The following is a 41595-nucleotide window of genomic DNA, read 5'->3' on the forward strand; positions in this document are numbered from 1 at the left end:
CCTCCGAGAGCCGGCGGTTGACGCGGCGGGTGAACAGCGCGCCCAGCGCCAGCAGCACCCCGAGGGCGGCCGCGACGGACATGAGCACCGTACGCCGCAGCTGCCGCACCGGGGCCAGCGCCTGGGACTCGTCCACCGTCACGACGACGTCCATCCCCAGCGCGATGGGCACCCGGGCCACGCTCACCCGGCGCGCGGGGTTCGTCACGTGGAAGCTGCGCGCGGCCTCCGGGTCGCGGGGCGTCGAAGCGTGGGGCCCCGCCAGCAGCTCCGGCTCCAGCGCCTTCATGCGCCGCTCCGGCTGGGAGCTGGCGAGCACGCGCCCCTCGGCGTCCACCACGTCCAGCAGGGTCGGCCCCTCGCCCGCGCGCCGTCGCAGCAGCGCCTCCAGCTGGGTGAAGACGACCTCCGCGAGCGCGTACGGCGCGGCCTCTCCGTCCGCCAGCTTCACCCCCACGGCCAGGGCCGTCCGCCCGCTGCCCGTGTGCACGTACGCGCTGCCCAGCGCCGCCTGGCCCTTGCCACCGCCCCGGAGCGACTGCACCGGCAGCGCCTTCGCGAGCTGCACCAGCCGCTCCTCCTCGAAGCCCAGGTGGCCGTTGCGCGCCTCCGTGCGGTACACGGCCTGCCCCAGCTGGCGTCCCTCCGCGTCCACCCTCACCACCGCGCTGATGGTCGGAGACTGGCCGTACAGCAGCGCCAGTCCGCCGCGCACCTCGTCGGGCGTGGCGCGCTCCCAGTTGATGAGCTCCGCGGACCGGGCCAGGCCGTTGACGACCTCCATCAGGTTCGTGGCCACGGCCTCCGCGGTGGCGGACGCGAGCGCGCGCTGCTTGTCGTCGATGTGCGAGACGACCTCGGCCTCCGCGCGCGACAGCAGCAGGAAGCCCACGGCGGCCAGGGGCAGCACCGTCGCGGCGAGCATGAAGAGGATGAGCTGCTGGTAGAGCCTCATCCGCAGCGTCTCATCCGGTGATGGACCGGACCACGCGCTCCACGTCGCTGCGCAGGAAGACGGAGCCCGGGATGGCCTTGGCCTTCTTCTTCATGTCCGCGGCCCGGCGCGCCAGCTCCGCGTGGTCATGCGCCATGCCGTCCGTCATCACCGCCACCACGGACACGCTCATGATGGGGAAGTGCCGCTTCTCCCCGAAGCGGTCCTCCGCCTCGATGTGGCCGCGCTCCCGGTCCTGCCGGTCGTAGTAGAGCGGGATGATCCGGTCGAACGCTTCGATGGCCCGCTGGCACACCCGGTCCACCGACTCCGTGGAGGTGATGAAGACGAAGTCGTCCCCCGCCACGTGGCCGAGGAAGTCCCCGACGGCGCCCTCCTGCTGGAAGATCTCCCGCATCAGGTCGCCCGTCTGGCGCACCACGCCGTCCGCCTTCGCGAAGCCGTAGTAGTCGTTGTAGGCCTTGAGGTTGTCCAGGTCGAGGTAGCAGAACGCGAACGGCTGGCGCGCCGCGAGCCGCCGCTGCACCTCGCGCTCGATGGCGGTGGAGCCCGGCAGCTGCGTGGTGGGCGACGAGGACAGCTCCTGCTCCTTGCGCCGCAGCAGGCTCTCCACGCGCGCCCCCAGCTCCAGCGCGTCGAAGGGCTTGGTGATGTAGTCGTCGCCGCCCAGCTTCAGCGCGCGCACCTTGGAGGACGTCTCCGTGCGCGCGGAGATGAAGATGACGGAGATGTGGCCGCTGGCGCGCTCGGCCTTGATCTCCTCCAGGAACGCGAACCCGTCCCCGTCCGGCAGCGAGACCTCCAGCAGCACCGCGTCCGGGCGCCGCTCGCGCAACGAGCGCCGGCCCTCCTCCAGGCTGGCCGCGATGCCCACCTCGAAGCCCAGCCCCTCCAGCACCTCGCGGCAGATGGAGGCGATCTTCGCGTCGTCGTCCACCACCAGCACGCGCCCGTGCTGCGCGCCGGCCCGGCCCCGCGACAGCGAGTCGACCGTGGCCAGCAGCTTGTCTCCCGCCAGGGGACGCACGAGGAACGCGTCGGCGCCGGCGCGGAAGGCGCGCTGGCGCTCGTCGAACGCGGAGGTGAGCAAGAGCGGCGCGCGGCGCGTCTCCGGATCATTGCGGAGGATCTCCGCCAGCCGCAGGCCGTCCACGTCCGGCAGCCGCACCGACACGAGCAGCACGTCCGGGTGCATGTTGCGCGCGGCGCTGATGCCCTCTTCCGCGGAGGCCGCCAGCCGGACCCGGTAGCCCCGGGCGCCCAGCAGCGCCTTCATGATGTGGCCCACCTCGGGCTCGCCCTCGATGACGAGCACCTTGCCGCGAGACTCCGGGCGCACCGGCTGCGGCGCGGGCAGCGTGTCCACGCCCTCCTGCGACAGCACCTCCTGGTGCGGCTCGGTGGGGAGCACGGCGATGAAGCGCACGCCGTTGGGGGACGGCTCGCACCAGATGCGGCCGCCGTGGGCCTCCACGATGTTGCGGCAGATGGCCAGACCCAGGCCGGTGCCGCGCACGGTGCGGTTCGCCTGGGTGCGGGCCTGCTCGAAACGGTCGAAGATGCGCTCCAGGCTGTCCTCGGCGATGGGGTCGCCGCTGTTCCAGCAGGAGAGCACCACGTAGCCCGGCAGGCTGGACGTGGCGCGCAGCTCCACGCGCACCTCGCCGCCCTCGGGGGTGAACTTCACCGCGTTGTTGAGCAGGTTGTTGAGCACCTGGTTCACGCGGTTGGGGTCCACCATGGCGCGCAGCGGGTGCTGCGGCAGCAGCGGCACCACGCGCACGCGCTTCTCCGCGAAGGCGGGGCCGTACTTCTCCACCACGCGCTGGACGAGCTCTTCCAGGTAGATGCGCTCGAAGCTCATCCGCAGCCGGCCCTGCGCGAACTTCGACAGGTCCAACAGGTCGTCGACGATGCCGTTGAGCTTCTCGGCGGAGTCCTTGGCGAGCGACAGGTACCGGTGCTGCCGCTCGTTGATGTCCCCGGCCATCCGGTTGAGCACCAGGTCCAGCGCCCCGGTGATGGACGTGAGCGGCGTGCGCAGCTCGTGGCTGACCATGGAGACGAACGCGTCCTTGCGCTCCTCCAGCCGCTTCTGGTCGGTGATGTCGCGCAGCACCACGCACACGCCGCGCAGGGTGCCGCGCGCGTCGTTCACCGGCGTCACGGTGGTCTGCACGGTGCGCTCGAAGAGCTTCACGTCCTCGCGCAGGACCTGGTGGCCGCTGTACTCCAGGTTGCGCACCAGCTGGAACGGCTGGAAGCCCAGGCGCTCCTCCAACAGCCGGCTGGTAGGCCCCTGCGCTTCCTCGCTCGCGTGCAGGATGCGGCGCGCGGCGGGGTTCATCACCACGATGTCGTTCTTCTCGTCGGTGAGCACCACGCCGTCCGCCATGGACGCGACCATGCGCTCCATGCGGTGGCGGGCCTCCTCCTCCGCCGAGCGCAGCGACTGGATGGCGTCCGCCGTCTGGTTGGCGAGCACGTCCAGCAGCAGCCCATCGTCCTCGGTGAACGCGTCCGCGCGGTGGGAGAACAGCGACAGCATGCCCACGGGCCGGCCGCCGGCGGTGAGGTTCACCGTGAGCTGGTTCGGGTAGACGACGGGCGACGCCGCGTCCTGGGTGGTGGTGCCGGTGACGCGGGTGATGACGCGGTCCTCGGGCAGGGACAGGCCGCTGCTCTTGCGGTACGCGCCGAGCATGGACTCCTTGACGCCCAGCAGGGCCTGCTCCCCCACGTTGCCGATGCACCGCAGCCGCAGCGTCGCGCCGCGCGAACCTTCCGGGGCAATCAGGGCGGCGCCGCAGTCGTACGGCAGCACGCGGGCCACGGCGGTGAGCACGCGGTCGATGATGGCGTCGTAGCTGGCGGGGTCGTTGGCGCTGGCGCGGCTGACTTCGTAGAGGACGAAGAGGGCCTCCACGCGCTGGTGGAGCTGGCGGATCAGCCGCTCCTTGTCCTTCTTGAGCTGCGCGTACTCCACCGCGTTCTTCACGGTGATGAGCAGGTCGTTCACGTCCCAGGGCTTGGTGACGTAGCGGTACACCTGCCCCTGGTTGATGGCCGCGATGATGTCCTGCGGGTCGGTGTAGGCGGTGAGCAGCAGCGTGGTGACGTCCAGGCCTTCGGCGCGGGCCGCGGTGACGAGTTCGATGCCCGTCATCTCCGGCATGCGCTGGTCCGTGACGAGGACGTCCACGGTCTCGGTGCGCAGGACTTCCAGGGCTGCCTTGCCGGTAGGCGCCGTGAGGACGCGGTAACGCCGCTGGAACATCCGGCTGAGGATGTCGAGGACGTCGGCCTCGTCATCAACGAAGAGCAGCGTGTGGCGGAGGTCGGACACGGCGGCCCAAGTGTACGCCGAGATCAACGCGCTCCCTCAAGAAGCGAGAAAGACAGGTCTCCGCCGGCACGCACGGTATGGGTGGGGGCACTGAACGGATTGACTCTACACGTATGTTCAGGAAGCATGGGGTACTGAAATTCTGTTGCCCGGTCCGTGGGAGCAGGCGGACAGGCGAGCGAAGGAGTGCGGCCATGGAAGAACTCACGGAGCGCCAGCGCGAGATCCTGACCTTCATCGTGAAGGAGACGGAGAACCGAGGCTTCCCCCCGACCATCCGGGAGATTGGGGAGCACATGGACATCCGCTCGACCAACGGGGTGAACGACCACCTGAAAGCCCTGGAGCGCAAGGGGTACCTGACACGGGGCGAGCAGCAGAGTCGCTCGCTGGTGCCGACCAAGCGGGCGCGGCTGTTGTTGGGGCTGGGGATGAAGAGCAAGGACTCCGGGATGGTGGAAATTCCCCTGCTCGGCCGTGTGGCGGCGGGTGCGCCGGCCTTGGCGCAGGAGAACATGGAGGACTCGGTCAAGATCGACAGCTTCCTCCTGGGCGGGGTGAACGGCCGTGAGGTGTTCGCGCTCCGGGTGAAGGGGCAGTCGATGATCGACGACGGCATCCACGACGGGGACTACCTCTTCGTGAAGAAGACGCCGTCGGCGCAGCCCGGGGAGATCGTCGTGGCGCTCATCGAGGACGAGGCCACGGTGAAGCGCTATTACCCGGAGACGGACCGCATCCGCTTCCAGCCGGCGAACGCGACGATGCAGCCCATCTACGTGAACCGCACCGACTTCCGCTCCACGATGATTCTGGGCCAGGTCGTGGGCGTGTACCGGAAGCTGCAGGGCGGCCGGACTTAAGTCCGTTGCCGTGACGCCGCCCGGGACGTGTGCCCGGGCGGGGCGTCAGACCGGGGTGAAGCGCACGCCCGTGGCGCGAAGGCGTTCAAGGGCGTGCTTGAGGTCCTCGGAGACGATGAGGGTTCCCGCCCAACCTTCCGGTCGGAAGACCTTGGCGCTCCCGACCTGCGTCGTGTCGATGTGCAGGTCATCCACGGCGTAGTACTTCCCAACCTTCTCAGGCACGCCGTCATCGGCGGTCCAGAACTGGACCTGAGACCTCTGCTCGTCGATGCAGCGGATGCGCTTCGTGGCCACCAGGACGAGGAATTGATCCGGTTGGCCCTCGATGTCCGCGGGGATGAGCTGGACATCTTCGGGGGCAAGCTCCGCGAAGAGCTTCGCGACACGAACGTGGACGACCGGCACGAGGAGCGCGGTCTGGGTGAAGTCGAGCGCCTGTCCCGGATGTTCAACCGGGATTCTCAACCGTCCTTCGACCTGGACCGACTGCCCCCGATTGAAGAGACGCGGATCCTCCAGCTCATGGCCCTGCGCATCCACGGGGTCATCCAGGTGCCAGCGACCGGAGAGGGTGACGTCGTCGGACAGTTCGAAATACCGAGGATGCATCGCCGCAAACAGGCCCTCTCTAGGAATCACGGCCTATACCTCGACGAACCGCACTCCGGACGCAGGGATGCGCTCCAGAGCGGATTTGATGTCCTCGGAGACAATGAGGGCGATGGACCAGCCCCACGTCCGGAACACCTGTGCATCACCGACCTTCGCTGGATCGATGCGCATTCCGTCAACATCGCGGTATTGGCCCACCCTGTCTGGCCGACCATCTTGAGGCGTCCAATAGATCACCTCATCGGATGCAGCATCATCGATGCATCGAATGAGTCGTGTGGCGACGAGGATGGAGTGTGGCTTCGAATGTCCACGAATCTCCACGGAAACGAGCTGAATCTCCGGGTCCGCATGCGCAGAGAAGACCGCGGCGACACGGGAGCTGACAACGGGCGTGCTGAACCCAGCGAGAGAGAAGTCGAGGGGCAGTCCTGAATGCTCAACAGGGATGTAGAGGCGATGCGCTACCTGCACGGCCCGCCCCTCCCTGAACATCCACGGGTCATCCACCTCATGCCCGACTTCATCCTGAGGTATTCCCAGCTCCCACCGTCCTGGTACGAAGACGTCGTCGATGAGCCGGAAATAGCGTTGTGACATTCGTTGCGCTTTCTAGACCTGCGTGAAGCGCATGCCCGTGGCATGGATGCGCTCCAAAGCATGCTTGATGTCTTCAGAGACGATGAGCGCGAGGTCCCAGCCTGCCGTCCGGAATACCTTGGTGGCTCCGACTTTCGCAGGGTCGATGCGGAGATGATCCACCGAGTAGTACTGGCCCACCTTCTCCGGAAGCCCGTCCTCTTCACGCCAGAACTGGATCCTCGACGCCTGCTCATCGATGCAGAGGATGAGCTTTGTCGCGACGAGGATGACGTATTGCTCTGGCTTGCCTTCGATGTTGACGGGGATGAGCTGGACGTCCTCCGGTGCGAGTTCCGCGAAGACAGAAGCTACCCGGACGTGAACGACAGGAGTCAGGCCCACGCCTGCGGTCGAGAAGTCCCGTGACATTCCGGGCTCGTCGATGGGAACGGTCAGTCGGCCGGGGGCTGACAGTGAGCGACCCGCGCGAAACTGCCAGGGGTCTTCAACCTCCTGGCCTTGTTCGTCGTTGGGATCACCTAGGGACCAGGCCCCAGCCTGGACGTCTTCGGTCAGCCTGAAGTAGCGAAGAGGCATCGCGGGCCTGGGCTTTCAGCCGCCTCAAGTGATGAGGAGGCTCAGTTCTGTTCCGTGGCTGGATACTTCCCTCGCCAGCACTTCCAGGGCCCTGGTCAGGGCCACATGGCACTCTTCGACCGTCCGACAGTTCGCGGTGGAGTTGTTGAGTCGCTCCAGCACGAGCTCATGGTAGCGCTGGGGATGCGGCCCGCGATGCCCAGCGACCTCGACGATGTTTTCCGGGTCCTTCAACTCCATCCCCGCCTTTCGGAAGACCCGTTTTAAGTCAGGCTCGGTCAGGCATCACCACCCACCCAAAGCGACGTCAAAGTGAGGTACGAACCGACTCAATCAGCTCCGCCACTTCTCGTCTCTATAGCCGACACAATCTCGCGATAACTTGAGCTCCGATGAGACTCAACACTGCGAGCATTCATATCACGAAGAATGCCTGCAATTCTCGCCATAGCCACACGAACCCTTCGATAGAAGCTAATCTCCTCCTGAATCCACCCAAGATCGGTCGACTCAACCTCCTTCAATTTCAAATCAAGCTCCCGGATCTTTTCCTCCCAATACTTAACATAATCAATGACGCCCACAGGACTGAATACCCCGGCATCGGGCAACAAAACGGGGAAAATCCGCCCTCTAAAATCCTCCGAAGACGCCAATTCCGTCAACTCAAACATACAGCTCGGCGACTCAAGGTACTTCTTCCCAACAACCACAACAACATATCTTCCACGCCCAAGCCTTCGCATGAACTCACGAATCGAATCCCGATAACCCACCTCATTTTTGTCTCGCAGGAGTTTAATATTTTTCCCTAGAAACGCCCGTTCAAGACCGTCAACAACCTCCTCACTCTCCCCACCCCAGGCATACGAAACAAAGACCTCTCGCAAGACCACATCAGACATGACTCCCCCAACGCTCGAAACCCTTGGAGCCATCGCGGCCCCGGAAACCCGCTCAACAATTTCCTCAACCCCACCCTGACGCCCAGGCAAAGTCTCCTCAATCAAAGACCGGGCATCAACAAGCTCATAACTCAACTGACATTGAATACCGCGACCATCTCGGGCAAACCTGCGCAATACGTCAAAAACATACATCTCAGGCGAAACAGATCGAGCGCAGATTGAACATCGACAAGGAACGAGAGTTTTACATCGGAGCTTGCGAAAGCCACCATGAATACGCAAAATCTCGTTATCAACAATCGCCATCAGCTCGCGGGGATATGCCCCGAAAACCCTGACTGAAATTTGGCGGCGCGCATACTCTTCGACAATCTCACAGCGAACACCATCTCGCTCGAGAACAACGCCACTCCGCCAAACCAACGATTGATCCGCTATCAACTGATGCAAACCCACGATCAATCGAGTAACGATGCCCTTGGGCATAAACTCATACTCATACTTAACGACCACCCCCCCTGCGGGTCGAGACTCGGGGCTCGGAGCCGCAGACCCAAGCAATTGCGGCGCAATATACGTACCTCCCCCCTCCAATCGATAGCACAGCCGGAAACGCATCATCAACTGAAGCAACTCGTGATGAACAGGCGCGTACTCTGGTTCCGACCAAATACGGCCAAGATCTCCTGACGAGAAGCGCCCTTTCCGAGAAAGCACCACAGAATCATCAAGAACCCTATAGACCGCATCCGTCCCCCACTTAGGCTTCAGAATAACAATGCCTTTGAGAACTGGATCATCCTGAAAGTGCACACAAATGCCAAGATCGTGAAGATACCCACCAAGCTGGATCTTATCCTCATGGCGAGTAAATCCATGGCCTTCACAGATTCGCAGGTATTCATCGAGCGAGATGTAGTTCCGAGTGTCGCGCTCTAGAGCCTCACGAACGCGCCGCCATGTCGTCGGCAGTGCTTCTCCAATATGAGGAAGCCCTTCCAAATGATGTCGGACAGTCCGAACAACATCCTCAAGGCCACGATTTCCATTCAGATTCGCAGCCATTACTTCACGCAAACCTGGAAACCTACCTCTAACGCCAGCCTCATCCATGTCGCGCCGACGATCTTGCTTCTCGTTCATCACCACAATAATTGGACTGCCCTCACTCAACAACTCAACAACACTCAACCAATAATAGAAATCCGTATCTTCTTTTCTGCTGTCTGAGACCAGAACATACACAGAACGACGCGTAAGGAAAAACTGGTGCGTCGAATGATAAATCTCCTGGCCACCAAAGTCCCATATATTGACATGAAAATCCCGAACAAAAGGCACAGGCGAAGCCCCACTCCTTGGGCGAATGCTCGCAGGGAAACTCCACCTCAAAACATCAATCCCCTCCGTAGATTTTTCCTCAGGGCGAAGCTCATATTCTGGTTTTAAGATTTTATTCGCGAGGGAGGTTTTTCCAGCTCCAGGCTCGCCCACAATAATCAACTTGGCTTCACACAGATAGTCCGTCCCAACCTCTGCTCTCTGACGCCAGTAGTTCTTTATTGCACCAACGCCCTGAGCAACAACCTCCTCTGGAGGAGTCTGAATCGGCTGACCGGAAACATTCAACTCGCTCAAATCTGCAAGACTTAGAATGTCCGCCCCCACTTCACGAATGCGCCCCCGCCTGCGCTTGGCCCCAACAATGGGGACATGCCCATAGATCCATGAAATCGAACGTTCTTCGCCCGAAGAGGCAATGCTCAACGACTGAAGTTGCTTCAACTCAAACAAAACAGCTGGCATCCTCTTGAACAGATTATTATTCAGATGAACCCACTTCAGATTCGAATTCTTTGCCATCGCCATCGGCAGATCCGAGATGAAGTTGTCATTTACTACAAAGCTTCTCAAGTTCGAGAGACGGCCAATTGCTCTCGGGATGTTTCGAATCTTATTGTATCCGACACCCAGAGTCTCAAGCTCGGAAAAATCGAATACCCAGTCTGGTATAAATCCGATCCCAGTATCGCTAACGGCTAAATCCCTAAGATTCTCTAAAGCTGCAAGCTCAGAAGGCAATGAATTGATTTGATTCCCAATCAAATCGAGCCGCTCCAGGCTTTTGAACTTTGACACAGCCGCAGGAACTTGAACCAGCCCTACATGAAATAGGCTAAGGTTCTTTATGTGCGGCTGATCACCAAGCAGAACATCTAGGGCCCTGTCGATTTCGGCAGGCAAGAAATCAATTCCACTTTCATCTTGACCGAAATCGACAATCTCCAGCCGAGGGAATGAACCGAGTTCATGGACTGCGTCCTTGAAATATGGACCCAATCGTATTCCCTTCACATGCTCTTTTTTAACTGTCTCGCGATTTTCTTGATAGGCACTCCAGTCCAAAACCAGCCCGGGCACAGAGTGTATTTTCCTGATTGGGTTTCGACGAATGTCAATGTGCTTCAATTTCTTGAGCTTTACAATTCGACTTGTCAGCTCTGAAATTCGATTCCCTTCTAACCGGAGTTCCTCCAGACACTCGGCTCGCTCAGCATCGAAGACCTCATCCGGTATCACCTCAATGTTTGACCAACTCAGGTCCAAATATTTCGAAAAAGACTTGAGCCTATTATCGACTCTGCGCTGCCTCACAGGCATTCCCTTTGTCATTATCATTCGCCTTCAATCGGTTTGAAACCAGCGCGAAACTCGCATCTATTTTTCGATAGACGGCTGGATTTTGTTCTACGGGCACTTCGCCACGCCACCGTCCGTGGCCGCCGCCACCACCCGGGCACACGCAGCCTGCACCGTGGCCGGATCCTTCAGCTCACGCGCCAGCCGCGCCGTGGCCAACTGCAACTCCACGTCCTTCGCATGCCCGGGCTCCGCGCCCAGGCTCGTAAGAATCCGCAGCGCGTCCGGCTTGCGCCCCAGCGTCGTCAGCAGGCCCGCGACCTCCTGCATCTCCCCCACGTCCGAGCCCGACACCGTGTCCAACGCCTTCTGCAGCTCCCCCTCCGCCGCCGCGCGGTTCTCGGCCGCCAGGTGCGCGCGCGCGATGGCCACGTGCACGGTGGCGCGGTCCTTCACGCGCAGGGACTCACCCCAGGCCGCCAGCGCCTCTTCACGCTTGCCGAGCTTGAGCTGGATCTCCCCCACCAGCTCCCACAGCGTCGGATCCTTGGGCGACTTCTTCGCGGCCTCCTGGTACGCCGTGGCCGCTTCCGTCAGGTGGCCCGCACGCACCTCCGCGTCCCCCAGCGTGGTCAGCATCTCCGGCGTGCGCAGGCCCTGCGTCGTCGCCTTGCGCAACAGCGCGAGCACGTCCTCCTGTCGCCCCTGCTTCGTCAGCACGTCCACCGCTCGCAGCGTCAGGTCGGCCTTCGACACGTCCGGCGCGACCTCCGCGGCCTGCATGAACTGGCGCACCGCTTCGTCGTGTTCGCCGCGCTCCTCCGCCAGCTCTCCCAGCTGCTCCAGCGCGTTGAAGTCGCGCGGATGCAGCGCCAGGGCCTTCTGGAGCGATTTCTGCGCCTCCTCCGGCTTGCCGAGCTGCGCCTGGATGAAACCCAGCCGGCTCCAGTTCGTGGAGCGCTTGGGGTCCAATCGCAGCGCGACCTCGAACTCCTTCGCTGCTTCCTCCAGCCGGCTCATGGAGAGCAGCACCTCACCCCTCGCGGCGGGCAGGCGCGGATCCGCCGGCATCAGGGCCTTCATCTCGTCGAAGGTCTTGAGCGCGGCGTCGAAGTTCCCCTGGAGGTACTCGGAGTTGCCCCGGATGTAGAGCCCCTCCGCCTGGTCCTTCGGATCCAACTTCGGCGTTTCGGTGCAGGCCCCCGAGGCCAGCAGGGCAAGGAGCGGCAGGGCACGCAGGCGCGAGGACATGGAGGGCTCCAGAAGCTCAGAAGTGGTACGCGATGCCAGCGTTGACATCGAGGTTGAGGCCGTCACCCGCGCCGTCATCGGCGAGGCCCAGCACCGCCTGCGCGATGTTCGTTCCCAGCTCCAGCTGGAAGCCGACGTGGCCCACCAGCAGGTACTCCAGCCCGAGGAAGCCCACGACCGACGGCAACGGGCCCGTGTTCTGGAAGATGCCGTAGTCGCCGAACGACAGCTGCACGCCCAGGCCAAAGCCCCAGTAGGGCCGCAGCGAAGAGTCCAGCCTGTGGTAGTGCCGCGCGCCCAGGATGCTGGGCAGCACGTTGAGCTTGCCGTCGCCGCCGCTGTCGCTGCTGGTGCGCACCAGCGTGAAGCCCACCTGGAGGAAGCCCTGCCATTCCGGGTGGAACCAGTAGCCCAATTCCAGGTCCAGGCCCGGGTTCAACGAGGACAGCTTGTCGATGAAGCTGTTGTTGAACCGCAACCCCAACGTCAGGCCCCCTCCCGGCGAGGAGGACGACGACGCCCCGCCCAGCAGCGGACGCGCCGTGACGGACTCCCCCTTCGACGACAGCGCGGCGATCAGCTCGTCGGCGACGGCATCGGCGGTGCGCAGCAGCTCATCCTCGCCGGAAGCCTCCGCGCGCGGCTTGGCGAGGCTGCGCCCCTGGCGCGTGTCCACGAGGCTCGCGGTGAGCAGGTACTGGCCCCCGAAGCGGTCCAACCGACCCGTGAGGATGTATTGGGCGCCGGTGAGCGAGGACAGTTCCTGCAGGCAGTCCCCCTTCTCGCACCTGGAGTCACCCAGGAGCTGCCGCTGTCGCTCGGCATCGAGCATCGTCTGGATGTCGCGCTGGGACAGCACGCGCAGCAGCGGGGACTCCGCGAGGCGGCTCGCGATGAGCGAGGTGATGCCCGGCGCGGCCTCCTTCCCCGCCGCGTTGGCCTCCAGCGGCATCACCGCCACGGACGACGGCGCGGGCTTCGCTTCGGCGGACGCGGCCGGAGACTCCGGCGCGACAGGGCTGACGGGCGCCCCCTCCTTGCTCGCATCGGGAGCAGGGACCGGCGGGGCCTCCGCCTGGGATGCGGAAGGCGGGGGGACTTCCGCGGACGGAGCCTCGGTCGGGGAAGCCACCGGTGCCGGAGTCGTCGCGTCCTGCGCGAGAGCAGGCGCGGCCAGCGACATGAGACACGAGAGGAGGAACCAGGGAGAGCGCGACACGCGCGACACTCTACCCTCCTCCCGGCCCACGCCCAGACCCTCCCTGGCGCGGGCCCGGGGACTCCGCCGACCCAGGCCCGCCTCCCTGCTCGCTCAGGCCTGCTGGTTCAGCTTCGCCGTGACGGAACGCGCCGCGGCACGGGGGCTGAACCGGAGGGAGAAGGCAGACAGCCAGTTGAGGGCGCCGTGAATGGAGAGCACCTGCCCCTTCATCATCGCCGCATAGGCATGCGCGGCCACGTCCGGGGCCTTCGCCACGCCCGGGCGCTTGAACAGCCGCGTCTCCGCGTTGCCCGCGCGCGCGGTGAACTCCGTCTGCGTGGCCCCCGGGCAGTGACACGTCACGGTCACGCCCGAGTCCTTCAGCTCGAACGCGAGCGCCTCCGAGAGCGACAGCACGAACGCCTTCGTCGCGTAGTACGTCGCCATGTAGGGCCCCGGCAGGAAGCCCGCCGTGGACGCGATGTTGAGGACGCGCCCCTGCTTCCGCTCGCGCATGGGCTGCACGAACAGGTGTGTCAGCTTCAGGAGCGCGGTGCAGTTGACCTCCACCATCTCCACCTCGCGCGCCAGGGCCTGTTCGACGAACGGCCCGGAGGAACCGAACCCCGCGTTGTTCACGAGGAAATCCACCGCGATCCCCTTCGCCTGCACCTGCGCGAAGAGTCGCTCGGGCGCGGCCGGGTCACCCAGGTCCGCCGGCATCACGTGCGCCTTCACGCCATGCGCCTGCTCCAGCCGCGAGGCCAGCGCCTCCAGCTTCGCCACGTTGCGCGCCACGAGGATGACGTCGTGCCCGTCCTTTGTGAACAGCTCCGCGAACTGCTCCCCGAGTCCCGCCGACGCGCCGGTGATGAGCGCCACTTTTCGCGACATGGTGAACCCTCCAGGCAGCGGTATAGCAAACCCACGTCCCCACGCCCCGCCGTGAACGAAGCGGTTGCACGGGAGCAGCCGGGGCCATATCGGGAAGGTCACCCCACCCGACCCGGAGTCGCGACATGGCGCAGCCCGCCACCCTCGATGCGCTGTGGATGCACGGACGCACGGACGACGTGGCGCTCGGCGCCCCCGGAAGGCCGGGGCTGACGTACGGCGCGCTGCGGGAGCTCATCGCGCGGACCCGCGCCAGCCTGCACGCCTGGGGACTGGGCACGGGGGACCGCATCGCGCTGGTGCTGCCCAATGGACCGGAGATGGCCGCCGCGTTCCTCGCCGTCGCGAGCACCACCACCACCGCGCCGCTCAATCCCGCGTACCGCGCGGACGAGTTCGCCTTCTACCTGGACGACCTCCAGGCCCGTGCCCTCGTCGTGCTCGAAGGCCAGGAGGGTCCGGCGCGCGAGGTCGCACGCGAGCGGAACATCCCCCTCATCGAATTGAGCCCTTCCACCGACGGGCCCGCTGGCCTCTTCACCCTCAAGTCCGACCTGCCTCGGATGAACCCGCCGCGTCGCGCGGAGGAGGCCACCGGAGGTGACGTGGCGCTGGTGCTGCACACGTCGGGCACGACGGCGCGGCCGAAGCTCGTCCCGCTGACGCACGCGAATCTCACCGCCTCCGCGCGACACATCGGCGCGCACCTGGCGCTGGGGCCTTCGGACACGTGCCTCAACATCATGCCGCTGTTCCACATCCACGGGCTCGTGGCCGCGGTGCTGGCCAGCCTGGGCGCCGGAGGCCGCGTGATGTGCACGCCGGGCTTCAACGCGCTGCGCTTCTTCTCCTGGTTCGAGGAGGTGCGCCCCACCTGGTACACGGCTGTCCCCACCATGCATCAGGCATTGGTGGAGCGCGCCCGCCGCAACGCGGAACGCCTGACGGGCCACCGCCTGCGCTTCATCCGCTCCTCGTCCGCGTCACTGCCGCCGCAGGTGATGGAGGAGGTGGAGCGCGTCTTCGGCGTGCCCGTCATCGAGAGCTACGGCATGACCGAGGCCTCGCACCAGATGGCCTCCAACCCGCTCCCCCCACGTCCCCGGTACGCGGGCGCGGTGGGGCTCGCGGCCGGGCCCGAGGTCGCCATCATGGACGAGGTCGGGACGTTGCTGCCTCCCGGTGCACTGGGAGAGGTCGTCATCCGGGGACCCAACGTCATGTCCGGCTACGTGAACAACCCCGAAGCCAACACGCGCGCCTTCACCCACGGGTGGTTCCGCACGGGCGACCAGGGCACGCTCGACGCGGCCGGCTACCTGCGACTCACCGGCAGGCTCAAGGAGCTGATCAATCGCGGCGGGGAGAAGGTGAGCCCGCTGGAGGTGGACACCGTGCTGTTGGATCATCCCGCCGTGCAGCAGGCCGTCACGTTCGCCCTGCCCCACCCGAAGCTCGGCGAGGACGTGGCCGCCGCCGTCGTGCTGCGCGAAGGCATGGGCGCCACCGAGCGCGAGCTGCGCGACTTCGTGTCTTCGCGCGTGGCCGACTTCAAGGTGCCCCGCCGCATCGTCCTCCTCACCGAGCTGCCCAAGGGGCCCACCGGCAAGGTGCAGCGCATCGGGCTCGCGGAGCGACTGGGGCTCACGTCATGAGGATCGCCATCTTCGGCGCGGGCGCCATCGGCGGCTTCCTCGGCGTCAAGCTGCTCCAGGCCGGCGCGGACGTCACCTTCATCGCGCGAGGGGCGCACCTGGACGCGATGCGAGCGAACGGTGTCACCCTCACGAGCGGCGGCGAGACGGTCACCGTGCGGCCGCATTGCACCGACTCACCCGACGACGCGGGGCCGCAGGACTACGTATTCCTCACGCTGAAGGCGCACGCCCTGCCCGCCGCTGCGCCGCAGATCGCACGGCTGCTGGGCCCGGAGACGGCGCTCGTCACCGGCATCAACGGCGTGCCCTACTGGTACTTCCACGGGCTCGAAGGGCCCCATGCGGGCCGCCACATCGAGAGCGTGGATCCCGGCGGCCTGCTCCTGCGCACCCTGCCTCCGGAGCGCGTCATCGCCACGGTGGTGTACCCGGCCGCGGAGGTCGTCTCGCCCGGTGTCATCGTCCACACGTACAACGACCGGGTGACGTTGGGCGAACCGGACGGCAGCAAGAGCCCGCGCGTCCTCGCCCTCTCGCAGCTCATGATGAAGGCGGGCCTCAAGTCGCCGGTGCGCCCGCGCATCCGCGATGAAATCTGGGTGAAGCTCTGGGGCAACCTCGCCTTCAACCCGCTGTCCGTGCTCACCGGCGCGACGTTGGACGTCCTCTCCCGCCAGCCGGACCTGCGCGCCGTGGCCCGCGCGATGATGGTGGAGGCGCAGGCCGTGGCAGAAGCGCTGGGCACCCGCTTCCTCATCGACGTGGATCAACGCATCCGGGGCGCCGCCGAAGTGGGCGCGCACAAGACGTCCATGCTCCAGGATCTGGAGCGCGGTCGCCCGATGGAGATCGACGCGCTGCTGGGGGCCGTCGTGGAGTTGGGCCAGCTCGTCGGCAAGCCCATGCCCACCGCCGAGAGCATCCTGGCCCTGGTGCGCGAGCGCGCCCGCCACGCCGGAGGCTACCCGCCCCGGGCGACGCCGGAAGCGCCTTAAGCCGGCGGCATCACGCCCAGGTACTCGAGCGGATCCACCGGCTTGCCGTCCACGCGCACCTCGAAGTGCACGTGCGGTCCGGACGTGCGGCCGGACTCGCCCACCGTGGCGATGACCTGCTCGCGGCGCACCTTCTGCCCCGTGCGCACGCGCAGGTCCCGGTTGTGCGCGTACAGCGTGATCAGCGTGGACGAGTGCTCCACGATGACGATGAGGCCGTAGCCCTTCTGCTCACCGGCGTAGAGGACCGTGCCTTCCTGCGCCGTCTTGATGGGCGTGCCCGCGGGCGCCGCCAGGTCGATGCCGTCGTGCGGCTCGCGCCCCTTCTTGCCGAAGCGGCCATACAGCACGCCGCGCAGCGGCCAGTCGAGCAGCCCCTGCGTCGCGAGCTTCGGACGCGACGGCGTGCCCGGACGCCCCGACACCACGCGCGCGCGGGGCGGCTCCTCGCGGCGCCCCACCACCGGCACCGAGCGGCGCGGCGTGGACACCGGCGCCTGCCCCGGCTTCGTGAGCACGAGCTCCGGCTCCTCGTCGGACAGCGGCCCCGGGTCTCCGTACTGCGGCCGTTCACCGCCCGGAATCAACAGCTCCACGCCCACCGACAGCTCGCGCGGATCCTTGATGCCATTGGCCGCGCCCAGCTCCTCCACCGTGATGCCGTACGTCTTGGCGATGCGATACATCGTCTCGCCCGCGGCCACGCGGTGGCGCACGGCGACGAGCTCCGGCTCCTCGTGCGTGGGCCGCAGCTCGAACGACAGCGGCTTGCCCTCACCCTTCGACTCGGGCAGGGCGCCCGCGGCCTCCAGCCCGGAGGAGGACGTCGCCCGGGTGCTCGCGCAGCCGCCCATCAGCACGGCCGCGAGCAACACCCAGAGCGCCCTCCCCGCTCGGCTGGAGCCTCGCGTCTCCAACCTCAGGCACCGCCCGACTCGTGCCGGGTGAAGCCCTTGAGGCTCCAACCCGACAGCTCGGGGATGCGACCGTGGTCGGTCATCTCGAAGTGCAACGGGGTCACCGACACGCGCTTGTTGTCGAGCACCGCGTTGCAGTCACTGCCCGGGATGTCCTGGTGCGCGTACTCGGTGCCGCCAATCCAGTAGTACTTGCGGCCGCGCGGGTCTTCCTTCTCCACGACGTTGTTGCCGTAGGAGTGCCGCCCCTGCGTGGTGATGACGTAGCCGTCCGGCTCCACGCCCCCGGGGATGTTCACGTTGAGGAGCATCCGGGGCGGCAGGGGCCGCGTCAGCGCCTCCGCCACCAGCGAGCGCGCGAAGCGGCCCGCCGGCTTGAAGTCGAACGGCCCCCGCGACACCAGGCTGAACGCGATGGCGGGGATGCCCAGGAAGGCGGCCTCCATGGCCGCCGCCACCGTCCCGGAGTACATGACGTCGTCCGCGAGGTTCGCGCCGTGATTGATGCCGGAGACCATGAGCTGGGGACGATTGTCCTTCAGCAAGTGGTTCACCGCCAGATACGAGCAATCCGTGGGGGTACCGTCGACGGAGAACCACCGCTCACGCACCTCCTTGATGCGCAGCGGCCGGTGGAGGCTGATGGAGTGGGAGGCGGCGCTCTGCTCGCGGTCGGGCGCCACCACCCACACCTCGCCCAGGGGGCTGACCGCCTCCACGAGCGTCTGCAGCCCTTCGGAGAAGTAGCCGTCGTCGTTGGAGACGAGGATGCGGGGGCGAGGGGTGCTCACGGTCACTTCTTCTTGAACGTGCGGAAGGCGGACATGCCCGCGTAACGCGCGCCCGCGCCGAGCTCTTCCTCGATGCGCAAGAGCTGGTTGTACTTGGCCACGCGGTCCGAGCGCGACGCGGAGCCCGTCTTGATCTGCCCGCAGTCCAGGCCCACCGCGAGGTCCGCGATGGTGGTGTCCTCGGACTCGCCGGAGCGGTGGCTCATGACGGACGAGTAGCCGGCCTTGTGCGCCATGCGCACGGCGTCGAACGTCTCCGTCAGCGTTCCAATCTGGTTCACCTTCACCAGGATGGAGTTCGCCGTGCCCGTCTGGATGCCCTTGCCCAGCCGCTCCACGTTGGTGACGAAGAGGTCGTCGCCCACCAGCTGCAGCTGGTTGCCCAGCGCGTCGGTGAGCTTCTTCCAGCCCTCCCAGTCATCCTCCGCCATGCCGTCCTCGATGGAGATGATGGGGTAGCGCTCCGCGAGGCCGCGGTAGTACTCCAGCAGGCCCTGCGAGTCGTACTCCTTGCCCTCGCCCTTGAGCTTGTACTTCTTGGAGCCCTTGTCGAAGAACTCGCTCGCGGCCACGTCCAGCGCCAGGAACAGCTGCTCGCCCGCCTTGAAGCCCGCGGCGCTGATGGCCTCCATGATGAGCTTGAGCGCCTCCTCGTTGGCCGGCAGGTCCGGCGCGTAGCCGCCCTCGTCGCCCACGCCCGTGGCCAGCTTGCGGCCCTTCAGGATCTTCTTGAGCGCGTGGAACACCTCCGCGCCCCAGCGCAGGCCCTCGGCGAAGGTCTTCGCGCCGGCGGGCACCACCATGAACTCCTGCACGTCCACGCGCGTGTCCGCGTGCGCGCCGCCGTTGAGGATGTTCATCAGCGGCACGGGCAGCGTGCGCGCCTGGAGGCCGCCCACGTAGCGGTACAGCGGCAGGCCGTGCGCGTCCGCCGCAGCGCGCGCGGCGGCCATGGAGACGGCGAGGATGGAGTTGGCGCCCAGCTTCGCCTTGGTGGGCGTGCCGTCCAGTTCCACCATGCGCGCGTCCAGGGCCACCTGATCCACGGCGTCCATGCCCACGAGCGCGGGACCAATCGTGTCGCGCACGTGGTCCACCGCCTTGAGCACGCCCTTGCCCAGGTAGCGCTGCTTGTCCCCGTCCCGCAGTTCGTGCGCTTCATGCTCGCCGGTGGAGGCGCCGGAGGGCACCGTCGCGCGGCCTCGCGAACCGCCCACGAGGAGGACTTCGGCCTCCACGGTCGGGTTGCCACGGGAATCGAGCACTTCACGCGCCAGGATTTGAGCGATCTCGGTCATAGGGCGGCGGTTCTACGAGGCACGGCCGGAACGGGCAAGCCTGCTCGCATCCGGGTTTGCTACAGTGTCCAACCGTCGAATGCCTCCTCCTCCCCGACGCCGCGCCACGGGCCCGGACCCGCTCCCCGGCCAGCGCGCCCGAGGGGCCCTGCTGGGCCTCGCGGCCGGCAACGCCCTCGCCGTGCCCACGGCCGGACGCCCCTTCTACGCCCCGGCCTTCCCCCAGCTCGCCGTGGGCCCCTACGACACCATCGTCGGAGGAGGCCCGCACGGCCTGCGCAAGGGCCAGGTGACGGAGCCCACCCAGCTCGCCGTGGCGCTGACGCTCAGCCTGCGCGACCTGAAGCGCTACGACGCCGGGGACGCGCTGCGCCGCTACCGGGCCTGGCAGTCCCACGCCTTCGCCGTCAGCGACCCCATGAAGGAGGTCTTCGAGGAGTGCGAAGCGGGCTTCGCGACCGCCGTGAAGGAGGCCGGCAAGCGCGTCTGGCAGAAGGGCTTCCGTCGCGTGGCGAACGCGGGCGCCCTGCCGCGCGCGGTGCCCCTGGCCGTCCTGCTGGCGAAGGACCCCTTCGCGCTGGCCCAGGCGACGATGGAGGACACCGCCCTCACCCACTTCGACCCCCGCAGCCAGTTGGCCAGCGCGGGGCTGTGCGCCGCCATCGCCAAGGCCATCACCGGCGGGCCCAACCTCAAGGCCGCCGACCTGCTGCCCGCCGCGGAGGTCGGTATCTCCCTGGCCGGCGCCGCCCTCGCGCGGCTGGAGAAGGACTTCGTCCAGGAGATCACCCGCGCCTCCGCCCTCCTGCGCGAGGACCTGGCCCTGGCCGCGCAGGACGACCCGCAGCTCTACGGTCCGGAGCTGCACATGCACCGCCCGGGCAACAACGCGGTGCGCGCGGCCTTCCGGCTGGCGTTCTGGGAGCTGCTCCACGTGGGCACGCTGGAGGGCGGCCTCCTGGACGTCGTCCACCGGGGCGGCGACACGGAGGTCCACGGCGCCGTCACCGGGGCGCTCCTGGGCGCCTTCCACGGCGAGGGCGCCCTTCCAGAAGAGTGGCGCGAGAAGGTGCTGCTCGCCCTCCAGCCGGCCAACCCCCTGCAAAAAGGGACGGTGATGTGGGAAGTCTACCACCCCCGTCACCTGTTGTTGCTGGCGCCGGGCTAGGAAGGCGGGCGGTGGGGAGCCCGCAAGTGCGAAGCCCGCGGGAGGCCGTCCGGTGAGGGACAGCCCGACCGCGGGCCTCTGGAGTCACCGTGGCCGTGGGGCCACGGACGTGTGGGTCATCAGACGCAGAGCAGGTCGATGACGACGACGCCTCGCGACGGCTTTTCGTCCTCCATGTCCGTCCGCCGGTGGGGACGGTCATCGGGAACGGGCAGTGGAAGCTCCACCACCGGCCGCTCGTAATCCTCGCGGCGAAGCCGCTCGCGGCGCTTGATCTCTTCGATGATGAACGCGTCGAGCATGGGTTCGGTTTCTCCCTCAGCCTACGTACCCCGATGTACGCCCGCCGTCCCGCCCCCTTACCACTTCCACTTCCCTTTGATGCAAATTAAGAACCCCCGTTTCTTCGTGGGGGCGTCGCAGCCGTTCCGACTGGCTGCTCGTCCACCTCCCGACATCCCGGCCAGAGCAACCGTGGCACGGATGTCATGGGGACAGTCCGGACGTTCAAAAACCGCCTGATCCTAATGCGCTCGCGCCGCACCGCAACTCAACCCGTCTCAGGTGCTTCCCCGCCCCCCGCGCCGCACGCTTCCAGCCGAAAAGCGCCCGCCTGCCCACCTGCTCCTTGCACGACGAAGGCCGTGCGCCAGAACAGACAAGCAGGCGGATTTTGACGCGGACCGTCAGGACGACGGGACTTCAGGGGGCTTCGGCGCGGCGCTTGAACGCCTCCAGCATCTTCGGGAGCTGGTTGTCCACCAGTCCGTTGACGATGGCCTTGGGGACCAGCATGCCCAGGGCCATCTCCACGTTGTAGGTCGCGCGCGTCTTGCCCTCGCCCTCGGGCTCCAGGGTCCAGCTGCCCTTGTTGTCCTTCATGACCTCGCCGTTCACGAAGGTCCAGGACATGCGCTTGGGGCGCTCCTCGGTGACCTGGATGGTGTAGCGGATGGTCTTCACCACATCGACCTCGTAGTGGACCTGGACGGTGTTGCCCTGCCGGTTCGAGGTGGAGACCTTCTTCACCTCCGACAGGAACTCCGCGTAGCGGTCGTAGGTGGTGATGACGTCGAAGACCTTCTCGATCGGGGCATTGATGATGATGGTGCGCGTGGCGCCGGCCATGACGGTGTCTCCGGGTGAGGGTGCAGGCTACAGCGCGTAGCCGGGCTTCTTGTCGAACTTGTGCACGGACTGGATGAAGCGGACGGTGCCCGTCTTGCTGCGCATGACGACGGAGTGCGTCTCGCAGCCGCCGCCGAAGAAGCGCACGCCCTTGAGGAAGTCGCCGGTGGTGACGCCCGTGGCGGCGAACATCACCTCGCCCCGGGCCAGGTCCTCGGCGGAGTAGATCTTGTGGATGTCGGTGACGCCCATCTTCTTGGCGCGCTCAATCTCCTCGGCGTTGCGCGGCACGAGCCGGCCCTGCATGTCCCCGCCGGTGGCGCGGATGGCCGCCGCGGCGATGACGCCCTCGGGCGCGCCGCCAATGCCCATCAGCACGTCCACGCCGGTGCCCTCGAAGCAGGTGGCGATGGCGCCCGCCACGTCCCCGTCCTCGATGAGGCGGATGCGTGCGCCCGCGGCGCGGACCTCCTTGATGAGGTCGGCGTGGCGCTCACGGTCGAGCGTCATCACGGTGAGGTCCTCCACGTAGACCTTCATGCGCTCGGCGATGGCGCGCAGGTTCTCCGTGGGGGACTTGGTGAGGTCGATGGCGCCCTTCGCGCGAGGCCCCACGGCGATCTTCTCCATGTACGTGTCGGGCGCGTTGAGCAGGCCGCCATGGCTGGACATGGCCACGACGGAGATGGACCCCGGGCGTCCGTAGGCACAGAGGTTGGTGCCCTCCAGGGGGTCCAGGGCAATGTCCACCGCGGGGGCGCCAGGGTCGCGACGGCCCACGCGTTCACCGATGTAGAGCATGGGCGCCTCGTCGCGCTCGCCCTCGCCGATGACGACGGTGCCGTCGATGTTCAGCGCGTCGAAGGCGCGGCGCATCGCGTCCACGGCGGCCTGATCCGACTCGTTCGTGTTGCCGCGGCCCATGAGCCGGGCGGAGGCGATGGCCGCCATCTCGGTGACGCGCACGACCTCCATTGCCAGGTTGCGATCCATTGTGGGGTGCTCCTCGTTCGGGAATTCGGGGAAGAAAGGGTCAGACGTCCAGGGCCTTCAGTCGGGCGATGGCTTCGGGCATGCGCTGGGGCTTGCCGTCGCGCCCCACGCAGGCGTGCATCGTGCGGCCGGTGCACAGGAGCGTGGGGGAGGGGCCGTCGCGGAGCAACTCGTAGGTGAACACGAGTGACGCACGGCGCAACTCGCTGAGCGTGGTGCGGATGACGAGCAGGTCGTCGTAGCGCGCGGAGGCCTTGTAGCGGGCGCTCGCCTCCACCACGGGCAGGAGGAGGCCGGTGCTCTCCAGCTCGCGGTAGCTGCCGCCGTGGCCCCGGAAGAACTCGCTGCGGGCGAACTCGAAGTAGCGGAAGTAGTTCGCGTAGTAGACGACCCCCATCTGATCCGTGTCGCCGTAGATGACGCGCAGCCGTGCCTCGACCATTGGGCCGCCCATATCAGGGCGGAGTGAAGGGTCCAAGCGGCGCAAGGCGCATGTTGATTGCTTCTGACCATCCGGCCGGAGAGGCTGCCCGCCATGTCGCGTGTCCTCGCCGCCCTCCTCGTCCTCATCGCCCTGCCCGCTTCGGCCCGGGCCCCGAAGCTCACGTTGCTCATCAGCGTGGACGCGCTGGGCAGCGACCTGCTCCTGCGCAGCCGCCCGCGTCTCACGGGCGGTCTGGGGCAGCTACTCAACACGGGGGCCTACTACCCCTACGCCCGGTATGCCTACGCGGAGGCGCGTACCGCACCGGGTCATGCCACGCTGGCCACCGGCGCGAACCCCTGGCGCCACGGCATCGTGGACAACGACGTCCATGATCGCGCCACGGGCCAGAGCCAGCAGGTCTACGTGGACCCGACGCATCAGGTGCTGGACGGCGTCACGGTCCCCACGGCGGACACCAGCCCGGCGAACCTGATGGCGGAGACGCTGGCGGACCGGCTGCGCGGATCCACGCAAGGCCGGGGCAAGGTGGTGGCGCTGTCGTTCAAGGCGCGCGCGGCCATTCCGCTGGCCGGGAAGCTGGGCCAGGCGTGGTGGTTCGACGAGGCGACGGGGAAGCTGGTGACGAGCACCTGGTACGCGAAGGCGGTGCCCGCGTGGATGCAGGCGTTCAACGCGCGCAAGCTGGCGGACGCGGGGTTCGGCAAGACGTGGGAGCTGCTGCGCCCGCGCGCGGAGTACGTGGGCCAGGACGACCCTGCCACGGAGCCGCCGGACCCGTACGGGATGGGCCGGGTGTTTCCGCACGCACTGAGCGGCGGGGCCAAGGAGCCGGGGCCCGCGTCGTACCGGGTCTTCGCGGTGTCGCCCCGGTCGCATGACCTGCTGGTGCAGGCGGCGAAGGCGGCGCTGGAGGGCGAGGGCCTGGGCCGGGACGACGTGCCGGACATGCTCGCGGTGAGCTTCAGCGGCACGGACGCGGTGTTCCACGCGTTCGGGCCGTCGTCATGGGAGATGCAGGACACGCTGTTGCGGTTGGATCAGGCGCTGGGGGAGCTGATCGCCGCGGCCGAGCGCGCGGCGGGGGGCAAGGCGAACCTGGTCATCGCGTTGTCGGCGGACCATGGGGGCGCGGAGATTCCGGAGGCCTGGGTCGAGGCGGGGCTGCCCGGGGCGCGCCTCAACCCGGTGGAGGCGGCGAAGGGGCTGGCCCAGGAGCTGAGAGCGAAGTTCGGCGTCGAGGTGACGGTGAAGCTGCTGGAGCTGGACGTGTACCTGGGCGGCAAGGCGCTGGAGTCAGGCCAGGTGGACGGCGCGGTGGTGCGCAGAGCGGCGGCGGCGTGGCTCGCGAAGCAGCCCTTCACGGTGACGGCGGTGGCGAGGGACGATCTGGACTCGGCGCCGGACATCGGGGGGTTGGTGGCGCCCATGCGGCGCGGCTACTACCCGGTGCGCAGCGGGGATGTGCTCTTCATGGCGAAGCCGTTCCACGTCGTGAGTGACTATCCGCGCGGAACGAATCACGGCACGCCGTACTCCTACGACGTGCAGGTGCCGGTGGTGTTCGCGGGCCGGGGCGTGAAGCCGGGCCTGTACCTCCAGGAGATTGATCCGGTGGACGTGGCGCCCACGCTGTCAGCCCTGCTGGAGATGGGGATGCCCGCGTCGGCGGAAGGCAAGCCTCGCGCGGAGGCCCTCACCGGCGCGCGGTGAGGGCCCAAAGAAGTGGAATTGTCTCAGCCTTGGTCAGTGCTGCCACACCAGTGTTCCGAAAAAACTTCAACCGGCCCCACTTCGCCAGTGACGGCACTGACCGTGACACGTGCGATCACAATCGCATCCTCCGGCCTGACTCCCGTGCAATAGAGTTCAAACACACGGTCGGGTCCAACAAATTCGATTCCCAGCACCAAGCCCTGTCGAAGCCGCTCTGGAAGTGGTGGGTACCGCGCCAAGGCAGCGCGCGTTGCGACGCGCGCCTTTTGTGTGAGGACGTCCAAATGGATCATCATGGCGTCCACCCATCAAGACTATCTCCCCATTTTGTAAACATTCGACGCTCTCCGATAGAGTTAAAGATAGCGCTCTTATTGCCTATGGCCTCCAAAACAGCACGATCTCCATCCGATGACCGCAAAACATTCTTGGAGTCCCCGGGGTGAGTGTGCGAGGACCACCTCCATCCCCGCTCTCTCAATCTCGCAGCAATACTTGGAGTGATTGGAACAGAGTCTGGCGTACCACGAACGATGAGGCGTCTGCCTCCAGTCGAGAACATTGCAAATTCATCACCTGTCGCGGCGGTAAGGGCCGTAAGATCCTTGTTGCCGAACAATCGTTTACTCACAATCGTCTGCGCCCCCGGGCCATTCAATCGTTCGAGAACAGAGCTTTGGACCGGACTCAATTCACCCAAGCCGCGAAAAATAGCCGCTGGATTCCCTCTAGCACTAGCTGAAATAGTCTTGAGAGACGAGCTAAATCCTCGCAGTGCACCGGCGCCCGTCCGATAAACCCCAGCAGCAGCAAGGATCGTCTTCACACCCGCGATGGACGCATGGAAAGCATGCTCACCAACCGCATAGCTATTCCCTGAATCATACGCCTCGCTGGCAAGCCACCCATGCTCAAGCATCTTCCCAGCAGGATTGAACGTATCAACGAGTCCACCCACGACGCCGTATTCTTTAATGCTGGTCGTGAGTTGCTGTCCTAAACCTATGCTTCCTACCAGCGACTGGTAGACCGGCATTTGCGAGAGCGCATAGGCGGCAGGCAGGTCCGCAAGAACGGATGCACCCGCGTGAGCGGCGCCATCGACCCAGCTTCCCATTGGAGTCCCGGAACGAGGGCTGATTCCCGCTCCGCCAGCACTTCCTGTAGGCCCGGGCTCAACCTTCACCGTGGGATTGCTGGTCGTGTACCTGGGAGTTGAAGACGACTGCGTATTGGGGCCTGTGTTGACGGTGTTCGAAGTCCCGCCGCCATGCGAAGACCGATAGTTCCAATCCACAGAGTCATAGTGAGAGGGAATGGGGTTAGGACTCATCCCTCCCCATCCACCGCCGCCTCCCCCACCAATCGTCCGGAAAATATTCAGCCCCCACCCCAAAACATTGAAACCGGAAGGGTCCGTATTCTTGAGCGGATTGTTAACACCAAAGCGATAACGATTAAGTGAACTCGAAACAACTGGGTCGGGCGTCAGGAATGCACCCAGGGCTGGATCGTACATCCGCCCCTTCATGTTCACGAGTTGCGATTCATCATCAACGGAGTGACCCTGGAAGCCATTTCTGAGAAAGGATGGCGCATCCATTTCTTGGGCCAGGTCACCCAGAGCCTGACGCCCCCCGAACGGAGCAAACTTCATCCGCTCAACGACCTGCCCCTGAGCGTCCGTAATAGCCGAAGGGGTTCCAAGGGGGTCGGCGTGAACATAGAACACCTGCTCACTTTCGACCATCCCAGTGCTTCCCTCGTGCCAGTGGACCTGGGCGATCAGAGAGCCATCGGCCTTCAGGCTGAACACATGGTTCGTCAAGCCGGCCTGAACGCGTCGCTCGTACACATCCGCCAACGTCAGTGTCTCATCCCCATTGGGGAGGGTCTTCAAGACACGGCGATGCGCCCCGTCATACTTGTAGTGGGTCGTTGCCTGTCCACGTGACACCTGGGCAGGAAGATCAAACGATGTGTACTGAATCGTCTGGCCCTTCCCATTCTCAAACTGATTCCCTACGGAGTCATAGCTCATCTGACGGGTCAGCCCCTTCTGGGTCTGGCTCGTCACAGCATGGGGCCGCAGGCCATTGTAACCGAACGTCGAAGTGAAGCCGGGTCCTGCCACGATAGGATGGGTCTTCAGATTCCCAATCGAATCATAGGTGTATTCCTGCCTGGAGATGGCACCACGCTGGGTCACCTTCCAGGCTTTCAGCCGGTCCGAGTCGTCATACTCGAAATCCTCAGACGTACCATTGAGCAGGTCATGCCGCTCCTCAAGGTTCCCATCCACGGAGAACTTGAACGCAAGCTGCTGCACCTGAGCCAGCCCTGAAGCTTGCAAGTATCTCAGCGTCCCCGTTTTATCAAAAACCCTGTTCGCGTTGACGCCATTGCCATAAAGTTCCCGTGGAATCTGCCCCAGGGAGTTGCGCTCCAGCGCCTTCCAATAGCTGAACCCCGTCTCTGCGTTCTGGATGGACGCCAGATTGCCAACGCCGTCATATGTCTTCTGGACCACCAGGCGGGAGGCACTGCCCGTCGGGCCAACCGACGGGTACGACAGGGTCAGGGGACGGCCGTAATCATCGTAGGTGGTCGCCAGAGAGAAACGCTGTCCCTGCACGACCCACGTGGTTTCTGCAGGCCGGCCAATCGAGTCGTATAGATACTCCGTTCTCACGCCGTCAGGACTGACTACTGACTCCAACTTCCCACTGCCATGGGAGCCGGCGGCACCATCCCAGACATACCGGGTAACCCCATCTGGAGACGTAATGACCTGTGGCCGTCCCAATCCATCGCGCTCGATGGTCGTCACGCCAAGCGCATCGGTCCGACGAATCACCTCGTCGAAGGCGTTGAAGTCCACGCCCGTACGCCCCTGATCACCATCCACGAGCGCTGTCTGCCGCCCCAAGGCATCGTACTCAAGCGAGGTGATATTTCCATTCTCATCGCGAACCTGGAGCAGCTCGCCGCGGACACCGTAGGAGTAACCCACGGACGTAGTCCCGCTCTGCAGGAGTTTACTCTCCGAGACCACCTTTCCGCGTCCGTCGAGCGTCGTCAGATGGCGCCGGCCTGCCTCATCTGTCACCTCGGAGGTGAGCAGGTCGTAGCTCCAGGTCCTGAAGCTCCCATCCAACCGGGTGAGCTTTTTGGGGCGCCCCAGCGCATCCTCATCGAAATAGGTGTACAGCGGCGTCTCGTTGGCCGTATGCGGCTGACTGACTCGCCACACCTTTCCGTCCGTCTTATACTCAGTCTGAACATAGACAGGCTCAGGCTGGGGACCACCTCGGTTCCACTGCTGCAGCACGGAACGTCCCAGGGCATCCTGTTCGGTCCTGAGCGTCTGTCCCCCCATAACACTTCGGATCAGGATCCCTCCACCGCCAGGTCGACGCGCATAGGAGGTCAGCTGATCCCCTGCGCCCATGACATCCATCTTCCGTTCACGACCGAAGCCATCGTAGCTGAATGTCGTTTCGTCTCCATTACCATCGCGTACTCGCATGGGCACACCAAACCCACGATGGTATTCCATCTCAGTCCGGACGCCGCCGGCATCTTCCCACCCCGTGAAGATGCCATCCGCCGTCTCATATCCCATGCTCCAAGTCCGAATTTTCCCTTGGAGGTCTCGGGACTCCAATGAGGTCGGCAACCCAAACTCATTGTAGTAGATTCGTGTCTTCAACCACTCAGTGGGAACCGTTGAGTTCGGAGCACGCGTCTCTTCCTCAACAAGCCCTGTCGTGGCGTTAGAGGTGTATACGACTTGCTGCTCCGCCCTCCTGCCTTCCGAATCCGTCCACACGGTGCTCGCTTCCCGGGGACGCGACACCAGCCAACGGCCAAGGTCTGCAGGCTCATAAAGATATGAGTTCTGCTGGCGTCTCATTTTGCCATCCCAGATCACCTGATCCGAGGATGACGTCAGGTTGCCGAATCCGTCGAAGTAACTGGACGCCTGATTGTAGCGGTAACAGTCCTCAATCAGTTCGGGCTTCTTCGAGCAGACGGATTCTGACGTGCTGACGCGTACCAGCCTGTTTGAGCCATCCTGCATGAACTCAAAGGTCCAGGAGCGGTTGCTTGAGTGGCGCACGCCATCCACGGTGATTTCGGATGCTTCGCTCGAGGGCAGAGAGATCGCAGCCGACGTCCCCGTCTGTGTCTTGGTCGTGACCTTGGCACCCGTCACATCATCCAGAACTGTCCTCTCCATGAATCCGAGCCACCCGCGGCCGAGCAAGCTCATCCGGCTTCCTGCATAGCTGTACGTCACAGAATTCAGGACTGAGGATCCAATGCCGGCCGTAGCCCTCTTCACCACCCAGGTGCCGCGGTGCATTGGCACGATGTTCTGCTGGGGAAACCAGTGTTCGGTTGGCGTATAGACAGCACGATCGCCCGTGTGCCCGTATTCAAACGCCTCAAATGCTGCCTCCTGCCTTACTTTCAGCAAGAGTGGTTGCTGCGCGCCCTTTGAGATATCCACATAGACAGATGAATTAGTGCAGGCATAGGTGTCAGGGACGCCATCACCATTCACATCGGCGACTTGAGCAGGATGCCGACCAGCAATGATTGTCGCATCTTCCGGTCTTGTGTATTTGCTCCAGACAGCACCTGTCTGGTCGAGCGCGTAGTGATCAGAGCCTCCGGAGAACGTCCCATCAGCACGCATCTGATAGAGTTCGTCTCGACCATCGCGATTAAGATCAGCAACCACATGTCGCTGGGCCAAGAGGTAGTACTTATTCACAGCGTCACAAACGGGCTCTTCATAGCCGTTGCCCGTATTGATTGAGTAGCACGCCCGCGACTCAGCGCTGTTCGGAACTGCACTAAGCACCAGGTAATCCTGAAGCCCGTCACCGTTGACGTCCATGGGATAGAAATAGTCATCTCCACTTCGTCGCCCGGAGTAGCCATCAACCCGCTCCAATCCCCCTGGACCAATGACTGCAAAGCGTCCGTCCCCGTAGCCCACCCTTCCTTCACGCCCAACCATGAAAGACTGGAAATCGCGCCTTGGCGTCGAGGCAGGCCAATTTGTCAAGAACGTCGGGTCACCGAAGCCGGCTCCCGGCACGAACTTACGATAGACAATACCCGGGGAGGCACCTGTCTCATCGTAGCCGATGTACTCAAGATTGCCGTCGCCATCCACGTCAGCGATCCGCCAATGCTGCATCATTGTCCGCGATCGGAGCGACTCAGAATACGCCGAAACAAACTGAATACTGCCCGTACTCGAGTTCTTCTTGGCCAGAAATAGCTTATTGGCAACTGTGTATACACCCGGGGTCTCCCAGTAATAATCGGAAATCATCAAATCAGCTTTTCCGTCCCGATCGATATCGACCAGCGGATTTCCTTCGCCGGCCCGATTATCTATCGTTACGGAATTAGGGAATGACTGATAATTGATAACCCCAAGGCCTTCGGCAACCACCGACGGGCCGAATCCCGAACCAGTACTTAGCCGATAGTGATATTTAAAATCACCCTCCTTGTACAAAACGTCATCCCGACCATCCCCATCCAGATCTCCGAAATAGCACTGCGTCTTGCCAGTCGTCACCTGCGGGTAGGAGAAGCTGACCCGATCGCTTCGAATCGTTGCGGGAGGGATGTCGTAGTCAAAGGCAAGGCCTTCCTTGCATCTCTGCTGTTGTGCGCCGTCGCACTCCGAAACGCCAACGAGCAGGCTCGCGGTCTCGCGCGCATGGTAGGCCGTCCTATATCTGAGCCGGTACTCCTTGAGCAGGCCTTCCACCTCAGGCGCCGGGCCAAACATCGAAACCTTGGTAAGTCGCTTCGCGTGACGGATCTTGTACCCTGCCACCCAACGTTCCGTCTTGAATGGATCATCGCCATACTCAAACGCGATCCTGCGAGTCGGGCTGCGCGGCATGCCCCCTGAAGATCCCGTGTACCGAATCACCGATGGCAAGATCTCGGCGCCAGTCTGAGAGCTTCCCGTGATCGAATACTCGATGGTCATGTAGTTGCCCGTCGTATCTTCGACCCGGGTCAGCCCCCACTCGAACCTCGCGAGCTTGACGACATTGCGGACATAGCTGTCCGTCAGCGAGTTGTAGTCCACGCGGTTTTTGAAACCCGGCGCGATCGGTCCGTAGGTCCTGATCGTACCGTCCCGTTGGTAGACCTTGAAGAAGCTTGGTCCCGCCTCGGTGAAATCCAGAGCGACGATCTTCTCGTGCCCGTTGAACTCCGCGCGGTATTCAGATCCTTCCGTGCCGTAGCCGCCGTTGACAACAACTAGCCGCTGTCCGTCCAAGCAGTAACGATCGCCTTGAGGGCCATCGTCCAAGGTTGGATCCAAAGTGATACCATCCTGTGCTACCGATCTTCCGCAGCGGCTGATTTTGGAGACTCCGGTCAGGTCCCAACCGAACCCCGCTGTCCCTACGCCAGACTGGCTGTTGTAGACAAGCGCAAGGGACGGCCCGATTTCGGCTCTCGCGGGAGGGGTCCATAGCGGAGCGGTATAGGTGGAAGCGCCTGTCATCGACACCTCGGCACTGCCCGCCATGGAGCCCGCTGCATATCCGTCCGCGTCAACTTCCGTGGGCAGAATGCCTCCTGGCGCCGGAGGAGACAGGGCGACTGCCAGTGCCCGGGTGCTCAACCGTTCGCTCCCAACTTCTTCGGGGGCCATTTCGCCCAGGCAGCCGGCAAGTGCCGCCTGGAGGTAGACCAACACCATGAGCGATGCTGCCGCCCTTTTCTTCGCGCCTTTCCGCTGGCACACCAGGGCCGAACTGTGTCGATTCATTCGTCTGTTCATCCGGGACATCTCTCCCCCTCAGGAGAAGCTTGCAAACTCAAAGATCAGCATGGCGCGTTACGGAATCGTGACACACGCATTGGCCTGGCAGGCCATCCCTGTGCGGCACGTGCCACAGTCCAGGGTGCCGCCACAACCGTCGCTGATTGCGCCGCACGAAGCACCCTGGGTTTCACACGTGGTGCGCACGCACGTTCCGCTCCCCCCAGCCTGTGCCCGACACACCAGTTCGTCGATGTTCCCATCGCAGTTGTCGTCAACGCCATTGCACTCCTCAGCAACATTGGACGTGCAAACTCCATAGTAGCCTGTCGTGCAATAGTTTGTTCCGGGCACGCGGCACTCGCCATCCTCAACGATGCATGCCTGGGTCAGTGAGCGCGGCTGGGCGGTGCCTGCTGCATTGTCAATGATGCCATCAGCATTGTCGTCACACCCATTGCAGGTTTCTGCTCCCACGTTGCAGGTGACGCCATCCGCAGTGCAAAAGTAGTTGCACTGGGCCGTTCCCGGCTTGCCTCCGCAGCCCGTACAGGAGCCCACTCCAGAGCATCCCCAGCAAGATCCCCAAAATCCGTACGCCGGATTGCAGATTTGGGAGCCACCAATCGAGCACCCGGCCGCAGTCTGGCACGGGCGCGATAGGTTCTCAGTCGATCCAGGGACGTTGTCGATGCGACCGTCACCGTCGTCATCACAGGCATTGCATTCTTCCGCGCCAACCGCGCAGTTACCAAGATTGCAGGCGGCATCGCAGGTCTGGGTGCCGTTCTTATTGCAGTTGGTGCAGGCGACGCTTCCGGCACAGCCCGCGCATGCTCCCCAGGTGCCGTTCGTACAACTCTGGGTTCCACCGATAGGGCATGGCGTGCCCGTCCGGTTGCAACTTCGCATCAGGGTTCGAGCGCCCTGTCCGGGCCGATTGTCAATCAATCCATCGGCATTATCATCGCAGTTGTTGCAGATTTCTGTATCAGAGGTCTTGCACGCGAGGACGATGCCGCTATCGCTACAAACAACCTTGCCTGTTGCGCCTCCGCACCCGGTACAGGAGCCTGTGCCAATGCCCTCGGCCGCACTGCACCTTGACCAGTAACCTGCTCCAAAGCATGTCATCGTTCCGGGACAGCCATTGCCCAGTGAGCAGCCGGCTTCATCACCCGCGCTGCAGACAGCACTCCAGGCCCTGCCTTGAGGCAGCAGCAACGCCAGCAATGTGATGAACAACCAGCTCTTTGAGTAGACTTTGGACATGATGGACAAGCTTCGGCCTGAGCCTTTGCTGGCTTTCTTGGAAATTGACGGGTTTGGTGGGGAGCGCCTGAACCTGGATTCGTACAGGGCTGCATAGCAGACGGTCAACCCCCCAATCCTTGAAGGGAAATGACCCTTCTGTGGGGTACTACCCAGGAGATGCCTGCGCCCTCTTCCGTGCGTGTCCGCGGCACCATCCAGGGAGTCCCTCACTCGAGGAGACCTTCCGAGGCACGCGAACCTGACAACGTCAATGGGCAGGCACGTCAGTCTTCACCGACCGCGCCTGCCCATCTTCTCAACGTGAACTGAGGTCCGCGTCAGCCCTGCGGCGCCGCCGGGCGTGACTTGCGCGCGGACTTCTTCGTCGTCTGGATCTCCAGCGACAGGTCCATGGCCCGCGCCGAGTGCGTCAGCGCGCCCATCGACACGAAGTCCACGCCCAGCTTCGCCAGCCGGGGCAGCCGATCCAGCGTGACTCCACCTGAGACTTCAATGGGCACACGGTTGGCCGTCAGCTTCACGGCTTCACGGATCTGCGGGTCGTCCATGTTGTCCAACATGATGACGTCCGCGCCCGCCTCGATGGCCTCCGCGAGCTGCTTGAAGTTGGTGACCTCCACCTCGACCTTCACGAGCCGGGGGCCATTCAACTTCGCGCGGCGGACCGCTTCGGTGATGTCCCCGCCCACGGCCGCGATGTGGTTGTCCTTGATGAGGATGCCGTCGAAGAGCCCGAAGCGGTGGTTGGACGCTCCGCCCATGCGCACCGCGTGCTTCGCGAGCCCCCGCATGCCCGGCGGCGTCTTGCGCGTGTCGAGCACCCGCAGCTTCGAGCCCCGCACCGCCGTCACCGCCTGCTGCGCCAGCGTCGCGATGCCGGCCGCTCGCTGCACCAGGTTGAGCGCGGTGCGCTCCGCGGCGAGCAGCGAGCGCAGCTTGCCGTGGACGCGCGCGGCGACCACCTTCGGTTTGATTTCGTCACCGTCGCGCTTGAGGACCTCCACCTCCACCTCCGCGTCCACCATGTGGAAGACGCGGACGAAGGCGTCCAGGCCGGCGATGATCATCTGCTCCTTCGCGACCAGCTCGCCGCTTCCCTCCGCGTCGGCGGGGACCACCGCCAACGAGGTGACGTCCCCCGCCGCGCCCAGGTCTTCGTCGAGGGACAACGCGATGAGCCGATCGAGATAATCCTGCTGCACTTCCGCCTCCTACCGACGGGCCTTGCGGGCCGCCGGCTTGCCCCGGGTGGTCTTCTTCGCCGCGGGCTTCTTCCCCGCGGACTTCTTTCCCGCCGCCTTCTTCGCGGAGGTCTTCCGGGCCGGCGCCTTCCTGGCGCTCCCCTTCTTCGCGGCGCTCTTCCTGCCCGCAGCCTTCTTCGCGGCCGGCTTGCCCCGGGTGCTCTTCTTCGCTGCGGCCTTCTTGCCCGCAGCCTTCTTCACAGGGGCCTTCTTCACAGGGGCCTTCTTGCCCGCGGCCTTCGTGGCCGGAGCCTTCTCCACGGGCGCCTTCGTCGCCGGAGCCTTCTCCACAGAAGCCTTCGTCGCCGGAGCCTTCGCCGCGGGCGCCTTCGTCGCCGGAGCCTTTGCCGCAGGCGCCTTCACGGCCGACACGGCCTTCTTGCCCGTCTTCTTCACGGACGCCGCACCTGCCTCCGGCGCCTCGCGGGTGTCCCCACCCTCCTTGGCCCGGTCGAACTCGCGCATCGCGTCGTCCACGAGGCCCATGCTCATGTACGCGACGCCCAGGTCGTGGTGGTCCGCAGCGGACAAGCCTTCCTTGGTGCCCTCGCGCAGCTTGTTGAGCGCGGCCTCCACCACGGGGTCGGCGGCCTTGGGAGCTTCCCCGGCGGCCTCCGCCTCCATCTCGCCCTTCAGCTCCTGCCCCAGGTTGACGTCGTCCTTCGACGCCTTGGGCTCGGTGGCCACCTTCACGTGGGCGCTCTCGGGGGCTTCGAGCGCGGAGGACTCGGACTCGGTGCTTCCCGGTAACGGCGACGGCATCTCGGACTCGGACATGGGGGGCTCCGGGGCGATGCGCTGGAGGTGATCCTGCAGCTTGACCGTGCGCTCCTGGAGCTCCGCCACCCGGGCCTTGTCCTTCGCCACCACGTCCGGCGGAGCACGGGCCACGAAGCTCGGATTGTCCAGCTTGCGCTGCACACTGGTGAGTTCCTGCTCGGCGCGCGCGATCTCCTTCTTCAGGCGGTCGCGCTCCGCATCCAGATCCACGAGGCCCGCCAACGGGACGTAGATCTCCAGGTTGCCGCTGACGAACGCCGCCGCCTGCGGAGGCTTGGCGCCCGGCGGGCCCACGTGCACTTCCGACAGGCCGGCCAGCGGCATCAGGTACGCACGCCAGCGCTCCAACAGCTCGCGCGTCGTCGCGTCCGGGCTCTGCACCACCGCCTTCACCTTGGCGGACGGCGGCAGGTTGCTCTCTCCGCGCAGCGTGCGCAGGCCCTCGATGGCCGCGATGACTGGCGCCATCTCCGCCTCCGCGGCCGCATCCACGCGCGCCGCGTCCGGCTCCGGGTACGCCGCGATGCAGATGCTCTCCGTGGGCCGGGACATCGGCAGCTTCTGCCAGATCTCCTCGGTGATGAACGGCATGAACGGGTGCATCAGCCGCAGGATGCGATCCAGGCAGTACACCAGCACCGCGCGCGTGGTGTTCTTGGCCTCCACGTCCTCGCCGTACAGCGAGCCCTTCGCCAGCTCGATGTACCAGTCGCAGAACTCCGCCCACAGGAACTGGTACAGCGTGGAGGCGGCCTCCGCGAAGCCGAACACCTCCAGCGACGCGCGCGTCTCCTCCGTGGCCTTCTGCAGGCGGGAGAGGATCCACCGGTCCGCCAGCGTCAGCGTGCGTCCCTCCAGCGGCGTGGCGTCCAGCTGGAAGTCGCCCATGTTCATCAGGGCGAAGCGGCTGGCGTTCCACAGCTTGTTGCAGAACGCCTTGTAGCCACCCAGGCGGTCCATCGACAGCTTGATGTCACGGCCCTGCTGCGTGAGCGACGCGAGCGTGAAGCGCAACGCATCCGCGCCGAACGCGGGCATGCCCTGCGGGAAGCGGTTGCGAAGCGACGGCTGGAGCGCGTCCACCTTGGCGCCGAGGATGACGTCCAGGGGATCGATGACGTTCCCCTTCGTCTTGGACATCTTGTCGCCCTTCTCGTCGCGCACCATCGCGTGCAGGTACACGGTGCGGAAGGGCACATCGCCCATGAAGTGCAGGCCCATCATCATCATCCGGGCGACCCAGAAGAAGATGATGTCGTGGCCCGTCTCCATCACGGACGTCGGGTAGAAGGTCTTCAGCTCCGGCGTTGCGTTCGGCCAGCCCAGCGTGGAGAACGGCCACAGCGCGGACGAGAACCACGTGTCCAGCACGTCCGGATCCTGCGCCAGGTCCCTGCCACCGCACTTCGGGCAGGACTCCGGCGTCGTGCGCGACACGATGACGTCCGCCGCGTCCAGCGACCGCTCCTCACCGGCCGGGCTGCACGAGGCACAGTACCAGGCGGGGATCTGGTGGCCCCACCAGAGCTGGCGGCTCACGCACCAGTCGTGGATGTTGCGCATCCAGTGGAAGTACGTGTTGGTCCACGACTCGGGGACGAACTTCGTGCGGCCCTGCTCCACCGCCTCGATGGCCGGCTTCGCGAGCGGCTCAATCTTCACGAACCACTGCGGCGACAGGCGCGGCTCCACCACCGTGGCGCAGCGCTGGCAGGTGCCCACGCTCAGCTTGTGCGGCTCCTCCTTCTCCAGCAGCCCCTGCTCCGTCAGGTCCGCCAGCACCTGCTTGCGCGCTTCGAAGCGGTCCAGGCCGGCGTACTTGCCTGTGTCCTTCGTCATCCGCGCCGCTTCGTCCAGGATGGACAGCATCGGCAGCTTGTGGCGCAGGCCCGTCTGGTAGTCGTTGAAGTCGTGCGCGGGCGTGACCTTCACCACGCCAGTGCCGAACTCCATGTTCACGAGCTCGGCGTCCGCGATGATGGGGATGTCCCGGTCCGTCAGCGGCAGCTTCACCGACCGGCCCACGAGCCCCAGGTAGCGCGGATCCTCCGGGTGCACGGCCACCGCGGTGTCGCCCAGCAGCGTCTCCGGGCGCGTCGTCGCCACGGTGAGCGTGCGGTCGCTGTCCTTCACCGGATAGCGGATGTGCCAGAGCGAGCCGTTCTTCTCCTCGTGCTCGACCTCCAGGTCGCTCAAGGCCGTGCGGCACGAGGGGCACCAGTTGATGAGCTTCTGGGCCCGGTACATCAGGCCCTCTTCGTACAGGCGGACGAAGACTTCGCGCACCGCGGCCGAGGACTGCTCGTCCATGGTGAAGCGCTCGCGGCTCCAGTCCAGCGACGCGCCCAGGTAGCGGTGCTGCTCACCGATGCGCGCGCCGTACTTGCCCTTCCACGTCCAGACGCGCTCGAGGAACGCCTCGCGACCCAGGTCGTGGCGGCTCTTGCCCTCGGACTTCTTGAGCTCCTTCTCCACCACCATCTGCGTGGCGATGCCCGCGTGGTCCGTGCCCGGCAGCCAGAGCGCGTTGAAGCCGCTCATCCGCTTCCAGCGCGTGAGGATGTCCTGGATGGTCGCGGTCAGCGCGTGGCCGATGTGCAGGCTGCCCGTGACGTTGGGCGGCGGCAGCACGATGCTGAACGGCGGCTTGGCGGAAGTGGGCTCGGCGCGGAAGTAGTCGCGCTCCAGCCAGTGGTTGTACCACCGCGCCTCCACTTCGGAGGGCTCGTAGGCCTTGGACAGTTCAGTCGTGTCAGTCATTGCAAGCGGCCGGCCCCCGACGGGGCCGGCGGGGAATCAGGGGGGACTGCGAATCAATGCTGGGTCTCGCGGTCCTTGATGAGCCGCTCCAGCTCCTGTCGGATGATGGTCTCCGCCAGCTGCGGTACGACCTCCCAGGCGATCTTCTCGATGACCTCGCGGGAGGCCTTCGACAGGGCCTCACGCAGCAGCGCCTCGCCGCCATCCGCCGGGCGACCCCGGGCGGGAGCCGCGGTCGGCGTGGGACCGCCGATGTCGAGGGAGATCTCCTCGGTGTGCTCGGGCAGCGAGTCCTCGATGCGCAAGTTCTCCGTACGGGCCTGCACGGCGGCCGGCGGAGGCGCGGACGGAGCGCCCAGGCCAAACGGATCCCGTGCACGGGCCGCGGGCGGAACCGCGGCGGGCGCGTGCGAAGGAGGCAGCGGCGTGCCCCCGGCGGGAGGACGCGGGAAGCCGCCCGGGATGTTCGGAGCGCCAGGACCGGCGGGACGCGCGGCCATGCCCGGAGGCGGCACGCCCGGACCCGGAGGACGCGCACCAGGGGGAACCGCGCCCGGAGGCGGACGCGCCATGCCCGGAGGCGGCGGCACGCCGGGACCCGGAGGACGCGCGCCCGGAGGCGGCACGCCAGGACCCGGAGGACGCGCACCCGGCGGAACGGCGCCCGGAGGAGGCACGCCCGGACCCGGAGGACGCGCACCCGGGGGAACCGCACCCGGAGGCGGACGCGCCATGCCCGGAGGCGGCGGCACGCCGGGACCCGGAGGACGCGCGCCCGGAGGCGGCACGCCAGGACCCGGAGGACGCGCACCCGGAGGCGGCACGCCAGGACCCGGAGGACGGGCGCCCGGAGGCGCGGCGGCGGGCTGCGGCGCGGCGGCCTGGGCCGGCACGGGCGTGGCGGCCTGGGGGAAGACGCGCGTCGCGGCGGACGCGGGCATGGTGTTCGACTTCTGGCCCACCAGCGCCTTCACCTTGTCGAGGAGGATCTGGCTCTCGAAGGGCTTGGTGATGTGGTCGTCCGCCCGGGCGGCCTTCGCGCGGTTCTCGTCGAACGCCTCGAAGGTGCCGGCGAGCAGCAGCACCGGGATGGCCTGGGTGGAGGGGTCGTTCTTGAGCGCCTCGCACACCTCGTAGCCGCTCTTGCCCGGCATCATCACGTCGGCCAGCACCACGTCCGGACGCAGCTCGCGCGTGCGGGTGATGGCGTCCAGCCCGTTGTCCACCGCGGTCACCTGGAAGTCTTCCGTCGCGAAGATCATCCCGATCACCTTGCGGATGGTGAGCGAGTCGTCGGCGATCAGTAGATTCTTGGGCATCGGCTCCGGCCTTCGGGGGGCGCATACCCCCCTGAATTCGTTTGAGATTTCGGGCGAGCAAGCCTGCCTGCCGGCCCTGTGTCAATCGGAGAAGCTTAGGGTTCGCGCTCTCGGCCGATCAAGAAAACATGCGCTGCAGGTCCAGGAACATCACGGGATCCGGCAGCCCTGGCGCCTTGAACGTGCCCATCAGCTCGGCGGGCTTGAACTTCTGCAGCACACCGAGCACCCGGGTGGCCGCCAGCCCTACCGTACGTCCGGCCATCTCCGTGAGCACGAACAGGTCCTCCACCTTCGCTGGCGCCCCCAACAGCGCCGGTACCGAACAGATGGGCCACAGCGCCTGCGCATGCGGGTACACGCCCGCCACCGGTCCGCTCTGCACCGGCAGCACGCTGAAGGACACCCCCTTCGGCACCACCTGGGAGACACAGGCCAGCGGCACGCCGAAGAGCACGCCCTGCGACTCCAGCACCAAGGCCCGCTCCGGAGGCACGTCCGCCCAGTGCACCGGCCGCAGCTCCGGCGGCACCGCCCTGGGGCCCACCCGGTGCGGCAGCGCCTCCACGATGAGCTCCAGGTACAGCCGGTCCTTGTGCAACACCGCCCCCCGGCTCAACGGCGCCAGGGAATCCGCGAGTCCCGGAGGGAGCAGGAAGAACGGATCACGCGCGACGTCCGCCACCTCCACGACCGAGCGGACACGCACCGCGAGCGTGGGGCTGACGTCCAGGACGACGACCATGCCCGGCACATCCTCGGGGGCTCCGCCGAGCAGCGCGGAGAGGTCCTTCACCTCCAGCACGCCACGCAGGCTGGTGCCGCGGGCGCCCGGCATGGCGACCTCCATCACGGAGGTGGCTTCCACGGCGTAACGCGTCTCACCGGCTTCAACCAGCAGGCAGAGCCGGCGTCCGCTTTCAAAAGGCGACACGGGGGTGACCCTAGCAGCGTTCAGGGGCTTGGTGCTAAGCCCTGAACAGTCATGGCGCGACTGCTCCTCGTCGACGACGAAAAGATCGCCCGCAGCCTCTACGGCGACTACCTCACGGCCTCAGGACACATCGTCACTTCCGTGCCCACCGTGGCGGAGGCGAAGGCGGCCCTCGCCGCCCAGCGGTTCGACGCGGTGGTCACCGATCTCATCCTGCCCGGCGGCGACGGCATGGAGGTGCTCCGCCACGTGCGCGAGCGCCACCCCGGCGTGGAGGTGGTGGTCATCACCGCCCTCGACAAGGTCGCCCCCGCGGTGCGCGCCATCAAGAGCGGCGCGGCGGAATACCTGGTCAAGCCCGTGGCGCCGGAGGCCCTGCAGCACGCCCTGCGCCGCGCGCTCACCACGCGCGACCTGATGCGGGAGAACGCGTCGCTGCGCCATCACGTCGCGCTGCTGGAGGCGGGCCAGCGCATCGCCACCACGCTCGACCGCGAGCGGCTGGCCCTGGCCACCTCCGACGCGCTGGAGTCCATGGCCAACGCCTCCGCGGTGATGCTGCTGGAGCGGGATCCCAACGCGGGCTTCCGCTCGCACGGCATGCGGGGCCTGCCGCAGGATCTGCACGACACGCTGGTGCCGGTGCTCGTGGAGCGGCTGTCCTCCCTGCGCGAGCCGATCCGGCTGGACGGCCTGCAGGTGCCATGGCCGCGCACCCTCTCCTTCCCCGCCGTGGACGGCGACTCGGTGCTGGGCCACGCGGTGCTCTTCCACGACCACCTGCCCCCGGAGCACCACCCGGAGACGGTGGGCTTCCTCGTGCGCAACTGGGCGCTGGCGCTGCGCAACCTGGGCCGCTTCGCCGCCGTGGAGGACCTGGCGTACGTGGATGATCTCACCCGCCTGTTCAACACGCGCTACCTGCAGCTCGTGCTGGACCGCGAGGTGAACGAGGCCGTGCAGACGCAGCGGCCCTTCTCCCTGCTGTTCCTGGACCTGGACCGCTTCAAGGCCATCAACGACACGCACGGGCACCTGGTGGGCTCGCGCGTGCTGGTGGAGGCCGCGCGCGTGCTCAAGGGCTGCGTGCGCGACCCGGACGTGGTGGCGCGCTTCGGCGGCGACGAGTACGTGGTGCTCCTGCGCGGCACCGACTCCGGCGGCGCCCTCAAGGTGGCCGAGCGCATCCGCCGCACCATGGAGGCCCACCAGTTCCTGGGCCGCGAGGGGCTGTCGCTCAAGCTCACCACCTGCATCGGCGTGGCCAGCTTCCCCGAGCACGCCCAGGACAAGGACCACCTGCTGGACCTGTCCGACCGGGCGATGTACCGGGGCAAGCGCGGCACCCGCAACGTCGTCTACATGGCGGCGCAGGACCTGGAAGCCACCCCGGCCGAGCGCCGCCAGGGCCCGCCGCCCCAGGGCTGAGACGGCAACCCGGGGCGCGAAGCTCCGGGGCCCTACTTGCGCAGGCTGCCCACGGTGAGGCGCTTGGGCAGCTCCGGATC

The 41595-nt window shown here is 65.7% G+C and carries 28 protein-coding genes; 6 read left to right on the top strand and 22 right to left on the bottom strand.

Features of this window, described 5'->3' with window-relative positions; translation table 11 throughout:
* Positions 1-955: cache domain-containing protein (locus D7V97_RS07000; RefSeq protein ID WP_199728728.1), on the bottom strand; the 955-nt coding region annotated here is incomplete at its 3' end.
* Positions 956-965: 10 nt separating this feature from the next.
* The gene (locus tag D7V97_RS07005) at positions 966-4301 is read right to left on the bottom strand and encodes a response regulator (protein ID WP_120609839.1); all 3336 of its coding nucleotides are present in this window, start codon (positions 4299-4301) and stop codon (positions 966-968) included.
* Between the two features lie 194 nt (positions 4302-4495).
* Between D7V97_RS07005 and lexA the strand changes: the two genes are divergently transcribed.
* Positions 4496-5164: a transcriptional repressor LexA gene (lexA, locus tag D7V97_RS07010; protein ID WP_120609820.1), complete on the top strand. Its 669-nt coding sequence runs from the start codon at positions 4496-4498 to the stop codon at positions 5162-5164.
* 45 nt (positions 5165-5209) lie between these two features.
* Here lexA and D7V97_RS07015 read toward each other — a convergent pair whose 3' ends face one another.
* The 8 genes from D7V97_RS07015 to D7V97_RS07055 form a co-directional block, all read right to left on the bottom strand.
* Complete coding sequence (locus D7V97_RS07015) at positions 5210-5776, bottom strand: DUF1629 domain-containing protein (protein WP_120609840.1); 567 nt, start codon at positions 5774-5776, stop codon at positions 5210-5212.
* A gap of 33 nt (positions 5777-5809) precedes the next feature.
* A complete protein-coding gene (locus D7V97_RS07020) occupies positions 5810-6379 on the bottom strand; it encodes a DUF1629 domain-containing protein (protein ID WP_120609821.1) in 570 nt (189 codons plus the stop codon).
* Positions 6380-6391: 12 nt separating this feature from the next.
* Positions 6392-6958: a DUF1629 domain-containing protein gene (locus D7V97_RS07025; protein ID WP_120609822.1), complete on the bottom strand. Its 567-nt coding sequence runs from the start codon at positions 6956-6958 to the stop codon at positions 6392-6394.
* 24 nt (positions 6959-6982) lie between these two features.
* Complete coding sequence (locus D7V97_RS07030) at positions 6983-7240, bottom strand: AHH domain-containing protein (RefSeq protein ID WP_255424754.1); 258 nt, start codon at positions 7238-7240, stop codon at positions 6983-6985.
* Between the two features lie 47 nt (positions 7241-7287).
* Complete coding sequence (locus D7V97_RS44030) at positions 7288-10539, bottom strand: COR domain-containing protein (RefSeq protein WP_158623299.1); 3252 nt, start codon at positions 10537-10539, stop codon at positions 7288-7290.
* Positions 10540-10614: 75 nt separating this feature from the next.
* Positions 10615-11757 (bottom strand): lipopolysaccharide assembly protein LapB, encoded by a 1143-nt coding sequence (locus D7V97_RS07045; RefSeq protein ID WP_120609824.1) that lies wholly within the window; start codon positions 11755-11757, stop codon positions 10615-10617.
* Positions 11758-11773: 16 nt separating this feature from the next.
* Positions 11774-12976 (bottom strand): hypothetical protein, encoded by a 1203-nt coding sequence (locus D7V97_RS07050; protein WP_233582553.1) that lies wholly within the window; start codon positions 12974-12976, stop codon positions 11774-11776.
* Positions 12977-13069: 93 nt separating this feature from the next.
* On the bottom strand, positions 13070-13852 hold the full coding sequence (locus D7V97_RS07055) for an SDR family oxidoreductase (protein WP_120609825.1): 783 nt from the start codon (positions 13850-13852) through the stop codon (positions 13070-13072).
* A 125-nt stretch (positions 13853-13977) separates the two neighbouring features.
* On the opposite strand from D7V97_RS07055, the gene D7V97_RS07060 reads away from it, so the two are divergent.
* Entirely contained in the window at positions 13978-15507 is a 1530-nt protein-coding gene (locus D7V97_RS07060) for an acyl--CoA ligase (RefSeq protein ID WP_120609826.1), read from the top strand.
* On the top strand, positions 15504-16505 hold the full coding sequence (locus D7V97_RS07065; RefSeq protein WP_120609827.1) for a 2-dehydropantoate 2-reductase: 1002 nt from the start codon (positions 15504-15506) through the stop codon (positions 16503-16505). Before D7V97_RS07060 ends, D7V97_RS07065 begins: the two co-directional genes overlap by 4 nt.
* Here D7V97_RS07065 and D7V97_RS07070 read toward each other — a convergent pair.
* The 3 genes from D7V97_RS07070 to eno are packed head-to-tail and all read right to left on the bottom strand — an operon-like array spanning position 16502 to position 19511.
* Positions 16502-17380, bottom strand: a complete 879-nt coding sequence (locus D7V97_RS07070) for a peptidoglycan DD-metalloendopeptidase family protein (RefSeq protein WP_233582554.1) — start codon at positions 17378-17380, stop codon at positions 16502-16504. The two genes, D7V97_RS07065 and D7V97_RS07070, sit on opposite strands and share 4 nt — an antisense overlap.
* Positions 17381-17424: 44 nt before the next feature.
* The gene (gene surE / locus D7V97_RS07075) at positions 17425-18213 is read right to left on the bottom strand and encodes a 5'/3'-nucleotidase SurE (RefSeq protein WP_120609844.1); all 789 of its coding nucleotides are present in this window, start codon (positions 18211-18213) and stop codon (positions 17425-17427) included.
* Positions 18214-18215: 2 nt separating this feature from the next.
* A complete protein-coding gene (eno, locus tag D7V97_RS07080) occupies positions 18216-19511 on the bottom strand; it encodes a phosphopyruvate hydratase (RefSeq protein ID WP_120609828.1) in 1296 nt (431 codons plus the stop codon).
* 79 nt (positions 19512-19590) lie between these two features.
* Here eno and D7V97_RS07085 point away from each other — a divergent pair, with 79 nt between their 5' ends.
* Positions 19591-20679 (top strand): ADP-ribosylglycohydrolase family protein, encoded by a 1089-nt coding sequence (locus D7V97_RS07085; RefSeq protein ID WP_120609829.1) that lies wholly within the window; start codon positions 19591-19593, stop codon positions 20677-20679.
* A gap of 119 nt (positions 20680-20798) precedes the next feature.
* Here the strand turns inward: D7V97_RS07085 and D7V97_RS07090 are convergent, their stop codons facing one another.
* The 4 genes from D7V97_RS07090 to D7V97_RS07105 form a co-directional block, all read right to left on the bottom strand.
* The gene (locus D7V97_RS07090) at positions 20799-20981 is read right to left on the bottom strand and encodes a hypothetical protein (RefSeq protein WP_120609830.1); all 183 of its coding nucleotides are present in this window, start codon (positions 20979-20981) and stop codon (positions 20799-20801) included.
* 400 nt (positions 20982-21381) lie between these two features.
* On the bottom strand, positions 21382-21807 hold the full coding sequence (locus D7V97_RS07095) for a type II toxin-antitoxin system RatA family toxin (protein WP_120609831.1): 426 nt from the start codon (positions 21805-21807) through the stop codon (positions 21382-21384).
* 27 nt (positions 21808-21834) lie between these two features.
* Positions 21835-22800 carry a class II fructose-bisphosphatase gene (gene glpX / locus D7V97_RS07100; RefSeq protein WP_120609832.1) on the bottom strand — a complete coding sequence of 322 codons (966 nt, stop codon included), beginning with the start codon at positions 22798-22800 and terminating at the stop codon, positions 21835-21837.
* A gap of 40 nt (positions 22801-22840) precedes the next feature.
* Positions 22841-23242, bottom strand: coding sequence for a thioesterase family protein (locus D7V97_RS07105; protein WP_120609833.1), 402 nt, complete (start codon positions 23240-23242; stop codon positions 22841-22843).
* 93 nt (positions 23243-23335) lie between these two features.
* On the opposite strand from D7V97_RS07105, the gene D7V97_RS07110 reads away from it, so the two are divergent.
* A complete protein-coding gene (locus D7V97_RS07110; protein ID WP_199728729.1) occupies positions 23336-24958 on the top strand; it encodes an alkaline phosphatase family protein in 1623 nt (540 codons plus the stop codon).
* Between the two features lie 295 nt (positions 24959-25253).
* Here D7V97_RS07110 and D7V97_RS44035 read toward each other — a convergent pair whose 3' ends face one another.
* From D7V97_RS44035 to D7V97_RS07145, 5 genes are all read right to left on the bottom strand, one after another.
* A complete protein-coding gene (locus tag D7V97_RS44035; protein ID WP_158623300.1) occupies positions 25254-31784 on the bottom strand; it encodes an RHS repeat-associated core domain-containing protein in 6531 nt (2176 codons plus the stop codon).
* Positions 31785-33370: 1586 nt separating this feature from the next.
* Positions 33371-34255, bottom strand: coding sequence for a carboxylating nicotinate-nucleotide diphosphorylase (gene nadC / locus D7V97_RS07130; RefSeq protein ID WP_199728730.1), 885 nt, complete (start codon positions 34253-34255; stop codon positions 33371-33373).
* Positions 34256-34264: 9 nt separating this feature from the next.
* The gene (locus tag D7V97_RS07135) at positions 34265-37834 is read right to left on the bottom strand and encodes a valine--tRNA ligase (RefSeq protein WP_120609835.1); all 3570 of its coding nucleotides are present in this window, start codon (positions 37832-37834) and stop codon (positions 34265-34267) included.
* Positions 37835-37887: 53 nt separating this feature from the next.
* Positions 37888-39153: a PleD family two-component system response regulator gene (locus D7V97_RS07140; RefSeq protein ID WP_120609836.1), complete on the bottom strand. Its 1266-nt coding sequence runs from the start codon at positions 39151-39153 to the stop codon at positions 37888-37890.
* A gap of 118 nt (positions 39154-39271) precedes the next feature.
* The gene (locus D7V97_RS07145) at positions 39272-40087 is read right to left on the bottom strand and encodes a chemotaxis protein CheW (RefSeq protein ID WP_120609837.1); all 816 of its coding nucleotides are present in this window, start codon (positions 40085-40087) and stop codon (positions 39272-39274) included.
* Positions 40088-40138: 51 nt separating this feature from the next.
* Here D7V97_RS07145 and D7V97_RS07150 point away from each other — a divergent pair, with 51 nt between their 5' ends.
* On the top strand, positions 40139-41515 hold the full coding sequence (locus D7V97_RS07150) for a diguanylate cyclase (RefSeq protein WP_120609838.1): 1377 nt from the start codon (positions 40139-40141) through the stop codon (positions 41513-41515).
* The last annotated feature ends 80 nt before the right edge of the window (positions 41516-41595 follow it).

This window comes from Corallococcus sp. CA053C, from assembly GCF_003611675.1.
GTDB lineage: Bacteria > Myxococcota > Myxococcia > Myxococcales > Myxococcaceae > Corallococcus.

Coding starts and splice junctions, on each gene's coding strand:
- lexA (WP_120609820.1), top strand. CDS start 4,496: ATGGAAGAACTCACGGAGCGCCAGCGCGAGATCCTGACCTTCATCGTG.
- D7V97_RS07015 (WP_120609840.1), bottom strand. CDS start 5,776: ATGCATCCTCGGTATTTCGAACTGTCCGACGACGTCACCCTCTCCGGT.
- D7V97_RS07020 (WP_120609821.1), bottom strand. CDS start 6,379: ATGTCACAACGCTATTTCCGGCTCATCGACGACGTCTTCGTACCAGGA.
- D7V97_RS07025 (WP_120609822.1), bottom strand. CDS start 6,958: ATGCCTCTTCGCTACTTCAGGCTGACCGAAGACGTCCAGGCTGGGGCC.
- D7V97_RS44030 (WP_158623299.1), bottom strand. CDS start 10,539: ATGACAAAGGGAATGCCTGTGAGGCAGCGCAGAGTCGATAATAGGCTC.
- D7V97_RS07045 (WP_120609824.1), bottom strand. CDS start 11,757: ATGTCCTCGCGCCTGCGTGCCCTGCCGCTCCTTGCCCTGCTGGCCTCG.
- D7V97_RS07055 (WP_120609825.1), bottom strand. CDS start 13,852: ATGTCGCGAAAAGTGGCGCTCATCACCGGCGCGTCGGCGGGACTCGGG.
- D7V97_RS07060 (WP_120609826.1), top strand. CDS start 13,978: ATGGCGCAGCCCGCCACCCTCGATGCGCTGTGGATGCACGGACGCACG.
- D7V97_RS07065 (WP_120609827.1), top strand. CDS start 15,504: ATGAGGATCGCCATCTTCGGCGCGGGCGCCATCGGCGGCTTCCTCGGC.
- eno (WP_120609828.1), bottom strand. CDS start 19,511: ATGACCGAGATCGCTCAAATCCTGGCGCGTGAAGTGCTCGATTCCCGT.
- D7V97_RS07085 (WP_120609829.1), top strand. CDS start 19,591: ATGCCTCCTCCTCCCCGACGCCGCGCCACGGGCCCGGACCCGCTCCCC.
- D7V97_RS07090 (WP_120609830.1), bottom strand. CDS start 20,981: ATGCTCGACGCGTTCATCATCGAAGAGATCAAGCGCCGCGAGCGGCTT.
- D7V97_RS07095 (WP_120609831.1), bottom strand. CDS start 21,807: ATGGCCGGCGCCACGCGCACCATCATCATCAATGCCCCGATCGAGAAG.
- glpX (WP_120609832.1), bottom strand. CDS start 22,800: ATGGATCGCAACCTGGCAATGGAGGTCGTGCGCGTCACCGAGATGGCG.
- D7V97_RS07105 (WP_120609833.1), bottom strand. CDS start 23,242: ATGGTCGAGGCACGGCTGCGCGTCATCTACGGCGACACGGATCAGATG.
- D7V97_RS07110 (WP_199728729.1), top strand. CDS start 23,336: ATGTCGCGTGTCCTCGCCGCCCTCCTCGTCCTCATCGCCCTGCCCGCT.
- D7V97_RS44035 (WP_158623300.1), bottom strand. CDS start 31,784: ATGAATCGACACAGTTCGGCCCTGGTGTGCCAGCGGAAAGGCGCGAAG.
- D7V97_RS07135 (WP_120609835.1), bottom strand. CDS start 37,834: ATGACTGACACGACTGAACTGTCCAAGGCCTACGAGCCCTCCGAAGTG.
- D7V97_RS07140 (WP_120609836.1), bottom strand. CDS start 39,153: ATGCCCAAGAATCTACTGATCGCCGACGACTCGCTCACCATCCGCAAG.
- D7V97_RS07150 (WP_120609838.1), top strand. CDS start 40,139: ATGGCGCGACTGCTCCTCGTCGACGACGAAAAGATCGCCCGCAGCCTC.